This is a genomic window from Winogradskyella sp. UBA3174 (genome assembly GCF_002364335.1).
GTDB lineage: Bacteria > Bacteroidota > Bacteroidia > Flavobacteriales > Flavobacteriaceae > Winogradskyella.
The window spans coordinates 1-57,671 of the sequence record NZ_DEXW01000057.1; the positions used below are offsets into that span (position 1 = coordinate 1).

The window sequence follows — 57,671 nt, forward strand, 5'->3', positions numbered from 1 at the left end:
CCGTCTAACCCATTTAAACGCACTTGGGTAAATCCACAATTTTGACAATTGGTTTCCACACGCACACCTGGCGCATAATTCAACGTCTCTGAAACGGTCAAGGCTTGTGTCGCATTTATTAGTTTTTCACCAAGTGTATTCACAATTATTGGTGCTTCTTTTTTATTGACTCGGTTTCTGGTGGCACTGACAACAACTTCATCTAAACCGAGAAAATCTTCAACCAAAATGATTTTTAAATCAGTGCTATTGTTGCTATCGATTTCAATCGTTTGGGTTTTTACTTTTAAACCTAAAGACCTTACTTTTATTTTATAGGCACCGAAAGGCATGTCTACTTTAAAATTCCCGTTTTCATCAGAAAAAGTTGAATAATTTCCGTTTCCTGAAAAAGTAAGCTTTGCATAAGCGATAGATTCATTATCGAAAGTTACACTTCCTTTAATGCTTTCATTTTGCGCAAAAGTTAAGCTAAACCCGAATAATAGTATAAATGTTTTTATATACATAATGATTATTTTTTTATGCAAATATAAATATATTTTTAGATATATCTAAAAATATATTTAGTGTAATTTAAAAAAATTCAATTTAGTTCTGTTTAAAGGTCGATTTTAAATATAATTCTGGTTTTTTTAGTACATTCGTAATAAATTTTTAGACTAATGAAAAAATACTTTATTTTACTTTGTTTTTGTACTTTGTTTTTAAACAGTTGTAAAAATGAAACTAAGGATAACGGCAAATTAAATATCGTCACCACAACTTCGATGATTACAGATTTAGTGAAAAACATAGGAGGTGATGCTATTAATTTACAAGGCTTAATGGGGTCTGGTGTTGATCCACATTTGTATAAGGCAAGTGAAGGTGATGTTTCAAAACTAGTTAATGCAGATATTATCTTTTATAATGGTTTACATCTGGAAGGTAAACTAGTCGAAGTTTTTGAACAAATGAGTAGTGAAACAAAAAGCCCAATTGCTTTAGCAGACGAACTTGATAAAAAAGGTTTAATTGGGTCTGATTATTTCGCATCTAATTACGATCCTCACGTATGGTTTGATATCGCATACTTTAAGCAATTTGCTTTAAAAGTAACTGAAGTACTTTCTGAACAAGATCCAGAAAATAGTGAAACATACAAACGTAATGAGGCTACTTATTTAGAAGAGCTAGATAAGCTACAAGACGATGTAAAAGGTGTGGTTGAGTCGCTTCCTCCAGAAAAAAGAATATTAGTTACTGCACACGATGCCTTTAATTATTTTGGTGAAGCTTACAAATTTAAAGTTGTTGGCTTACAAGGGTTATCAACTGCTACCGAAGCTGGTGTAAAAGACGTTCAAAAACTATCAGCTTTTATAATTGAAAATAAAATTAAAGCCATTTTTGTTGAAAGCTCGGTACCAAGACGAACGATTGAAGCACTACAAGAAGCCGTGAAATCTAAAGGACACGACGTCGAAATTGGTGGTACATTATTTTCTGATGCATTAGGAAATGAGGGTACTCCAGAAGGCACTTACATTGGCATGTTTAGATACAATATAAAAACAATAGTTAGCGCTCTACAATAGTATGGAAAAGATTGCTGTAAAAGTTGATGATTTAACCGTAGCCTACAACTACAAACCTGTACTTTGGGATATTGATTTAGAAATTCCAGAAGGGGTTCTTATGGCTATTGTTGGTCCTAATGGTGCTGGAAAATCAACACTCATAAAAGCAATTCTTGGCATATTAAAACCCATTGCTGGTAGCGTTACAATCTACGACAAACCTTACGAAAAACAACGCCAACTCGTAGCTTATGTGCCACAAAAAGGCAGTGTAGATTGGGATTTCCCAACAACAGCATTAGATGTTGTAAAAATGGGTACTTACGGAAGTTTAGGATGGATAAAACGTCCAGGTCAAAAAGAAAAAAAGGCAGCCCTTGAAGCTTTAGAAAAAGTAGGCATGTTAGCATTTAAAAGCCGACAAATTAGTCAACTTTCTGGTGGACAACAACAGCGCATATTTCTAGCCAGAGCTTTGGTGCAAAATGCCTCCATTTATTTTATGGATGAGCCTTTCCAAGGTGTCGATGCCACAACAGAAATTGCAATAATCAATATTCTTAAAGAATTGCGTAAGGCTGGTAAAACAGTCATAGTCGTTCATCACGATTTACAAACCGTACCTGAATATTTTGATTGGGTAACCTTCTTAAATGTTAAGAAAATTGCCACAGGACCAGTTAAGGATATTTTTAATGATGATAATTTGACTAAAACCTATGGTATTAATTACAAGGTTAGTATTCAAGAATGATGAAAAAATAATTAAACGTCAGTTTGAGTGAATCCAATTTTTATTAGGAATTATATCGAAACTTTTTAAACAACTTATCGATACAATTTTTTTCGTTCCTTATAATTATTCAAAGCAATGGAAGTAATAAACAATCATTACTTTAAAAGATAAAATTATGAAATACGCGTACACAATTTTATACGTAGAAGATGTTGAAAAGACAATTAAATTTTATAAAAATGCTTTCGGGTTTGACAAAAAATTTATGATACCAGAAGCTAATTACGGAGAACTCATTTCGGGAGAAACCACAATTGCTTTTGCTTCAAATTTATTAGGTAATTCTAATTTTAAAAAAGGGTTTAAAGAACTTTCTCTAAATGAAAAACCTAACGGTATTGAGATGGCTTTTACAACAGAAACTATTGAAACTGACTTTGAAAAAGCAATAGAAGCAGGCGCTATTGAATACGAAAAAATAACCCAAAAACCTTGGGGACAAAAAGTAGGTTATTTGAGAGATATTAATGGTTTCTTAATAGAAATCTGTACCCCAATTAAAAATTAAAAAACTAGATTCTGAAAATAAGTTCATAATAATAAATGGATATAATAGAATACATACAGCTCGTCTTTACAGACTATACACTAAGAACCATTACTCTTGGTACTGCGGTTTTGGGTGCAGTTTGTGGTATGCTCGGTAGTTTCGCTGTACTTAGAAAACAAAGTCTACTCGGAGATGCGATTTCGCATGCTGCTTTGCCAGGTATCGCTATTGCTTTTTTAATTACAGGTTCAAAAGACAGTAATACACTTTTAATTGGCGCCTTAATTAGTGGCTTAATAGGCACATTTTGGATTAGAGGTATCGTTACCAAAACCCACTTAAAATCAGATACTGCACTTGGCTTAATTCTTTCATTATTTTTTGGATTTGGTATGTTGTTACTCACATTTATACAAAAACAACCTGACGCAAATCAAGCCGGATTAGACAAATATCTTTTCGGACAGGCTGCAACATTAATAGAAAGCGATGTTTGGATGATGGCTATTGTAACGGGAATTTGTTTGGTCGTTATGCTTATATTCTGGAAAGAATTCAAAATCCTTTTATTTGACGCAGATTACACAAAAACGCTTGGTTTTAATACTAAGTTTATTGATATTTTAATTACAAGTTTTATTGTACTAGCCATTGTACTTGGTCTTCAAACGGTTGGTGTTGTTTTAATGAGCGCTATGCTTTTAGCACCTGCTGCTGCTGCAAGACAATGGACAAATAGCTTAGCAGTAATGGTGTTTTTAGCAGCACTTTTTGGTGCATTTGCAGGAGTGGTTGGCACCGCAATAAGTGCTAGTCAAAACAATCTTTCAACAGGACCAGTGATTGTACTTGTGGCCAGTGTTTTTGTAGTATTTTCATTTATATTCTCACCAAGTCGAGGCTTATTATTCAAACAAATTAGATTTATTAGAAATAGACGCGATCTACAACTGCACAAAACACTAGCTTTTATGCACCATATTGCTGAAACACATGAAGATATTTCGCACCCTCACGCTATAAAACTTCTAAATAATTTTCAAGGTTATACACGCTCTACACTTCAAAAATTAGTAGAAAAAGGTTATGTTAAACTTAATGGAGGTATGTGGAATTTAACAAAAGTTGGTTTTGATACCGCAGCAAACTTATATACTAAACAACAAACAGAAGATGAGTAACGCACAGCTCGAAATACAACTTATTGCCAGCGTAGTTGCAGTTGCTTGTGCTATTCCTGGTACATTTCTCGTACTCCGAAAAATGGCAATGATTAGCGATGCTATTAGTCATTCTATCTTACCTGGAATTGTCATTGGTTTTTTTATTACTCAAGATTTAAACTCACCATTGCTTATTCTACTTGCCGCATTAACAGGAATAATTACAGTTGTGCTCGTAGAGTATATTCAAAAAACAGGATTGGTTAAAGAAGATACAGCTATAGGTCTTGTGTTTCCCGCTCTATTTAGTATTGGTGTTATTCTGATTGCTAAAAATGCAAATGATGTGCATTTAGATATCGATGCTGTATTACTAGGTGAATTAGCTTTTGCTCCGTTTGATAGACTAATTATTAGCGGTACTGACGTTGGTCCAAAGTCGCTTTGGGTAGTTGGCACTATTTTATTAATTACAATAACCTTACTCATTGCCTTTTTTAAAGAATTAAAAGTAAGCACTTTCGATAAAGGTTTAGCAGCGTCTTTAGGGTTTTCACCAGCCATTATTCATTACGGATTAATGTCAGTTTCATCAGTAACTACTGTTGGTGCATTTGATGCTGTGGGAGCTATTTTAGTTGTCGCTTTAATGATTGCACCAGCAGCCACAGCTTATTTACTCACTACAGATTTAAAGAAAATGTTAGCCTTAGCCATAGGTTTTGGAATTTTTAGCGCTATTTTAGGATATTGGGTTGCGCACTGGTTAGATGCCTCAATTGCTGGTTCTATAACAACAGTTTTAGGGTTAGTGTTTTTATTAGTCTATTTATTTGCTCCGTCTAAAGGCATTATTGCCGTAACCTATAGAGAAAAACAACAGCGTATTGAAGTTTCTCTTCTTACATTTCTATTACACCTAAAAAACCACGACGAAGAAGTCGAAAGACACGTAAAACACCTAAATGAACATATTAATTGGCAGAAAGTACGCTCTAAAAGTGTGCTAGATTTAGCCCAGAAAAATAACATGATTCATATCGAAGATAGTATTGTTTCATTAACGAAGAAAGGTGACGAATTCACCTCAAAAGCTATTGAGTATATTATCACTAACGAGGATTCTCAGATAGAAGATATGAAAGATGACTTCTTTTTGTTTAGAGGGTAGATATTATAATTTTACTTAAACCCACGCTCCTTTTGAATATGCTCATAAGCTTCTTGCACTTGTCTAAATTTAGCTTCTGCCCCTTCTTGATGTTCTTTACCTAAATGACCTAAGCGGTCTGGATGGTATTTTTTAGCCATTGTACGATAGGCTTTTTTAACTTCATTATCTGCAACTGATTTGTCTATCTCTAAGACTTTATAAGCATTGTCTGAGCTACTGTAAAACATAGCTTTAATACTTTCGTAATCTTTACTACTAATTCCTAAATAGCCCGACATCGTATAAATCTGTCCTATTTCGTCTTCAGTAACTAAACCATCTGCTTTAGCAATACCAAACAAAAAGTGAATGAGTTGCAAACGCGATGCATGATCCATCATTTGGCGGATTTGCACACACACTTGGCGCGTAGATATGTTTTGCTTTGTAACACGTTTAAACAATTCAAAAGCTTTATTAGCTCGCTCTTTACCATACATGTTTGTAAACTGCTGTCGCACAAAATCTAATTCGCGCTGATCTTGTTTACCATCGGCTTTAATAATTATAGATGCTAATATTAATAAGCTAACCTCAAAATCTCCAGATTGTGTTTGCGGTTGCTGTGTTCTGGTTTGTGTTGATCTTTGACCATATGGATTACGCTGACGACTTCCAGTTTGCCGCTCACCTATTAACGGACTGCCTTTACCACCCAAATTATCAACAAAACTTCCTATAGCTAATCCAATTATAGCTCCTATTGGCCCTCCAAAAGACCAACCTATAGCACCTCCTACCCACTTTGCAAAACTCATATTATATTTTTAACTTTTTTGAATGTATAAATCTGTCGATCCTGAACATTCTCATTTCAGATAGATTCTAAGCAGATTAACGGGGTCAAAAATATGACCACTATAATTTTCCGAGTAAATATACTATATGTTAGTAGATAATATTCAATTTTTGTTACCATTGATAACTAAAATAGTGTCATTTAAACTGCTAACTGAAGACTAACACCTAAAGACTATTTTTCATTATCTTTGCATTTCAAATTAGATTAATTAAAAATAGAAAAATATGTATCCAGCAGAATTAGTAAAACCAATGCGTGAGGATTTAACCAAAGTAGGTTTTGAAGAATTACATACAACAGAAGCTGTAGATAATGCCATTGCAAAAGAAGGAACTACTTTAGTAGTTATAAATTCTGTTTGTGGTTGTGCAGCAGCAAATGCAAGACCTGGTGCTCGTATGAGTTTAGAGAACGCTAAGCGTCCAGAACACATCGTCACTGTTTTTGCAGGTGTAGACAAGGAAGCGGTTGGTGCGGCAAGAGCACACATGATTCCTTTTCCTCCAAGCTCGCCATGTATGGCTTTATTTAAAAACGGAGAATTAGTACACATGTTGGAGCGTCACCATATTGAAGGTCGGCCAGCAGAATTAATTTCAGAGAATCTTATGGATGCTTATAATGAGCATTGTTAATATTCTATAAAATTTAAAAGTTTAAAACCACGATTTTCATCGTGGTTTTTTAATTTTATAACATGCAAAAAGTAATCACTTATCCCCTTACCGTTTTATATTTAATTTGCTTTGGCTTATGCTTAGTCATTTTTCATCCTATACAATGGTTTTGTCATAAGTATATTGGCTATCAGGCTCACAAAAAGAGTGTAGATGCTTTGCAGTTTTGTTTAATGCGATGCCTTAATATTTTAGGTACTAGATTTACGTTTCATAATCCGCATCAAATCTCTACTAACCAACCACTAATTGTCGTTTCTAATCACCAAAGCATGTACGATATATCACCAATTATGTGGTATATGCGTAAACATCATATTAAATTTGTGGCCAAGAAAGAATTAGGTAAAGGATTTCCTAGTGTGTCTCATAATTTACGCCATGGAGGCTCTGTCTTAATAGATAGAAAAAATCCGCGTCAGGCGTTACCTGCTATGATGAAATTTGGTGAATACATTGAAGAAACTAATAGAGCGGCAATGATTTTTCCCGAAGGAACGCGCAGTAAAGATGGCTCGCCAAAACCTTTTAAAACTAAAGGACTCGAAATTTTATTAAAAAAAATCCCTTCTGCATTAATAGTTCCCATAACGGTTAATAATTCTTGGAAGATGTTACGTTACGGAAAATTCCCAATGGGAATAGGAAATCATATTAAATTTACTGTGCATAAACCTCTAGAATTAGCTAACTTTACGGATAAAGAGGAGCTACTTAGACAAGTTGAACAAACTATTGTAGATTCTATTAAGATATAATCATCAAAACACCATCACGATGTCGTTAAAAAATGTAAGATTAGAAGTCATGCAGCATCTCGAAAAAGATGTAGATGCTCTTATTCAAAAATACTTAATCCCTGTTGAAGATATTTGGCAACCTACAGATTTCTTACCAGACTCTACCAAAGAATCCTTTTACGAAGAGGTTAAAGAAATCAGAGAATTGTCTAAAGAATTACCTTATGATTTTTGGGTGGTTTTAGTTGGCGATATGATTACAGAAGAGGCTTTACCAAGCTACGAGTCTTGGCTAATGGATGTTGAAGGTATAGACCAAATTGAGGGTAACGGTTGGTCTAGATGGATACGACAATGGACAGGTGAAGAAAACCGACACGGTGATGTGCTTAATAAATACTTGTACCTTTCTGGTCGTGTTAACATGAAAGAAATTGAAAGAACCACACAACATCTAATCAGTGATGGTTTTGATATTGGTACAGACAGAGATCCTTATAAAAACTTTGTTTATACCAGTTTCCAAGAACTAGCAACTTATATTTCTCATAACAGAGTAGCTAAAATTGCTAAAGAAAAAGGAAACAAACAATTGGCTAAAATGTGTAAAATTATCTCAGGAGATGAGATGAGACACCACCATGCCTATTCTGAATTTGTAGAGCGTATTTTTACCGTAGACCCAAGTCAGATGATGATGGCTTTTCATGACATGATGAAACGAAAAATTGCTATGCCAGCACATTTTTTAAGGGAATCTGGTGACGAAATTGGCAGTGCTTTCGAAGAATTTTCTAACACGGCACAACGCATTGGTGTTTATACAGCCAATGATTATGTAGATATTCTACAAAAATTAATTGATCGTTGGGAAATCGGAAAAATCACTGGCCTTAATGAAGAAGCTGAAAAAGCACGCGATTATTTAATGAAATTACCTCCACGAATGTATCGTTTATCTGAGCGTATTAAAATACCTGAAAATTCGTTTCAATTTAAATGGGTTGATCCTGCATAATAGATTCGCATGACCCTTTCCGACGCAAGGCTTATTGAAGCCACCATCAAATTCGTTAAAACGGAACTCAAACACGCAGAAGGTGGTCACGATTGGCTTCATGTTGAGCGTGTTTATAAAAATACTTTATTAATTGCAAAGCACGAAAAGGTTGATATCACAGTAGTTTCTTTAGCTGCATTACTGCATGATATTGCAGATCCCAAATTTAATAATGGTGACGAAACTATTGGTCCTAGAGTTGCAAGCGAATTCCTTTTAAAACATAATACAGATAGTGAGATTATAGAACATGTAACTCAGATAATTGAAAACATGTCTTTTAAAAACTCATTTGAATTAAATCCATCTTTTACCTCTAAAGAAATGGAAGTGGTACAAGATGCTGACCGTTTAGATGCTATCGGTGCCATTGGTATTGCACGCTGTTTTAATTATGGCGGTTTTAAAGACAGGCCTCTTTACAATCCTAAAATTAAGCCAAAACTAAACATGACTAAAGCTGAATATAAGGCTGCTGAAGCTCCAACACTAAATCATTTCTACGAAAAATTGTTGTTATTAAAAGACAAAATGAATACCAAAACAGGGCAGCGAATCGCCTTAGATAGACATAAATATATGGAAGGTTTTTTAAAACAATTTTATGCTGAGTGCGAAGGAAATCGATAATATTTTCTACTTAAATAGTATAAAAAAGTGTTAATTACCGTTGTAATTGGCACTATGAATTGTTATTTTTATATTCAAAATCCTAATTTTATATTCAAAGAGTGTCAGATTTATTGAAATATACAATTTACACCATACTTTTTATTGTTAATTGCTTTACGTGCCTTTCTCAAAGCGAAACCAATATTTGGTATTTTGGACAAGCCGCTGGATTAGATTTTAACAGTGGTACACCAGAACCTATACTAAACGGACAACTAAATACTGGTGAAGGCTGTGCAAGTATATCTAATGCTAACGGTGACTTATTATTTTATACAGATGGTGTTACTGTGTATAATAAAAACCATCAGATAATGCCCAATGGTAATGAGCTAAACGGAGATTTTTCGAGTACCCATTCTGCAATTATTATACCCAAACCTAATACATCTCAGATCTATTATATTTTCACTTCGGATGATGTCGGTGAAGAAAATGGACTACAATATTCTGAAGTAGATATGTCATTAGATTCAGGGCTCGGAGACATTACGGATAATAAAAACATACCTCTTTATACACCTATTACCGAAAAATTAACAGCAGTAAAGCATGCCACATTAAATGAATATTGGGTTGTTAGTCATAAGTATGGAAGTGATGAATTTTTAACATACAGAGTTTCACAAGATGGGGTAGACTTAAATCCTGTAATTAGTGCTGTTGGAAGTTTCGTTAATATTACTTCTGAAGGATTAAATACTACTGGGCAAATAAAAATTTCGCCAGACGGCACAAAACTAGCTGTAGGCAGAACTAATTCTCGTGACACACAACTATTTGACTTTAATGCCTCTACCGGCCAAATAACAAATGCAGTTACACTATCATCATCACTTTTTCCATACGGTATAGAATTTTCACCCAATAGTCAATTTTTATATGTTAATGCAGGGTTTCTATACCAATACGATCTTTCTAGCGGTATACCTTCTAACATTATTAACTCACAACTTGAAATTACAGCACCATCTACTGGTCTTGGGGCATTACAACTCGCATCAAACGGAAAAATTTATTTAGCTGAATGGAATAGTCTTTATTTGCACGTCATTAACGAACCCAACAATTTAGGGATAGACTGTGATTACCAGCAACAATCTTTATACTTAGGAGGTAGATTTTCTAAGTTAGGCTTACCACCATTTATTCAATCTTTTTTTCTAGTTGGTTTTCAAGCAGAAAATTTATGTGAAGATATTGCAACTCAATTTACCACAAATTTGGTCCAACCATTTGATAGTGTTATTTGGGACTTTGGTGACGGTAATACATCTACAGAAGAAAACCCTTCTTATACATTTGGTAATCCAGGTAATTATGAAGTCTCGTTAACTGTAACATCAGGCCCAGATAATTACGTAGAAATAAAAACTGTAACAATATATGAGCAACCAACAGTTGCTCCTATTGTTGAGTTAAGACAGTGTGACGATGACCTAGATGGCTTTAGTTTTTTTAATCTTAATGAAGTTATCTCAGAGATTACAAGTAATGCAATAACAGAAACTATTACGTTCTATGAATCGGAACTCGATGCTCAAAATGGTAACAATCCTATTTTTAATACTACAGATTATCTTAATGAAAGTGAAAGTTCAGATATGGTCTGGGCAAGAGTAGAGAATTCTAATGGCTGTTTTGAAACTTCTCAAATTAATTTAGAAGTTTCAACAACGCAACTGCCAAATACATTTGAAAGCGTATTTTATCAGTGTGATAACGGAACAGATGGCACAGATGGTATTGCTACGTTTAACTTTAGTTCTGTTGTTACAGAAATACAAGCGTTATTCCCTATTGGACAACAATTAATTATAAATTTCTATAGTAACGAAGTAGATGCACTCTCTGAAATTAATCCAATCCTTGATATTTCTAACTACGAGAACACAGATTCCCCAAATACCCAAAGTATATATGTTAGAGTTGATAGCCCAGGAAACAATGATTGCTTAGGCTTAGGTCCCTACATTACACTAAATGTTGAGCCTTTACCACAAATTAATTTAATGCCAGATGAAATAACTATTTGTAGAGGAGGTTCGGTTGAGCTTATTGCAGACGAAGGCTTTGATTCTTACAATTGGTCTACAGGTGAAACAACCAGAGTAATTACAGCAGAAGAGACTGGTCAGTATACAGTTACTATTTCAAATATTTATAGTAATGGTTTAACTTGTAGCACAGATAAGACTATAACTGTAATAGAATCTGATATTGCTATCATCACAGAAATTGAAACGGTAGATTGGACCCAAAGTAATAATGTTATTTCTGTTTTTGTTGAAGGTATTGGCGATTATGAATATTCTTTAGATGGCTTTAATTACCAAGATAGTAATGTGTTTTCTAATCTAAACATTGATGAATATACTGTTTATATTAGGGACAAAAATGGCTGCGGAGTTGTAAACGAGGATGTATATTTAATTTATTACCCTAGATATTTTACACCCAATGGTGATGGTAACAACGAAGTGTGGCAGATGGTTAACTCAGCTAGAGAACCACTAAACAAGCTTTATATTTATGATCGTTATGGTAAACTAATTACTCAATTAAGACCTAATGATTTTGGATGGGATGGCACTTATAATGGGAATAAAATGCCAACTAGTGGTTATTGGTTTGTCTTAAAGCGACAAAACGGTAAAACGTACACAGGTCATTTTACTTTGAAACGGTAAATTAATTCTCTTTAGCCACTTCTAAAGCAGTCAACTTGTATTCAATTATTGCCATTTCTTCTCCATAATGAATAATTTCATCTGCTGTTAAATCGGTTTTACTATTTACAATTTCTAAAATTTCTTTTCCTTGTTTCGTGTAATAATCTATTGCGACTTCAATTTTATCTGCCATAATTATCAAAATTTATTATTGAACGATTAGCTTTAATTCACCTCTATATTTTGAAGCACTTTTACCTGTAAATTCTTTAAACAATTTATTGAAATGCGAAAAATTATTAAACCCGCACTCAAAACTAATATTCGTAATACTCATTTGGCTTTCAGATAAAAGTTTGGTAGCATGTACCACACGATATTCATTAACCAATTTTGTGAATGTTTTACCTGTTACTTTTTTAAAATAACGACAAAACGCAGGAACAGTCATACTGACTTTATCAGCAATCTCATCTAAACTTATGTGACTTTGAAAATTTTCATTTATATGTTTAAAAATCACATCTACTTTGGTGCTGTCTTGTGGCTCGGTTTCAAATGCAAAACCATCAGCATTTAAAATAGTATAATCCTCTGCTTTAGCTAAGCCGTGTAAAATTTCTAATAGTACGAGTATCTGTTTAAAGCCTTCTTTTTCTGGTAGTTTCTCAACCTTCCTTCCTATTTTAGATTTTGTCTTTACACCAAATAATATACCGCTCTTTGCGCGTTCAAATAAGCTATTAATACCTTCCATTTCTGGAACACTAAAAAAATGATTCCCTAAAAACTCTGGTCTAAACTGTACAATAGTCTCAGAGCCATTAATTGTAAGTCGATCTATAAAGCCATTATGTGGTAAGTTAGCGCCTAGAAGTAATAATTGACTATTATTAAAGTAAGACAAGTGATTACCAATGTGCCGCTTCCCTTTTCCTTTATTTACATAAACCAATTCAATTTCGGGATGAAAGTGCCAAAATGGCTTTATCTCACCTTGATAAGCATCTATATTATGCTTCCTAACTAAGATGGAACTCCCAAATTCTGGATTTATCTTTTCTAAAGTAGGTTTTCTTGTTTTCATAATAACGTGACTATTACAAAGTTAATAGTAATCTAAGTTTAATTCTATATGTAATTACCAAAAATATATTCTATTTTAACCTGAATATATTTATTATACTTATATGTAAGTTAATTTAGTATATAAATATGTAAATATCGTTGTTTTATAAACTATAAAGCTATTATAGATTTGTAGTATTAAATTATTTAATAGTTGAAGTGAGATACTAATTAAATTTTAGCTAAAAATAAAAATAGTGTTAATCTAATCTGAAACCATGAAAGGTAAATTGGTTTATGAATAGATTATATATGCTCAAAAACGCTTCTAGATAATTGTAGAGCTATTAGTTAGATACAATATCAAAGTGTTTATCGAAAATTCAGGTTGTTGTTTATATATTAGTTTTATTTGCGAAAAAAGTGGGTTTAGAGAGCCCACTTTTTTTATCTAAAAATTAAATCATAATATGTTCTTAGCAATTAATAATAAACTAAGTTTATGTGGAAAATATATAAATTACAATTAATACTTATGAGTCCATTAGTGTTATTAGGCTTCATGTTTTTGATACCTTTTTATTATATCTATAAATTTGTAGATAAATTCTGTTTTGAATAAAATGTATTAATCTAGCTTAACGCGATTAACAGCGAAATTATTTTCCAGGAAAATCAGCCTTACGTTTCTCTAAAAATGCAGTTGTGCCTTCTGTAAAATCCTCAGTACCAAAGCATTTTCCAAATTGCTTAATTTCTACTTTGTAGCCATCTTTTCCATCTTTATAATTAGCATTAATTGCTTTTATAGCTTTACCTATGGCTACTGAAGAATTTCGCATAATCTTACCTGCTATTTTTTCACAAAGTGGTAATAATTCATCTTGTTCAACTACGTGATTTACTAAGCCATAATTTAAAGCTTGGTTCGCATCTATCATACCTGCAGTCATAACCATTTCCATAGCTCTACCTTTACCAACTAACTGCGGCAAACGTTGCGTGCCACCATAACCAGGAATCACTCCTAATGATGTTTCTGGCAATCCCATTTTAGCATTACTACTTGCTACTCTAAAGTGACAAGCCATTGCCAACTCTAAACCTCCACCAAGTGCAAAACCATTTACTGCTGCAATTACTGGTGTACTTAAATTCTCAATAAAATCGAATAATAAAGTTTGCCCTTGTGCCGCTAGTTTACCTCCTTCGTCTACACTAAAATCTGCAAATTCACTAATATCTGCACCAGCAACAAAAGCTTTTTCACCACTACCTGTGATAATAATAACCTTTGTTTTATCGTCTTCATTAGCATCCTTAAAAGCATTGTGTAATTCTTGAATAGTGTCTTTGTTAAGAGCGTTTAATTTATTGGGTCTATTAATTAAAATTTTAGTAATCCCGTTTGTAGTTTCTGATACTATGTTTTCGTAGTTCATTGAAAATGTGTTTTCATCCTGAAATGATTTCAGGAACTTATAATAATTCGATTTTAAAAAGATTCTGAAATAAGTTCAGAATAACAACGTCTATTTACTCCTTCGGAAAAGATACAGTAAATGTAGTTCCCACTCCTAGCTGAGATGTAAAGGTAATACTTCCGTTATAAGTTTCTACAATGTTTTTTACCATAGCCAAACCTAATCCCATTCCGCTTGTTTTGGTGGTAAACTTAGGTTCAAAAATTTTAGATTTTGTATCATCAGAAATCCCACTTCCGTTGTCTTCAACTGTTATTTTAACACTATCGTTATCTAAAAATACTTTTGTAATAATCTTTGGGTCTAATTTACCTTTAGGCATCGCCTGAATTCCGTTTTTAACTAAATTTGTAACCACTCTAATTAACTGCGTTCGATCAAATTTGGCAATAACCTCTTCTGGTTCTGCCTCAAACGTAATGTAATGTTCATTGAAGATGTCTAGCGCTAACTTTACGATATGCACCACGTTTAATACCTCTTTCTTTTGGGCTGGCATTTTAGCAAAATTAGAAAATGCAGAAGCTATAGAACTCATAGTATCTATTTGCTCTATCAATGTATTACTGTATTCATCAACTTTTTGATGAATATTCTCATCTTCAGGATTAAATTTACGCTGAAAACTCTGAACACTTAAACGCATCGGAGTTAACGGGTTTTTAATCTCGTGTGCTACTTGCTTTGCCATTTCTCTCCAAGCCTGTTCGCGTTCACTTGTAGCTAATTTTACAGCACTATCTTCTAATTCATCAATCATACTGTTGTAAGAATTCACAAGCGTTTCTATTTCGTCACTAGAAGATTCTATTTCAATTTTCTTATTACGTTTTTCAAGTCGAATTTCGTTCATCTTATCACTTATGTTTTTAAGTGATCTTGTTATATATTTTGAGATAAAATAAGCAAAACCAATCGCCACTAAAATCATGACTAAATACGCATAGCCTAACCGCAATAAAAACTCTTTTAACTCTCTATTTAAAAAATCATCATTCTCTAAATAGGGTAAATTTAAAATGGCTAAATTTTTAAACTTCTCATCTGTTATGTATGTGTAAGATGACTGAAATGTTTGTCCGTTTTCTTCATTTTTAACCACATAACGGTGTTCAACTGTATTAGATAATACATTTAATACTTCAGCGTCTAAACAAATTTCGGTTGAGTCCCTTTGAATAGATCTTTTAGAGCTTTTTAGAAGCTGTCCATCTAAATCATAGAGGTTAATCTGCAAATTATGAATCGCATCTATATCAAATATCTCTTTTTTAAAGATTAGTGGAATATTTTTTGTGGTTACTGGGTAAGTCGTCTCTCGAATAACAAAATTGATGCTTTTTCGAATGGCTTTTTCTTTTCGTTCTAAACGCTCTCTGTGGTAATCCTTTGCCTCTTCGTTGTACTGATAAATCGTAACCGCTGCAATTAAAACAGAAGCCAGTAATACTAAAAGTATCATGGCTACAAATATTCTTGCTCTTAAGGAGAGTCGTTTAATTTTCATTGAAATACCCGAGAAAACAGGTGTCTTTTAATTCTGTATAATACTTTTTTAAATATAACAATAATCAAGCCAATTAGGCTTCCGGGTTTTTAGAGCGAATATTTTTATACAATTTGAAACCTAACATAATTAGAACCCCTAAAACAATAATACCAATAACTCCAAAAATCCAATTAATAGCGCTCTTCACTATTACTAAAAACACCACTGCAAATAAAATAAAAGTAGCACCTTCATTCCAGAGACGCATAAAGTTAGAGGTCTTTCTAACATCGTCAATTTGCAATTGTTTATAATACTGATGTGTTTTTAAATGATATAAAATTAATAATACAACAAAGCCTAGCTTTACTTGCATCCAAGGTAGCTCCAATAAAAACGGATGCAAAACAAGTAACCAAATAGCAAATAAAGTCGCTAAAATTGCCGAGGGCCAGGTAATGATATTCCATAAGCGCATCGTCATCAACTTCAATTGTTTCCCTAAAATTTCTTTTTCTGGAGACGGTTTGTGAAAAGCTTCAATTTGATACACAAATAATCTCGGGATATAAAATAAGCCAGCAAACCACGTCACTATAAAAATGAGGTGTAAGGCTTTTATGTAGTTGTAGTATTCCATTAATCTTCAACAAATAAATAATTCAATTGTTTGGCATTAAACGCTACATTAAAGGCTTTTACTTCATCATTTAGAATCGTATTAAAAGCATCTAGTTGTTTTTTTATTTGTGCAGATAATTCATTTTTAACGGCAATATCTTGTTCTGTTGGCGCAAAGTCGCCCATGCTCACTAGTGCATTTAAATGCCCTAACTTATTTGTCAATTTAATTGGAAAATTTAAAGGATCTTGTCCACTTCTGTTTTTGGTTTGGTATAATTCTTTTTCAATATTAGATAATTGCTCCTTTAAGGTTTTAGCCTTTGCAACCAACTCCTTTAAGCTTTCATCGTCTTTATATTGCTTTTGGAATGCACTCAGTTGCCTATTTACCGCTCTTATTTTCTTTATAGATTTATGCGCATCATCCATAATTTTATTCACGTCTTTTATAAACGTAAACTGCTTTTGCATATCTGCTAAAGTACTTTCTGCTCTTGGGTCTGCGACAATAGTAAATGGTTTTGACAGCTCTACGATGCTGGATTTGAGAGAATCTTCTATACTAAGACTTACTTTATACTGCCCAGGAATTGCTCTCGGACCTTCTAAACTTGCCCACCATAAAATCATACCATCTAAACGTTCTGCGCCATCATACGTCATATTCCAAACAAATTGGTTGGCTCCTTTTTTAACAGTCAATTTGTTTTTCTTGTCTTTGTTTGAAAACGTTTTAATCGTATCGCCTTTAGTATCAAAATAGGTTAGAGATACTTTATCATCTTCTCCAAAATCTTTAAGGTTGAAATAGGTGATAACTCCATTAGGATGATTAGTGCCTGTTGTCTTGCTATCCGCTCTTGCTCCACCACGCATTCTGTAGGTATCTTTTGGCTTGAATAGTAAGTTCTTACTTAAATCCGCATCAAATAATTGATGAATTACCGACAGATCGTCAATCATCCAAAGGCTTCGTCCTTGCGTTGCTACAATTAAGTTATTGTCTTTAATGGTTAAATCTGTAATAGGTACAATTGGTAAATTCAATTGAAAAGGTTTCCAGTTTTTTCCATCATTAAACGAAATATACATACCTGTTTCTGTACCAGCATACAACACCCCTTTTCGTTTTGGATCTTCGCGAACGACTCTTGTAAAATGTTCCTCGTTGATGCCGTTTGTAATCTTTACCCAACTCTTTCCGTAATTGGTTGTTTTATACAAATACGGTGCAAAATCACCTGTTTTGTATTTTGTGCCAGCAACGTAGCATGTGCCTTCGTCGAAAGCACTTGGCTCAATGCTATTAATCATCATCCATTCTGGCATATCCTTAGGCGTCACATCTGTCCAAGTTTTACCTCCATCTTGAGTCACATTAATTAAACCATCATCACTACCAACCCAGAGTAAACCTTCTTTTAATGGTGATTCATTGGCTGCAAAAATGGTGCAGTAATACTCAACTGACGTATTATCTTGTGTGATTGGACCTCCAGAGGACTTTAATTTTTCAGGATCGTTACGTGTTAAATCCGGACTAATAATATCCCAAGATTGTCCCTCATTTTCTGTAACGTGAACGTGCTGAGAAAACGTGTAAAGTCTATTCGGGTTATGTTTCGAAAATATAATCGGGAAATTCCACTGAAAACGATATTTCATACCTTCAGCACCATGACCCATTGGATTGTCTGGCCAAACATTTATGGCTCTAACGGTTCCTGTTTTATGGTTTTGTCGGGTTAAAAACCCATCATAACTTCCCCCATAAATAATATCATTATCTTCAGGATCTACAGCGATATGCGCAGACTCACCTCCAGCTGTACTTTCCCAATCGTCTGCTGTAATGGCTCTGCCATCCGTACGATGTGGAATTCTAACAGTAGAATTATCTTGTTGTGCGGCATAAATACGATATGGGAACGCATTGTCTGTAGTCACACGATAAAATTGTGATGTGGGTTGATTGTGATACGTACTCCAAGTCTCGCCACCATCATAAGTGACTTGTGCTCCTCCATCATCACCAATAATCATTCGTTTTGGATTTTCAGGTGCAATCCATAAATCGTGGTGATCTCCATGTGGTGCATTATAGGTATCAAATGATTTTCCACCATCTGTGCTTTTATGGTAGCGTACATTTAATACGTAAACAGTATTGACATCTTCGGTATCTGCATAAAGTCTGGTGTAATACCAAGCTCGTTGACGCAGTTTACGCTCACTATTAACTTCATTCCAAGTGTCTCCTCCATCATCACTTCTATATAACCCTCCCTTATCTTTATTCTCTATAATTGCCCATACACGCTGACTATTTAATGGTGATACTGTCACGCCAATAATACCTAAAGTCCCTTTTGGAAAACCTTTTTTCGTTGAGATTTCAGTCCAAGTTTCACCACTATCTGTACTTTTCCAAAGTGCAGAGCCTTCTCCACCTGAGTTTAAACTGTAAGGTGTTCTATTAATTCTCCATGTCGAAGCATATAATAGTCTTGGATTGGTTGGATCCATTATTAAATCTACAACACCAGCATGTTCATTTGAAAACAAAGTTTTCTTCCAGGTCGACCCTCCATCAATACTTTTATAGACACCACGTTCTTCTGTAGGTTTGTATAGGTTACCCATTACGCCTGCATAAACAATGTTGTGATTTGTGGGATGCACTGCAATACGAGGCACATGTCTCGAGTTTTTTAATCCTGAGGATTTCCAAGTTTTACCAGCATCTTCACTTTTCCAAATACCATATCCTGAAGATACATTTCCTCTCACCGTTTTTTCTCCTCCTCCTACATAAATGACATTCGGATCGCTTTTGGAAACGGTTATTGCTCCAATACTTCCGCCGAAAAAGCCATCAGAGATATTTTCCCATTGACGACCTCCATTGGTTGTTTTCCATATACCGCCACCTGTAGATCCGAAATAATATAAATTTGGTTGATTTGGTACTCCTGTCACAGCAGCACTTCGACCACCTCTAAAAGGCCCGAGAAGTCGATATTCTAGAGCATCATAATTAGATTCGTCAAAGGATTGTGCCTGTGTGTTTAAACTAAAAAAAGAAAGCAGAGTAACTGCAATAAGACTTAAGTATCGCATGGCTAAAAAATAGTTGATTAATTCAACATAAAAATAAAGCTTTAAACTTATTCTAAGGCTTTAGATGGTAAATTTAACTTTACTTCTCTTTTAAGAAAGTAAAAAGTTACGATTGTTGAAAATACATCTGAAATTGGGAAAGCAATCCAAATACCTAATTCCCCAAAATATAGCGGTAAAATATACATCAGTGGAATAAAGAAAATAGCTTGTCTTGTTAGTGTTAACAGCAGTGCTGGCAAAGCTTTGCCAACAGCTTGGAAATAAGCAGCCCCAATAAGTTGTAGTGCTAAAATGGGCACAGCTGCAAACGTCCATCTCATGTTATTTGGTGTTATATTTATGACATCTGCGTCAGTTGTAAACCATTTTGTAATCACTTCAGGAAAAACCATCAGACTAACAAACACCACTGTTGCTAAAATACTTGCATACTTTATAGCCGTGTAAATAGATTCTTTGACGCGCTCGTATTGATTTGATCCATAATTATAACCTGCAATAGGAATAAAACCTTGTGTGATTCCGTAAATAGGAAATAACGCAAACATACTCAACCGACCCACAATGGCATAAGCTGTTACTGACGTTTCACCACCAAAATTAAAAAGCGCATTATTTACTAGTAAAAAGGTAACGCTTACAACGGCTTGCCTAGTTAGTGTAACAAAACCTAAAGATCCTATTTCGGATACGATAGCTTTATCTAAACCAAAATGCGAAAGATTGATTTTTAATTCAGAATTCTTCGATAGAAAATACCAAAAAATAAATAGAAACGAAACAATATATGACCCTGTTGTAGCCCAAGCTGCACCTGCCATTCCGTAATCTAAAACATTAATAAAAATATAATCGAGCACTAAATTTCCAACGGATGGAATCATCATGGCATACATGGCAAATTTAGGCTTGCCTTCTGCTCTAATTACCGTATTGCCCATCATAACGAATCCTAAAACCGGAACACCGTAAAGAATGATTTCATAATACACTTTTGCAGGTTCAAAAATATTGCCTTTACCTCCGAAAGCAGGGATAAGTGTATCTACAAAATATAAGCCGAATACGGCAAATGACAGAGTGAAAAATAATGTTAGTGTTAACTGATTTCCGAATGTTTTTAATGCTTTTGGTTTATTATCTGCACCTAAAGCTCTAGATATTATGGAAGACCCACCAATACCAATAGCCATACCTAAAGCGGCAATAAAAAAGGAAACTGGTAATACAACATTTATGGCCGCAATTGCCGTTGCTCCAATCCAATTACCAACAAAAATTGTATCTACCAAGATGTTAAGCGACATTACCAAAATACCAATAGATGCTGGTACGGCTTGCTTAATCAGTAATTTACCGATCGGTTGAGTCCCTAAATCTTGAGATGCTATTTTTGCCATTAAGCGGTTACTGATGCTTCATTAGTTGCCCATTCTTCTACTATATTGGTAAGCACTTGGGCAAAATCATCTCGTTCGTTCAAACAAGGAATAACAGTAAATTCCTTTCCTCCTACTTCATGAAAAATTTCTTCACCTTCCATTGCAATTTCTTCCAAAGTCTCTAAACAATCACTCACAAAAGCAGGTGTTACAATCGCCATTTTTTTTGTACCTGCCTTACCCATTCTTTCAATCGTTCTATCGGTATAAGGTTTTAGCCATGGGTCAAAACCTAATCTAGATTGGAAACTGGTTGAATACGTGCCGTTTTTTAATCCAAGTGCTTTAGCTACATTCACAGTAGTAATTTCGCATTGGTGACGGTAACAAAATTCGTGTTGTTCACTACCCTTTTTAAAACAACATTTGCCGTTCATTTTACAGTTCCCATTAGTAACATCACTTTTACGGATATGCCTTTCAGGAACACCGTGATAGCTAAAAAGGATATGTTCATAATCTAAGGTGTCCAAAGTTTCTCCAATACTTTTTGAAAGCACATTGATATAATCTTCGCGATTATAAAAAGCAGGAGTTCGTGTAATGGTTATATCTGAAAAATATTCGGAAACCAACTCATCTACTTTTACGTCAATGGTTTCTGTAGTTGCCATTGCAAATTGCGGATATAATGGAATAGTTTTTATTTCGGTACAGCCTTTATCAACAAGCTCCTGTAGGCCTTTCTTAATCGTCATACTACCGTAACGCATTGCTAATGCCACAGGATATTCTACTTTTTCTTTTACTTTTTCTTGAAGTCTTTCAGATAAGACAATTAACGGAGATCCTTCTTCCCACCAAATCTTTTTATAAGCTTTAGCAGAAATTTTTGGTCTTGTATTAAGGATAATTCCTTTTACTAAAAGCGTACGTGCCCAAAGAGGCACATCAATAACACGCTCATCCATTAAAAATTCCCCTAAATATTTTTTTACATCCCTCGGGTTTGGGCTCTCCGGTGAGCCTAAATTGACTAATAATATTCCTTTTGACATAGTTTTCTTTTTCAATAGCAAAAATACAACTCTATCTGCAATAGCTTACAATTCTCCTCATTGGTTTTATTTATAATTGTATCAAAAAAATTTAGCGCTTTTATGTTAATATTATCACAGAGAAAACAATTATTTGATGTTTTTTGTCGAGTTTTAGTACTGAAACATGGCTGTTTATTTTATTTACAAGCCTTGACCAATATTTACCAATGAAAAAATTTATTTCTGCATTTATAGTATTATTTACAATAACCACTTTTGCACAACAACAATATCAAAGCTTACTTTGGGAAATTACAGGAAATGGTTTAGAACAACCATCTTACCTTTATGGTACTATGCATGTTAGCAAAAAAGTAGCTTTTAGATTAGACGATGTGTTTTACAGAGCACTCAATAAAAGTGAAATCATTGCTTTAGAGTCGGACCCAACAACATGGCCAGAATTTAATTATGACATGATGTTAAATGAAATGGCGTATTACAACAACAATCAAAACGACTTTTATACCAATTTATTCAAGTTAACACATCCTGATGAAATGGCAATAAGGGGCTCTGTGAGAATGGATAATAATGCTATTAATGCGTATTTGTATAGAAAGAATAACGCTTCAGATAATTTTGAAGAAGAAACGTATTTAGATATGTTTATTTTTCAAGCAGGAAAGAAAAATAATAAGGATATTGTTGCATTAGAGGATTTAGACGAATCGCGTTATTTAACAACAAAAGCAGCTTATAATTCTGAGAAGAAGGACATAGATCCATGGTTACAAAAACTATTTGCCAAGGAAAACCCATACCTCATCCAAGAAAACTTATATCGCGATAGAAATCTTGATTTATTAGATTCTATAGGTGCTGGCGTTAATACCAAATTCTACCGTGAAAACATGTTGTTTATTCGAAATGAAAACATGGTTATTTCATTAGAAAAATTATTGCCTTCAAAAATTGTTTTTGCTGGTGTTGGTGCGGCTCATTTACCTGGGGAAGAAGGTATGATTAATATGTTACGCCAACGTGGTTATACGGTTAAGGCTTTAACCTCTGAACAAACAGATTATAGCAAAGCAGAAAAAATAAAACTAGATAGTTTGTTTGTTGAGCCTAAGCTGAAACTACACAAAACACCTGATGGGTTTTTAGCACTAAACACGTATGATGAATTACGTGAGTTTTCTTATGGAGGGCAGAAATACTATTTAGATCCAGATATGACCAATGGTGCTTATGTTACTATTAATAGAATCAGTCGTTTCTTATATTTACCTAACGAGAAAGAGACCATTACTTTAAACGATATTGATGATTTACTTTATGAAGATATTCCTGGTGATATTATTACAAAAGAGGCGCTAATAAATCCTTATCCTGGCATTAGTATTGTAAACAGGACTAAGAAAGGGGAGTTTCAGAAGTATCATATTTATGAAACTCCTTTAGAAATTATTATTATAAAATTTGCAGGGCGTAGTGATTTTGTTTTAAACCATGAAGACAAAATTTTTAATTCAATTACAATTAAAAAGCCAACAGATGAACTCAAACAATTTACAGCACCGAATAATAAGTTTGAAGTTAATTTCCCTGAGTATTTTATAACAGATAATATTGAAAACACAGGTAAAAAACTATTGCAAGGTTACAGAAATGAAGCTTATTATTTTGTGCAGGAAAATGCCTTAAATGACATATCTTATATAGAAGAAGATAGTTTTGAAGCCAAATACTTTCACCATGCGCTTTATAAACATTACGAACTAAAAGAAGCAAAAGGAGGTTTTAAACGCGGTGATTATAAGACATATGAATCTGAAGCAATCTTAGACGGTGTCTCAAACAAAAAATTACATCTTAGAACTATTGCCAAAGATGGTAGTTATTACCTTTTGGGCTATGTAGGAACAAATAGTGACGACAAGGATAACTTCTTCAATTCATTTAAAATTAAGACTATTACTTATACGTATTTTGAAAAAGTTAGAGATACATCGCTACATTTTTCGGTGAATACGAGTGCTAAGCAACCTATGCCTAATTTTTATGGCTATAATGATGCTAAAGAAGCAAAAGACTACGAACAAAATGAAAAGAAAACAACCTATGCCACTAAAGCTAACGAACAAATTTTTGTAACACGAAAAAAGTTTCATGATCTTCAGATGTTTCATAACGTTGATAGTTTATGGAAAAATTTAGAGCGCAATGTTAACTATCGCCATCGCTATTCTTTAAGCAATAATTTTAAAATCTCTAATCGTAGAAAATCTAAAGCGGAAGGCATTAATTATTTCAGTTTTAGTTACACAGATTCTGCAAGTTCTAAAAAAGTATTAGTTAGGAATATTCTAAAAAAAGGAGTTTTGTTTGAATTAAAAACTTTAGTCGATTCTATTAGTGGACCTTCAAAATTTGTGACTGAATTTTATGACTCATTTACTCCGATCGATACCCTTTTAGGCAAAGACGTTTTAGAAGATAAAACAGCTCAGTTTTTTGATGCTTTAAAAGCTAACGATAGCATCGTTTTAAAATCTTATAGGTTAATAAAATTTAAGAAAAAACACAGTAAAGCTATAGTCTCGATACTTAAAGATTTTGAATTTCCAAAAGAGCGTTTAGATATAAAATCTTACTTAACAGAAAAACTAATTAACATAGACTTAAAAGAAAACTTAGACTTTGTAAAACAACTTTATTTAGACAGTTATTCTGATCCGCAAACACAAACAGCTATTTTAAAAGGGCTATTAAATTCTAACCAAAAAGAATCTTATAATAGCTTCTTAGATTTAATGGAAAGAGATGTTCCGTTAGGTGTCGTAGGTTCTATGTTTTACAGTTATAGAGGAAGAGACTCATTAGCTTTAAAAGCTAATCTTTTCCCCAAAATATTAGAGTACAGCACTATTGAAGAATATAAAAGCCCTCTATATAATTTACTTTCTAAAGTAAAAGATAGTGGCCTTATTAGAGTTAAAGATTATTCTAAATACAAGAACCAAATTATTAATGACGGTAAAATTGAAGTGAAGCGAAGCCTAAGTAAATCGACGCGACGCTATAATTCGTATTCAAGAAATTTAACGACTTATGTTAATTTAATTTTTCCATACAGAAACGATCGTTCTGCAGAAGATTTTTTTGACAAACTTTTAAATGTTGATGATAATTCTGCACTGGTTAAGTATTATGTAAAACTTTCAAAAGCTAAAGAAACTATAACACCAACATTAAAAGAAAAGATACTCAAAAACGAAAAAAATCAATATTTATTAATTGAAGAATTACACGAAGCTAATCTTCTAAATAAAATAAAGTCGCTTGGTATTACACAACAACAATTTGCTAAATCTAAGTTGTTAGCAACGGCTCGTTTTGAGAAAGAAAAAGACTCCATCTCTTTTTTAATGAAACGCAATTTTACAACAGACAAAGGCAAAAATGCCGTAATGTATTTCTTTAAAATAGATAAAGACGATTATTATGGTAGCTCAGAAGTGTTGCATTATATTTCATTTTTAAATTCAAATAATACCAAGAAATTTATTGTAGATTATCATTACAAATCTGATGCTTCTGGGACAGCAATAGATAAAACAAAAGAACTAGAGGAGCAGTATAATGAAATTATAAATTTAGCTATTTATAAAGACAGAAAACGTGTAAGTGCTAGTGGTTTTGGTGGTGATTATTATGATAATTAACTCGAAGCCGTAATATACTTCTTAGGTGTAGTTCCAAACTTCTTTTTAAGATCTATTTAGCTTAAACTAACAACAATTCAAAACAAAATTTTGTTAAATGTTTTACTGTTTTAACTGTATAATTACGGGAAAACCGTAATCAAAAAAACTTATTAAGATTCTTACAATAATTTTGTTTTTTCTATTTTTTTTTTTAATAAATTTATGATATTCAAATAATTACAAAGATGCCTTGCAAAGACATTTAAGTAGTTTTTGAGTAGGTATTAATGACAAAACCAGCGTTGGTTTATTTTTTTATTCTTCTTTGCTTTAATTTTCTTTGCAGTTTCTTTGCAGTTTCTTTGCAGTTTCTTTGCAGTTTCTTTGCAGTTTCTTTGCATAATTAATTATTAATCTAACCTAAAAAAATAGGTTTTAACAATTTAAAATTATGTTTAAGTCTGGTTTTTATACTAGCCTGTGGTATTACTTTTATGAATGCTAATGCCATAGAAAAAGAAGCTGTTTTAGTAAATAACGAAACAGTTCAATCTTATGAAGATTTTAGCTGTCTTACGGATTGCAATTGGGGAGCAAGACAATGGGCTTTAGCGACAGCACTAGAACAAGAAGATAGGAGTCCTGGAGGTGAACTAATGCAACAATATAATTTCTTCTTTAACCTCTGTATGGAAGGTTGCTAATTAAGTACCGTATTAATTATATCTAGAGGTTAATAGCCTCTAGATTCTTTTTATAAAAATTTATGAAATATCTTAGAACAATAATAATTGTTACCATCTTTTTTGGAATAGGTACTATAAGTGCACAATCTGATCTTTCTGGTATTGTAACTTACGAGTCAGCTATTAACCAAAATAAAGTGGATAACTACTTAAAAAATGAAAGAGACTCCTTAGTCCGGAAATACAAAAATGATAAGAAAGGAGAATTTCTTATTCAAGGGCTTGATGCAATGTATTTAAATACAAAACCCATAATGTCAAAAATTGTATTTAATAATGGTGAAGGCCTATATAAAGTAGAGCAAGATTTAAATATAGACAATAGTGATATAGGGCGAGGGACAGCTAGGATAAGTGCAGGTGGCTCTAATGAATATTACTACAATATTAAAGAAGATAAATATTTAATAAAAGAGTTCGCCTTAGGTGAAAGTTTTATCTTTCCAAACCCAAATTTAGAGTGGGCACTTACACAAGAGTCAAAACAAATTAATGGCTATGAGGTGTTTAAAGCTACACGAAGTGAGGGTAAGGTTATTGCATGGTACACGCCTCAAATACCCCTAAATTTTGGGCCAAAAGGAGAATACGGTGTTCCATGGTTAATTTTAGAATTAGAACTAGGCAAAACCATCTTTAAGGCCACTAAAATAGAACTTAATCCAAAAAGAGAGATTAAAGTAAAAGTGCCAACAAAAGGAAAGGTTGTTACTTTAGAAGAATACAAAAAAATTATGGAAAAAGCAAACCGTAAGGTCTTTGGCAACAATTAGTTAATCAACTCTCCATGCTTTTTATTTTTATCATTACTATTTCTGTTTTTCATTCTAACCGACTGCCATCAGTTAGGTTTCCTCTTTAGTGAAAAAAACCGTAGCTAAGGCACTTTGAGATTCAGTCTAAATCAAAAGCTAAAATGATTTCAATGAAAATAAATTATATCATTTTATTGCTATTATTTTCAACAAATGTATTAGCCCAAAATATAACATTATCAGGTACGGTTAAAGATAGCCTTAACAACCCTGTATCGTATGCCAATATCATTGCCAAAACTAAAGACATCTCAAAAAATCTAAAATTTTCTATAACAGATGATGAAGGGTTTTACAAATTACAACTCACTAAAGGAGATACGGTAAATGTTAGAATTTCATATTTAGGGTACAAAACTGTTGATTTTCAATTTATAGCCTTAAAATCACTTAAAAAAGATTTTATTTTAGAACAGTCTTCAGAGCAGTTAGAAGAAGTTGTTATAGAAATGCCCGTGACAGTAAAGGGTGACACCACAACTTATAAGACTGATAAATTTATCAATGGCTCTGAGCGCAAATTAAGAAACGTACTCAAAAAACTACCTGGTATAGAAGTAACCAAAGATGGTAGTGTATATGTTTTAGGGAGAAAAATCACCAAAATGCTCGTAGATGGAAAAAAGTTTTTTGGAGGCAACTCTAAATTAGCAGTCAACAACATCCCAGCAAATGCCATTGGAGATATAGAAGTCATTGATAACTATAATGAAGTGGCCTTTTTAAAAGGGTTATCGGATTCTGACGAAATGGCAATGAACATTAAACTAAAAAAAGACAAAAATAGATTTACTTTTGGTGATGTAGAAATTGGCAAGGGTAACAAAGATTTTTACAAAACAAGTGCAAATCTCTTTTATTACGCACCTAAAATTAATATAAACTTTATTGGGAATATTAATAACATTGGTGAACAAACCATGTCCTTTAAAGACTATTTAAGTTTTTCTGGTGGTGTAAATGCTGTTTTTAAAGGTAATTTTGATTTTCGTGGTGGCGATTTTTCTCAGTTTATGGATAATAGAGATGTGTTAACTAGTACGCAAAAATTTGGTGCATTAAACATTACCAAAACTGCTTCGTCAAAATTAGACATTTCAGGATATATTATCCTTTCAGATAGCGATACGAGTAATTTTGTTGAAGATCTCAACGAATATAGGACCTTTATAGAAGAAAGAACTAATAGAACAAATGCGCAAAATTTGTTAGGAATAGCAAATCTTAATTTAGAGTACACACCAAATACTAAAGAAAAGTGGTATGCACGGACACAAATAAAAAGAAGTAATAATGCTAATAACAATACCTTAGCTAGTAGTGTTTCAAATATTACAAATGCCATAACTACAGATAGACGTTTAGTAGCAACTTACGCTAACCAAAATATAGAGTGGCACAAAAGAAAATCTGACAATCACACATTTTCTGCAGTAATTAATTATGTTTTTGATACTAATGATAGAAATACCTCTTGGGCAACTGAAAACCAAATTTTAGAAGGCTTAATACCAACTGATAATAGTCAGGATTTAACTCGCATATTTCAAGAAAGAAATACACAACGGCAAAATTTTGATGGTGTATTTAAACATTATTGGGAAATTAACAACAGTAATCATATTTATACCACAGTTGGTAATAAACTTTTAATAGAAGATTTTTTTACTGAAGACCTGCAACTTTTAGATAACGGCAGTGAAAATAATTTTGCTTCAGATGGATTTAACAACGACCTAGATTTTAGATTAAATGATGCTTTTGTAGGATTACATTATAAATTTAGAGCAGGTATTTTCACCTTAAAACAAGGTGCGTTTTTACACAATTACAATTGGAAAGTAGATCAACAAACGCAAGTACATAATAACAAGTGGGTTATTTTGCCGGACTTTTTAGCTAAAATTGAGTTTAATAAATCTAAAAAAATTGAGTTTAATTACAATTTAAAAACGACGTTCTCTGAAGCTAGTCGTTTTGCAAACCAATTTTATCTACAATCTTATAATTCTGTTTTTAGAGGCAATGAAAATTTAGAAAACAACTTATTTCATTCGCTAAATGCAAGATATAGCAGATTTAGCTTATTATAGAGGTTTATTATTATTCGCAAATTTTAGCTATAACAAGCAAATTAGAGGTGTAAGAAATACAGTTGCTTTTGATACTTCTAACCCAAATCCCTCTCAGCAAATTAATCAATTTTTAACGGCTAAACTGTTTAATAACGCCGCCGAAGATTTTACAGCTAATATTCATTTAGAAAAAGACATAAAAAAAATAAAATACAAGTTCGAAGTAGGGTATAATTCGTCCAATTTTATTCAAGAAATAGACAATACTATTCAAACAAATAAAAATAGAAGTTATAATTACGAGGTAGGATTAGAAACACTATTTGATAATTTGCCAACAATAGATCTAGGACTTAACCAAGATATTGGACGCTTTATTTCTGATAATACGACTTCAAAATTTTTAACTACAGTGCCATTTGTAACACTAGATTATAGCTTTTTAGATAGTTTTATTTTTAATTATCGAAAAAACATATACGAAAATAAAGATTTAGAACAAAAAAACATTTATGAAATAGCTAATACCACCTTATCCTATAAAAAAGAAAATAGTGTTTGGTCCTTTAAAATTACTTGTCAAAACTTATTTAATGCGCAATTCAAACAAAGTAATCGTTTTACGGATTATTTAATATCTGATACTAGAACTTTTATTTTACCTAGAATTATAATGTTTAGCATTGGTTATAATTTATAATGATTTATTCTTTTAACGCTATAAAATTCAAAAATGTTAAGGTTGTTAAGCCATACTTTTTAAAACACGCTTTTCTCATTAACTGCATTAACTAGCACCCATAATGTACTTTTTAGGCGTCGTCCCAAACTTCTTTTTAAAAGCTGCAATAAAATGACTAGAGGTGCTGTAACCAACCTTTAGCCCAACCTCATTAACATTGTGTTCACCAGATTCTAAAAGTTTGCGAGCCACTTCCATTTTATAATCAAACAAAAAACTATAAACCGTATCACCATAAATTTGCTTAAAGCCTTCTTTTAGTTTTTTAAGACTTAAGCCTATGGCATCCGCTAATTCTTGTAAACTTGGTGGTTCAGCCATATTAGCAATAATAATATCTTTAGCTTTTTTAAGTTTTGCCACATTAACCTCGTCTACTAAAAACGGACATTGTTCAATATCTGCATCTTCACTTCTATTAAAAAACAAGCTCAATAGTTCATAAGCTTTACCTTTAAAATAAAGTGACTTGATTGAATTATTTAAACTAAAATTTATAACCTGATTAAGAACTACTGCCATTGAAGGAGAAATCTTCCCATCTTTATAGTACTTTTTACCTCTATTATCATCTGTTAAAAAAGTTATATAATTGGCATCATCAGAAAATAACCCATGAAATTTTTTAATTGAAATCACCAAAGACACCAACCAAGACTGTGGTTGCATTTCTAAATGAATTGGTAAATCGCGTTGCGGATTATAAAGTAATAAAGAGGTGTCTTCAATAATATTTAAAGTATAAGTGCCTTCATTAAAAACAAAAGCTGCTGAACCTTTACTACAAAAATGAAACTGAATATAACTGCTATCAATATCTCGTTCAAGAATTTGAATTGTATCATTTTCATTTTTATGAGCTAAAACAAAAAAGCCATCTTCTATATAAGTTTCATCAAAAGTACCTTTAGCGACACTTTTTTGAGTCTTGTTTTCATTTTGCATATTGTTCTTATTTAGATTCGTTCTAAACAAAAGGTCAAAAAACCCTTGATTTCACTACAAAAGTATGATAATAATCATGTTTTTAGAAAAAATAATCTTAAAAAACCACAAACGATACTTTAAGTTCTTCTAGCGTTACTTTTTTGTGAATATCAGAATTATTTTTGCACTGCAACAATCTACGTCAGGTAAACGAGCACATGCAACAACAAAAAAGCACATACTTTTATGCGATTGGTCTCAGCTATAAAAAAGCAGACGCTGAAGTGCGTGGTCATTTTAGTTTAAGCGATTCAGCAAAACAAGTTATTTTAGCTGATGCTAAACAAAATGGCATTGAAAGTGTTTTGTTAGTTTCTACTTGTAACAGAACAGAAATTTACGGTTTTGCAGAACACCCTTACCAACTCATTCATTTATTATGTGAAAACACCAAAGGAACGGTTGAAGAATTTCAAGACGTTGCTTATATTCACAAAAACAAAGAAGCGATTAATCACATGTTCAGAGTTGGTTCGGGCTTGGATAGTCAAATCCTTGGTGATTTTGAAATTATTAGTCAAATTAAATTTGGCGCAAGAGCTTCAAAAAAAGAAGGACTACTCAATTCATTTACTGAGCGTTTAGTAAATGCTGTTATACAGGCAAGTAAGCGTATTAAAACCGAAACCGAATTATCTTCTGGTGCAACATCTGTATCTTTTGCCTCAGTTCAGTATATTATGAATACTATTCAGGATATTTCTAATAAAAATATTTTACTCTTCGGAACAGGGAAAATTGGACGTAACACTTGTGAAAATTTAGTAAAACACACTAAAAATCCGCACATTACTTTAATAAATAGAACAAAAACTAAGGCCGAGGAAGTTGCTGGTAAGTTTAACCTCGTTGTTAAAGATTTAGATAATCTAAAAGAAGAAATTAATGCGTCTGACATTGTAATCGTAGCTACTGGCGCTCAAAACCCAACAGTTTACAAATCTCTTATCTCGACACAAAAACCTCTTTTAGTACTAGATTTATCCATTCCTAAAAACGTTAATGAAGATATTAGAGCACACTCTAATATTACTTTAGTACATTTAGATGATTTGGCAAAAATCACAGATGATACTTTAGAAAAGCGCAAAGCATTTATTCCAGATGCTGAAGCGATTATATCCGATGTTATGTCGGAATTTAATGCGTGGTTAGACACACTTAAATTTGTACCTACCATACAAGCTATTAAACACAAATTGACAGATTTTAAAATCTCTGAGTTTAATACACAACGTAAAAAAATGTCAGATTTTAACGAAGATCAGGCTGAATTGATTACAAATAATTTAATTCAAAAAATCACCAATCAATTTGCACATCACCTTAGAGAAGATAGCAACACTTCTGATGAAAGCATTGAGCTTATCAAAAAAATATTTCAGTTAGAAACTACAGACAATGTCTAAAATAATTCGCATTGGCACACGCGACAGCCAGCTCGCTATGTGGCAAGCACAAACCGTAAAATCTCAACTTGAGCATTTAGGTCATAAAGCCGCTTTAATTCCCATAAAATCTACCGGAGATTTAGTTCTTGACAAGCCGTTATACGAATTAGGAATCACTGGTATTTTTACAAAAACATTAGATGTTGCAATGCTCAATGGAAACATTGATATTGCGGTACATTCTCTTAAAGATGTCCCTACAGTTTTACCAAAAGGTATTGTACAGGCTGCAGTTTTAAAACGTGGTAATATTAATGATACGCTCGTTTTTAAAACAAACGAAGAGTTTCTGTCTACAAGAGATGCTGTCGTTGCCACAGGTAGCTTAAGGCGTCGTGCACAATGGCTAAATCGTTACCCAACACATACTATAGTTGGTTTGCGAGGCAACGTCAATTCTAGACTAGAAAAACTAGAAAACAACGACGATTGGAATGCTGCTATTTTCGCTGGAGCTGGTTTAGGTCGCTTAGACCTTACACCAGAAAATTCAATTAATCTGCATTGGATGATTCCTGCGCCTGCACAAGGAGCAATTATGATTACGGCTTTAGAATCTGATGAAGAAACCAGAGCCATTTGTGAAGAACTCAATCATGAAGAAACACAAATTTGCACATCTATTGAGCGTGAATTTCTTAATCGTCTAGAAGGTGGTTGTACAGCTCCAATAGGTGCTATTTGTTATATTAATAAAGAAGAAGAAGTTAATTTTAAAGGCATTCTTTTAAGCACAGATGGTACTAAGAAGATTGAGGTATCTAAAGTTGTACCTCTAGGAAATCATTATAACATAGCAGAATTCTGTGCCGATTATATCATTGGTAAAGGCGGTAAAATATTAATCGATGAATTAGGTCGTGGAGATAAAGTGACTAATATTTATTCTACTAAAAAGTTGACTAACGACCAGTTGGTGTTGTTTCATGACGCTGTAGTTGCAGAAAGTAATGATGCCGTAAAGATTAATCCAAATCGCTTGACTAAAAGTATAGTTCGTAATGAAATTGAAAATGTAATTATTACAAGTCAAAATGCAGTTGAAGCCTTACTAACTAACTTCTCAGCAGTAGAATTACAATTTAAAAATATTTATTGTGTTGGTAGACGTACCAAACGTTTGGTTGAAAAGCGCATAGGAAAAGTAAAACATTACGAGTCTTCCGCTAAAAACTTAGCCGAACACATGGTAGAATTTATGGATGGTACAGAAACAACTTACTTTTGTAGTAATCTGCGATTAGATACCATTCCATTACTATTATCTGAAAATAACATTGAAGTAAACGAAGTTGAAGCCTACGAAACTAAGTTTGATACAGATAAAATTGAAGGTAATTTAGATGGTGTTATGTTTTACAGCCCATCAACTGTTCAAAGTTTCTTAAAGCAGAATAAAGCGAATGGTATTGCATTTTGTATTGGCGAAACCACTGCGACTGAGGCTAAGAAGTATTTTGAAGATGTAAGAGTTGCAAAAGTACCATTGGTTGAGAGTGTTGTTGACTTGGTTAATGAATTTTATAAATAGCCATTAACTATTAGCCTTTAACTCTTAGCATCACTGCTGCGCTAAAAGCTAAATACAAACTGCTAAAAGCTAAAACATGAGGAATTATAAGAATTTAAAAATTTGGGAACAAGGTATTGAACTCGTAAAGCAAATATATGTTTTAGTTGAGCAGTTACCTCAAACTGAAAAATTTGGATTAAAGTCTCAGGTTACAAGAGCCGCTGTTTCAATCCCTTCGAATATTGCAGAAGGTTGCAGTAGAAATAGTGAAGTAGAATTCAAACGCTTTTTAGAAATCGCAATGGGCTCTTTATTTGAAGTTCATACACCGCTAATTATTATACAAGAATTAAATTTTATCAAATCAGAAGATTTAAAATGAATTTTTGATCTTTTAGAAACTGAAGGTAAAATGATAAACGGATTAATAAACACAATTAAAAATAGCTAAAAGCAAAAAGCTAAAGGCTAACAGCTAATTATGATAAAGAACGATTTATTCCTTAAGGCATTAAAAGGTGAAACTGTAGAGCGTCCTCCAGTATGGATGATGCGTCAAGCAGGTAGATATTTACCTGAATTTATGGAAATCAAAGCCAAGTACGATTTCTTTACACGTTGCCAAACACCAGAATTAGCCAGTGAAATTACAGTACAGCCTATTCGACGTTACGGAATGGATGCGGCTATTTTGTTCTGTGATATTTTAGTGATACCACAGGCCATGAATATTGAGGTACAGATGAAACCCAATTTTGGTCCTTATTTGCCAAATCCTGTGCGTACATCAAAAGATGTGGATAATGTTATTGTACCAGATGTAAAAGAAGCGTTAAGCTATGTTTACGACGCTATAAAAATGACTAAAGAGAAACTAAACGATGAAATTCCGTTAATAGGTTTTGCTGGTTCTCCTTGGACGATTCTGTGCTATTGTGTACAAGGTCAGGGTTCTAAAAACTTTGATAAAGCTAAAGAATTTTGTTTTACAAACCCTATTGCAGCGCATCAATTATTACAAAAAATTACAGATACAACAATTGCTTATTTAAAAGAAAAAGTGAAAGCAGGAGTTAATGCTGTTCAGGTTTTCGATTCTTGGGGAGGTATGTTATCGCCTGTCGATTATCAAGAATTTTCTTGGCAGTATATTCAACAAATTATCGATGCTTTAAAAGATGAAACACCTGTTATCGCTTTCGGAAAAGGTTGTTGGTTCGCTTTGGGCGACATGGCAAAATCTGGTGCTTCTGCTTTAGGTATAGATTGGACTTGCTCTGCACGAAACGCACGTTATTTAACAGGCGGAAATATTACATTACAAGGTAATTTTGACCCTACGCGTTTATTTTCACCACCTTCTGAAATTAAAAGGATGGTACACCAAATGATTAATGATTTTGGTAAAGACAAATACATCGTCAACTTAGGCCATGGTATACTTCCAAATATTCCATTAGATAATGCTAAGGCTTTTATTGATGCAGTAAAAGAATACAAAGCATAACTGTTTTGTTGATCATAATTGTAACTTAAAACACGTTTAAGCGTCTTTTAGGTTATAACCAGCTAAAATCAATAGCATGATAAACAACATATTAAAAGGCATACAAGCATACTCTGGCGCATTAGGTTTAATATCTAAACTTAAGTTATGGAAATACTTTGCTGTTCCTATAATAATAAGTGTTGTAACAGCTTTAATTATAGGTTTATCTGCTTATGGTTTGTCTGATAATATTGGACGTTTCATAGCTAATATATGGCCTTGGGATTTCGGAAAGGATACCTTTACTTTTATTTCAACTTTTATTGGAGGTATTGTCGTTTTAGCCATTGGATTAATATTATATAAGCATATCATAATGGCATTATCAGCGCCATTTATGAGTCCTGTTTCAGAAAAGATTGAAACGTATTTAACAGGTGTAGAATCACACAGCCATAGAAATACATCTTTTAAAGAACAACTATGGAGAGGTATTAGAATAAACTTTAGAAATTTAGCTAAGGAATTATTGATTACCATTCCTATTCTATTATTAAAGTTCATTCCTGTTATTAATATTTTTTCTACAGTTTTACTGTTTTTAGTTCAGGCCTATTATGCAGGTTCTGGTAATATGGATTATACTTTAGAACGTCATTTTAAATATAGAGAAAGTATTAATTTTGTTGGTAGACATAAAGGAATAGCTATAGGTAATGGCACTGTTTTCATGCTCTTTTTATTAATCCCTGTCATAGGAGTTATTCTTGTTTTACCAATGAGTGTAACTGCGTCTTCTCTAAATACAATAAAGCTTTTAGAATTAGAAAAGCAGGGTAATCAAAATAAAGTAATGGTGTAATGGTAGCTCAATTTGATGCATATGAAATCAATCCTATTCATGAAGGAGATGCATGGAAACTGTGCAACTTCATGGTCGCTAATGCAGACCGCTTAAAACACTACTTCCCAGGTACGCTCGCTCAGAATCTAAATCCGACCTTATCGCAATTATTTGTTGAAGAAAAGCTAAAACAGTTTGAAAATAAAGCGGAGTTTTTATTCACTTTAAAACATTCCGAAACCAGAGCACTTGCAGGTGTTATTTATATAAAAGAGCTAGACTGGGCTATAAAGCAAGGTGAGTTTGCCTATTGTATTGGCTATACCTTTGAAGGGCAAAAGCTCACTACAAAAGCAATAGATAAATTGTCTAAATATGCTTTTAATACTCTTGGTTTAAAAGCACTTCAAATCATAGCACATAAAGACAATTTACCAAGCATTAAGGTGGCAATTAATAATAACTTTAAATGGCAACGCACCTTAGAAAATGAATTTACTCCAACCGGTGAAAAGCCATTAGATATGGAGTTATATGAATTATATAAAAACTAAACCTTGAAAAATAAATTCTTCAAATACATACACGAGTTACAAGATATTATTACGTCTAAACTAGAAGCGATTGATGGTGAGGCAAAATTTAAAGAAGATAATTGGAAACGCCCTGAAGGTGGTGGTGGACGTACACGAGTCATAGAAAACGGTGCTGTTTTTGAAAAAGGTGGAGTTAATATATCTGGTGTACATGGAAAATTACCAGACAGTATGCAAAAATACTTCGGTGTTGAAGATGCTGATTTCTTTGCATGTGGATTAAGTTTAGTGCTACATCCAAAAAATCCGATGGTGCCAACAGTGCATGCTAATTGGCGCTATTTTGAAATGTATGATAAGGATGGAAACATCATAGATCAATGGTTTGGTGGAGGACAAGATTTAACGCCATATTATTTATTTGACGAAGATGCCAAACATTTTCACCAAACTTGTAAAACGGCGTGTGATAAGCATAACCCGGAATTTTATGGGACATATAAGGCACGTTGCGACGAATACTTTCACAATACACACAGAAATGAAGGGCGTGGCTTAGGCGGTTTATTCTTTGATTATTGCAAGAAAACAGATGAGATGAGTATGCAAAAATGGTATGGCTTTGTTACTGAAGTTGGTGATAGTTTTTTGGAAGCTTATGTTCCAATAGTTGAAAAACGAAAAGATTTAACTTATACTCAAGAACAAAGTAATTGGCAGGAAATTCGACGTGGACGTTATGTGGAATTCAACCTCGTACATGATAAAGGTACATTATTCGGGCTGAAGACCAATGGACGCATAGAGAGTATTCTCATGAGTTTGCCACCACATGTGCAATGGGTTTACGACCATCATCCTGAAGTAGGAAGTGAGGAAGAACGCCTAATTAAAGTATTACAAAACCCAATAGATTGGGTATAATATAGAACAGAACTGAGACCTATCAGGTTTTAAACACCTAGCAGTCTAAAAAAAATATAACTATGTTTCCAATACGAAGAAATAGAAGACTTAGAACAAACGAAGCTATAAGAAGTTTAGTTAGAGAAACCATCATATCTCCAAACGACTTTTTAGTACCCCTTTTTATTGTTGAAGGTAAAGGCATTAAAGAAGAAATCGCATCCATGCCTAATTACTACAGGTTTAGTTTAGATTTATTAAAAGCTGAAGTAAAAACACTCTGGAGCTTAGGTTTAAAATCTGTTTTACTCTTTGTAAAAGTAGATGATATCTTAAAGGACAATAAAGGCACAGAAGCTTTAAATCCTAATGGTTTAATGCAACGTGCTATTAAAACGGTTAAAGACATTTGTCCAGACATGTTAGTAATGACAGATGTGGCTTTAGATCCATTTTCAGCTTATGGTCACGACGGTATTGTTGAAGGAGGAAAAATAATAAATGATGCGACAGTAGAAGTTTTAGCACAAATGAGTATTTCTCATGCAGAAGCTGGAGCCAACTTTGTAGCACCTAGTGATATGATGGATGGTCGCATTTTAGGGATTAGAGAAGCCTTAGACCAATCTAATTTTATTGATACTGGGATAATGAGTTATTCTGCTAAATATGCTTCTGCTTTTTATGGCCCTTTTAGAGACGCTTTAGATTCTGCTCCTGTTGATATGGTTGATGTGCCAAAAGACAAAAAGACCTATCAAATGGATTTTGCAAATAGAGCCGAAGCTATTAGAGAAACTGAAATGGATATTAACGAAGGTGCAGATATTGTAATGGTAAAGCCTGGTTTGTGCTATTTAGATATTGTAAGAGATATTAGGAACACGTTTGACGTTCCAATTGCAGTATATCAAGTTTCTGGAGAATATGCCATGCTAAAAGCTGCAGCTGAAAAAGGCTGGTTAGACCATGATGCCGTAATGATGGAACAAGTTACAGCTATTAAGCGCGCTGGTGCTGATATAATTGCGAGCTACTTTGCCAAAGATGTTGTGAAATTGATTTCTTAGACAATCTTTACTGCTCTGCTTTCTGTATTTTATAATTTTTTTCAATGTAGCCTATTTTTCCATCTTTAGAAATAGCTTCTACTATGACCGAGACCTCTCCAATATGGTCATCATTATAGAATTCTAAAACATAATCTCCTTTAGCATTCAACTCAATATTTGGTGACCAATGGATAACGCTTCTGTTATCTGGTAAAGTCCAATCTTGGTTAGTTAATGTATCATAGGAGGGTGCATAGAATGCAATAGATTCTGTAAAACCATTTATTTCATCTGTGCGGACTCCTTTGGCTTTAGTAATACCAAACAACCCATTACCAGATTTTGTATAAATGTTGAGATAACTTACTGTGGATATTCCAAAGTTTACATTACTAGTTCCAAATATTTGAAATGCATAACGATAAACATCCTTTGCCTTAATTATAATATCCATACTTTCTACCTCCTCAACAGGGATATCTTGAATGAATTTGTAATTTTCATAATAGACAGGTATATTATCAACCAAGACTAAAGTAATATCTGACTTTACTATTTTGGCATAATAATATGGAGGAATTCTAGGTACTTGGATAATTCTTACTAAATCAGGATATTTTACTTTCAAAACACTGTAGATGCCAAAATTCCAGTCTGGTGCTTTTTCTACGAGTTCTTTACCATCAATAACTATTTGTGGTTCTCCATGTAATTCAATAGATTTCTCTCTTGCAGGTGTTAATTCATAATTTCTAAGTTCTACTTCGTCTAATGCAATGGTGTTATATAATACTTCATAATCTTGTTGCCGCTTGTTGACTAGTGCTGTCTTTTCTATGAATGTGGATACTATTTGTTCTGGTAAGACCAGATTTTCTTCTTCATTTCGCTTTACCTCTGGCACCCACTTTTTATCCATGTTAATGCCAAAGTTTATTGGTGTTCCATTTTTGTCAACGACTTGCATAAATACGTCTGCTTTTGGCTTGTAAAGATCTCCTATCTCAAAACGGTATTTGCCACTAGAATCTATTTCTTGATTATAGATGTCCGCTGGCTCATCATAAATAATCATATTAAGATCTAAAGGTTTCTTTGGCCGCTTTAATGGATTAAAATACTCACCTATCGTACCAGATACTGTTAGATTTTTCTCAGGTTGATAGCGATATATGGTACTTGCTTTGGTCTTTTGGTATTTGTAAGCTCTCCAGCCTTGGGTGAGCATTAAGGCTTCGAGGTCTAATGCGCTATCTAAATTAGCTGCATCAAAATAAGAGCTTGGGTGTTCTATAAAGCCTTTCAATTCTGAATTAAGTAATAAATGTGCTAATATGTTTGGCTTAAATTGTTTGGACATTTCTTGCTTTTCTTTCTCTAAAACCAATACTGAAATGCTAGTAAAGTTTGAAAGTTGAAGGCTATCTAGCTTAATCGCTAAACTTGTCTTTTCGCGTTGTGTGTAAAATTCTTGGTTTGTTGTGAGCTTAACATCTAATCTTTTATCTAATCTGTTGTTAAATAATAGACGTTCACTAATAATCTGGTTTTGTTGATTAAACACGCTTAGTTTAACAATACCATCAGGAAGCGAAGCTTTTGGTATCGAAGCTACAGCTTGTTTCTCAGTTAACTTAAGGTTAAAATCGTGATACAGCACTCCTCTAGATGCTGTTGTTATACGAATATTACTTGTGTTATTTGCGCTACTCGTTATCTCTAATCTTATCTCGTCTTTTATAGTTACTAAACTGAGTACATTGCCACTAACCTTAGCCTTGGGCAAACTATAGGTGTAAGCGACATCTGATTTGTATATCTCTGCATAGTAATTCTTGCCTGCTTTTGGTACTATCTTAAAGGTACACATGCCTAGTTCATTACTGCTAAACGTGGTAATAATCGTGCCTTCATTGTTTTTTATGTTACCAGATATTTTGTACCCTAAGCCTTTGTAGTCCATAGACTTTAAACCAACGGTGCTTAATAGTCCATTAACCAAGTGACCTCCTTCTGGGAAAAACTGAACGTCTAAAAAATCTTCGTCTATAACAACGGTCTTGCTGTAAACATCTTCAAAATCTATATTAAATAGTTTTTTTGAGGGTTCGATCTTAAACTCTAGTTTTGCTTGTTTGGCATTATCCGGTAATTTATAGTTGAGCTTATAGATGTTGTTTTCGTTCTTTCTAAGCTCTATCGAATCTATTTCAAAACCTGTTTTTATATATAATTTAAGCTTGCCTCTGTATCTTGGGTCAACTACTCGTGGATCTATATCTGCGGTGAGAACTTTATCTTCTGAGCTGGTAACCGCAACATTTATTATTGGATTCTTTGGTAAAACTTCTGTTTTAAGATTAAAAACATCTATGGTATGATTGAATATAAAATCTTCTGCAAAATTTCTATTCCAATGTGTGTAAGCTCTGATAACATATTTGCCTGTTTTAAAACTTTCTTGAAGATCAAAAGAACCGTTTGTTATCCCTTGATTGAGTTTTAAGATTTTCTTTTCTATAACAGTCGCGTTAAAATCTATAAGCTCTACATGAATAATACCGCTCATATCTGATAAACTGTTGTCAAAAGATTTTGAAACTACGGCTTTAAACCAAACGGTTTCGCCTGTCTGATATATGGTATTATCTATCTGTAAATAGATTTTCTCGGCTAAACTGCTGTTGGTTAATGAAGGTTTGGTGATATTATTTACAATCTGAGCATTTATAGCTAGTGTGAAAAAAATAAGTAAAAACAAAACCGTTAAGGAATTAGTGTTTAGTTGCATAGCTTAAGATTTTTAACAAATATAATTTACAGAAATTTATTTATAAAAATGTTAATATTCCTACAAAAGAACATCGGAGGACAAACAAAATAAATTTGCTTTAGTGGAGGTTACTATAAATTTTAGAGCGTTATAAAAGACGGTTAATTATCAGAAAAAATATTACCACTAAAATTCACAAACTCTTTTTGAGTCATTAAATCTCCTTCAAGAGGTTCTACAATAACATCTGCTTCTTTATTATTAAAATCAATTTTAACAATTTTCCATGTATATATTACATCTTCGATTTCCATAATTAAACCTGGCAAGCCATTAAAACCTTTTGGACCATGTTTTACAGTAATTTTTGGTGTGAACCATGCTCTTAGTTTCTTGTTTTTAAGTTTATCTTTTGTCGCCAAATAACATGTATAACCATCTATTTCTTTTGTTTCATCAGTAATTGTCCATTCTACGGGTTTACTTATTATTCTTACCGTCGGACCCATTATAGCGTTTTGGGTAATCGCAAAATCTCTACTCAAATCTGTATAATAGATTGAATTTCCGCCAGCCATAAACCAAGTTAAATTTATACCACTAGATTCTATGGTAAGATTATCGTTAGAGTTATTCCATTCGGGAATGTCATTTTTAGGTTCGACATTATAAATAGATATACTGTCATTAAATACCAAATAGCCTTCCACAGGCAGAGACTCATGCATCATCTCTAAAACTTCATTTTTAGCATCAGTGTTTTCTGGGTTAGCATAAGGCTGATCTAAACTGTCTTTTTTGGTAGATATCTTATAGGTTACTTTACCTTTAATTTGAGCAGATAAAACAGAAGTTCCGATTAAAACGAGAATTAAAAGTAAATTTTTCATTATCAAATTTAAAAAAATTAATTCAAAGATTATTTAAAGTTTTCTAGACAAAGTACTTAAGTTATTTAAGTATTCATTTTGTAACTTTGTGTTAACTAAACTTCAATAAATTAATGGGCTTACTCATTTTTTACGCTGTCATATCTATTTTCTTTTCATTTTTATGTTCTATTTTAGAAGCTGTACTTCTTAGTTTAACTCCTACGTTTATTAATCTCAAAAAGAAAGAAGGTAAAACTTACGCTATTGAATTAGAAGAATTAAAGAAGGATGTAGATCGTCCTTTAATTGCTATTCTTACGCTAAATACTATTGCACACACGGTTGGTGCTATTTTAGTAGGTGTACAAGCTAAAGTGGCATACACAGAACTTTATGGTACTACTAAACGTAGTATTTTGGGTTTAGAATTCACAGAAGATATTATGGTAGGTGTGGTTTCTACACTTATGACTATTCTAATTTTAGTTGCTTCTGAAATTATCCCAAAAACTATTGGCGCAACCTATTGGAGACAACTTGCCAACTTTACCTCTAAAGCATTAAAAGTTTTAATTTTTCCCTTAAAGTGGACAGGCATTTTGTGGCTACTACAACTCACAACAAAATTAATTGGTGGTAAAGGTCATGGCAGTATTTTAAGTAGAGAAGGTTTTGTAGCGATGACGGAAATGGCACACGAAGAGGGTGTTTTTGAAGCTAATGAAAGTAAGATTATAAAAAATCTATTAACCTTCAAAGAAGTGTTTTCTAAGGATATTATGACACCAAGAACCGTAATGAAAGCCGTAGATGAAAATACAACAGTCGAAGATTTTTTTAAAAAGAATTTGAACCTTCGTTTTTCTAGAATCCCTATTTATTCTAACGATGCAGACGATATTAAAGGCTTGGTATTAAAAGACGAGGTCTTTAAAGAAATGGCCTTAGATAATGGTTCTAAAAAACTATCAGAACTAAAACGTAATATTATCGTTGTAGAGCGAAATTTACCTATTCCTAAATTATTTGAACAGCTGGTCGAAAGTCGAAATCACATGGCTTTGGTCGTTGACGAATATGGTTCCGTAAGTGGTTTGGTAACCATGGAAGATGTTATTGAAACTTTATTAGGTCTTGAAATTATGGACGAAAGTGATAATGTCTCTGACTTACAACATCTGGCAAGAAAAAGCTGGGAAGTAAGAGCGAAAAAGCTTGGGATTTTTAGTGATAAACCCTCAGAAGAAAACGAATAGTCGTATTGGAAACATGTATCATTAATTCCCCTTTAGGTTGCACTAAAATTAGTGGAGATAAAGATGGTATTGCTTCAGTTTTAATAGTAAATACAGAAGAAGAGTTATCTGAAATAATTCCTGAAGAACTTCTAGAATGTGTAACACAACTGAAAGGTTATTTTAAAAACGAGCGTAAAACTTTTGACTTAAAACTTAATCCTGAAGGTACTATTTTTCAGAAAAAAGTTTGGCATCAACTCAAAACTATTCCTTTTGGTAAAACTATTTCTTATCTAGAATTATCTAAACAGCTTGGAGATGTTAAAGCAATTAGAGCTGCAGCAAGTGCTAATGGTAAAAATCCTCTTTGGATTATTATACCTTGTCATCGCGTAATTGGCAGTGACGGGAGTTTGACTGGTTATGCTGGTAGTTTACATAGAAAACAGTGGTTACTTAACCATGAAAGTGAATACAAACAACAAACGTTATTTTAATGTATAAAATCACAACTAAATTTTTAAAACAATTTTTAAAAACCTCAACAATTTATAAATATGGTTTTAATTGGTCGCCAATGTATAAACGCACTACTGCAAAACTTATTGAAGTCAGTGATGATTTATATTATGTAAAAATTAGATTAAAACTAAATTGGAAAAACCGTAACTACTCAGGTTCAATTTTTGGAGGTAGTATGTTGGCCGCAACAGATCCTATTTACATGATTCAACTCATTCAAATACTCGGAGATAACTATGTGGTTTGGGATAAAGCTGTTGAAGCGCGTTATAAAAGACCCGCAAAGTCAACTATTTACGGTGAATTTATATTTTCTTCTGAAGAAATCACGAATATAAAAAAATCTGTCTCAGAAAACAATGAAACAGATATTGTGAAAACACTAAATTTGGTCGATGAAAAACAAAACATAATTGCTACTTTTAATAAAACCGTTTATATCGCTGATAAGTACTTTTATAAAGAGAAGCTAAAGGCACGAAAAACAAATAATTAATATCTATTTAAATGAAATTTTTAAAAAAGGCACTCAAATTTATCGTTGTTATATTGGCACTCACAGTCGCTATTTTATATGTTACAGATACAGACTATCTTATTAAAGCTGTAAGAACTATATATTTAAAAGGCCACACCACAGCCTATTTAGAAGATTATAAAGAGTTTGATAATCAAACTATTAATGCGAGCGACAATCCTCAGTCTTGGCCAAATCACGCCAATTATAATAGTGTTGAGGAAACTAAAACACTTAGTGAATTACATAAGTCATCTGGAACTGTTGCCTACGTTATTATAAAAAACGACAGCATTTGGTTTGAGAATTATTATGACGGTTTTAATGAAGATTCAAAATCTAATAGTTTTTCGATGGCAAAAAGTTATATCTCTGGTTTGATGCAAAAAGCGATTCAAGATGGTTTTATAAAAAGTTTAGAGCAACCCGTTTGTGACTTTCTTCCTGAGTTTTGTGATGGTAAAGCGGCTAAAATGAAGGTTGGTGATTTATCGAGTATGAGTTCTGGTACCAATTGGGACGAAGCTTATTATTCTCCTTTATCTATAACAACTCGTGCTTATTTTGATGACGATTTAGCTAAAGTAATGAATGGCTTAAAAATGGAAACAGACCCAGGTCAAAGCTTTAAATACGCAAGTGGAGATACACAAATGTTAGCTATGGTGATTGAAAAAGCTAGTGGTAAAAAAATCTATGATTACTTTGAAGAAAGCTTCTGGAAACCACTTGGTGCTGAAAACGAAACCCTTTGGCAGGTAGATAGTGAGGGTCACGATTTAGTAAAAGCATACTGCTGTATTGCCAGTAACGCCAAAGATTTTGCACGTTATGGTAGGTTATTTAAAGACCATGGAAAATGGAATGGCAAACAAATTTTAGATTCTACTTTTATAGCAAAATCAGTGAAACCTCGTTTTAGCGATGGAGAAATGTATGGTTATGGTTGGTGGTTAGCCAAATTTAATGAAAAAGAGATTTTTTATATGCGAGGCCATTTAGGACAATTGGTTATTGTAATTCCTGAAGATAATTTAATTGTGATAAGACTTGGGCATGGTATTACAAAAGGAATTGACGATGCACATTCACCTGATTTTTATACCTTTATTGACGAAGCGTATGAAATGTTAGAAAAATGATCAATAAACTCAACCTAGAAAACATACTATTTTTAGATATTGAAACTGTTCCTGAAACAGAAAACTTCTCTGATTTAGATACAACCAAACAAGACCTTTGGGATGCAAAATCGCGTTACCAAAGAAAAGAGGAATTCTCGGCTGAAGAGTTTTACGACAGAGCAGGTATTTGGGCCGAATTTGGAAAAATTATATGCATTTCTGTAGGCTATTTTAAAATGGAAGGTGACCTTAGAACCTTTAGAGTCACCTCTTTTTATGGTGAAGAAGATAAAATTCTTAAAGACTTTAAAAGTCTACTTATTTCACATTTTAGCTCAAACAAGCATTTACTTTGTGCACATAATGGTAAAGAATTCGACTTTCCATATATAGCAAGACGTATGATTATTCATAATATAGAATTACCATACAAACTGAATCTCTTTGGTAAAAAACCTTGGGAAGTCCCACATTTAGATACTTTAGAACTCTGGAAATTTGGAGATTATAAAACGTATACATCTCTAAAGCTTCTAACCAATGTACTAGGCATTCCATCGCCAAAAGATGATATAGATGGGAGTGAAGTTTATCGTGTTTATTATAAAGAAAAGGAAATAGATCGCATCATTGTCTATTGCGAAAAAGATACCATTGCAGTTGCCCAAATATTTCTTCGTCTTAGAGGAGATGAATTACTTCACGACAACGAAATAAAACATATATAAGAAAAACCCAGAAGCTTTGCTTCTGGGTTTAATAATTACTCCTTAATTATTAGTTATCTAATTCTTAATAAATTTCTTTGTAAGTATCTCATCTCCATCATTTACTTTAATAAAGTAAATACCTCCGTCTAGTTTACCTACACTTATTTTTCCTTCAGATTTACCTTTAAGAACAGTTTTTCCAAGAATATCAATGATGGTATAATTGAAACTTTCTAAACTTGTTACTTTAACATTCAATATATCACCTTTTACAGGATTTGGATAAATGTTTAAATCAATTTCTGAAATCTCAGGAGAATCACCATAGCCAACTATTTCTAGTTTGTCTTTCGTTCCTCTTGAAGTAGCACTAATACCTGTTATTATAACCTGATCTATAAATATTTGATCTTGATTACCTGAGGCATCATTTTGAAATCTAAATCCTGAATTCACTGCAAAATTATATTGCGCTGGCGTAATTGAAACTGTCGCATTGTAAAATGTATTGTTTTCTATATCTACACCTCTTGTCCATGTTTGCAGAGTATTCCAAGTAGAGCCATCAAAGAATCGTAACCAAAAGTCTTCCCCGTTTTCCATACTAAATACATAGAAATGAAAATCAACTTCAATTTCTGTAAATGGTATCACATCAATATTAGATAACGTCATAGATGAAGCCACCCCAGAATTATCTCTAATTCTCACAGAGAAGTTACCTTCAAAAGAATTTGCAGATTGTACTCTTGCACAATCGTTTCCACCGTCAGCCCATCCGTCTAATCCAGTTTCAAAATAACCTTCATTTAAAACAACATTAGAAGCACTACAAGGTTGACACGATGAACCACCACAATCAACTCCTGTTTCATTACCATTTTGAATACCATCATTACATGTTGCAGCATCAGGTTCTAATAACTGAACATCATCTATTGCAATATCTGCTTGCCAAGTGCTACCAACAAAACGATTAAATCTTAATTGAATATTACTACCTGCATAAGCTGATATATCTAAATCTACGGTTAACCATTGATTGCCTTGGTTACCTGTTTGACTCCATAAACTTGTCCATGAAGAACCATCATCGTCAGAAACTTCTAACGCTATAGATCCTATGTCTGCTGCACCAAACATGTGGTACTTAAAGCTAAATATTGGATTTGTTAATGACCCCAAATTAAAACAAGGAGATGTAATAATTGCTCTCTTATCTGGATAACCAGTACCTTGTACAGAAGCCTCAACAAAAATATAATCTGATCCCTGTACAGCACTTGTAGGTCCTGTTCCTGCAGACGGCGTTCCTGCATCGTCAACTAACCAATTTAAATCATCCATTGTAGATTGTGACCAAGCACCAATAGAGCCTTCAAAACCTTCTGTATAAGGATATGAAGAGACAGCACTGACACATCCTGAAGATGGATCAGAAACATTAACTGTTCTTATAACTGCTGCTGCTGCATTGCCTGCAGAATCACTTACATTGTAAGTTACAGCATAAGCACCTGCATTATTTGTATTTACTGATCCCGCAATAACTATACTAGATGTTAAATTACCATCTAAATTATCTGTTGCTGTTGCGCCTTGTTCATTATAAGTGTCACCAACTAATAAATTAACAGTAGACGAGCCAACCAAAACAATTACTGGTGGTGAAGTGTCTGCATTTACGCTTACTGTTCTTGTGACTTGATTTGCAGCATTACCTGTTGCATCACTGACATTATAATTAACAAAATAAGTACCAGCAATAGCTGTATCAATAAAACCTGTAATTAAGATGTTAGAACTAATATCACCATCTAAATTATCTGTTGCTGTTGCTCCTAATTCATTATAGGCATCGCCTACATTTAAATTAATTACTGATGCTCCTATCAATGTTATAACTGGTGCCGTTGAATCTGCATTAACTACTATTGTCCTTATAACTTCGCTAGCGTTATTGCCAGCAGCATCACTTACATTGTATGTTACAACATAAGACCCAACTGAATTTGTATTAACTGTATCACCTCCTGTTACAATGCTAGGTGTTAAATCACCATCTATATTATCTGTAGCCGTTGCACCTTGTTCTACGTAATTACTACCAAGTTCTAAACTTAAGTTTGAAGCTCCGTTTAATGAAATAACTGGTGCTTCAGTATCTGGTCCATTACCTTCAATAATAATAGTATAGTCCTCGACTTCACCGTACTGAAATGTCTCACATGCCGTTGGTAAAGCATTATATTTCATTGATACTCTCATTCGAGTTGAATTTTCTACAGCACTTGATGGCACGGTAAAACTTCCACTCACTGGAGTAACTTGTGTTGGCGCTTGTGTAAATACTTGCTCGCCTGCATCCGTAAAGTCTCCGTCTTTGTTATAATCTATCCAAACAGAATAAGCCTCATTATAAACGGTGCCATTCCAAGTTGGAGTAACAGAGATTGTATACTGAGTATCTTTAGTAAGCGTTGTAGAAACACCTGTGAAATCTGAGTAAAATTGTGCTCCAGAACTATTATCTATTGTGTTTAACTGAACTCTACTTATAAATTCATCATTTATATTTGTACTTGTAGAAGTACAATAATTTAATTGTAATTCTGTAGTCGTAAAGTTTACAGAACTACTATATGCTGAATTTGAACCTCCAGAACATTTGCTTCTTACCTGAGCTTCATATTGTGTTAAAGCAGTTAAGCCATTTAAACTAGAAGAAATACCTGTTACAGCATTAGTCGTCCAAGTTGTTGTACCAACTTCACGATATCTTAAATCGTAAGATGATCCAGATACAGCATCCCAACTTAAAGTCGCAGAATTTGTAGATACGTTTGAAACGAGTATACTTGTTGGGACATCAGTATTACAGACAACTGGTGCTCCGATAGTAAAGTTAGAATTAGAAATATCGAAGAAAATATTATTAGCTCCTCTAACCATAATTCTGTTCTGGTTACCTTCGCTATTTGGAACAACAATATCATGTGAACCATCATTTGGTACACCAGATGCTAATGAGATAGAATAGGTATCGCCTCCATCTGTAGATAAGAAAATGTCTACGTTTAAAGTATTAACTCCATTTCCAGTGGTTCCGGCAACATTCCAAGTTACAGTTTGCGACGTACCTGCATTCCAAGTTACATTTGTATTTGGTGCGTTAACCACAAAAGGGCCAGCTGTACCATTAACTGTAACTATCATATCATCACTATTATTTGTTCCACCACCTGCTTGATTATCTCTTACTGTAAGTCTGAAATTTAAATTTCTAGCTACATTAGGTACTGCTTCCCATTGCCAAGATGTTGACCCAGATTTAATAGTAGACAATCTTGGAAAATAACGATTGGTTTCTGTTGATGGATTAAATGATCTAAAAGCAACACCCGAAGTCGCATTAATACTTGGGTTAGTTGACGCAGCGTTATTCTCATCATATTGTTCCCAACAATATGATAATGCATCACCACTATCTGCATCAGTTGCAGAACCATCTAATACAAATGCTGTGCCTCTTGGAATCGTGTAATTTAATCCTGCATTAACTACAGGAACGTTATTCCCTGTATTTGTATTTGTTTGACAAGATGTTGTTTTAATATAATTTGTTATCTGTTCAATTGATCTTGCATGAAAATATGGGTCGCTATTATTCTGCACATCAGTCGCACCTGTAATACCAGCATAACCCATAATTGTAGAACCACTTCCTGGTTCCATTTGCGCGTTAGCCCCTTCATTTCCACCAAAAGTCCAAGTATGGTTTCCACCAAATTGGTGTCCCATTTCGTGTGCTACGTAATCTACATCAAATGGATCCCCTTCAGGAACAACGTGAGATGTCCAACCACTTCCTTTTTGATTGTTAACACAAACACAACCAATACAACCTGCGTTACCGTTATTTTGAAGATTAGCGAATAAATGACCAATATCGTAATTAGCCTCTCCTATAACACTAGTTAATGTGTTTTGTAATTGTGAATTATAACCACTCGTCGTATTACCATAAGGATCTGAAGTTGTACTTGTATAAATAACATCATCAGTAGTTGCTATTAATTGTAATGTTAGATTAAAATCTGTTTCATAAATTCCATTAACACGAGTCATTGTAGTATTCATAGCGGCTAAAGCTTGTGCTTTACTTCCTCCATGATACTGTGTGTATTCGCCAGTTGCAGAAATCGCCAATCTATATGTTCTTAATAAAGAGTCATCTGCGTTCTTCATTGAAATGCCACTATTAACTTTTCGATTAAGTTGCTCTGTTACTTGACATTCGAAATCGTCATTAAAATTTGTTCTATTCTTTCTATTAAAGACAATATGAACATTAGAACCATTACTAACAGGGTCTATAAATGTACTCGATCCGTCATTAGATAGAATCATAGCACTTAATCCGTTTGGAGATAAACTAAACCTTAAAACTAAAGAGGGGTCATCTATACCTTGGCCAGCATAGGATCTAATTTCAGGGTATCTTGCCTGTAATTCAGGATGCATCGTAGAGGCTTCTTTTATGGAAAAACGTTCTAATTTCCCATTATAATTAGGAATAGTAATAATAACATTAGAAGGTCTTCTGAAATTATTTCGTTTTGGAGCTGACTGTAATTGCTGTTTTAATGCATTTACATTTAAGCTAAAAAGATGAAATTCTTTTAGGTTTTTGTGGTTAGGCTTAGATAAGGAGCTTAGGGATGTTGTCTCTTTTTTCCAAAATTGTTTGCCTTGAGAAAACAGCAAACCTGAACTCATACAAACGATGAGCAACAATAATTTTATTTTCATAATGTTTAGGTTAATTAATTAATAGCTTGCCTGAAATTAGATATTTTTAGAGTACCATTTCTTTTAACTCCTCTTTAACTTTCTTAAATATGAAAATATGCGGAAATACCGTAATTGAAAGTAGGAATTGATTTACCTGCTTTCAATTATGTCCATAAAAAAGCTCAGAACACATCTGAGCTTTTATAAGTTTATATTAATTTAATTATTTGATAATCAATTTTTTAGTAATCCCATAGGAGCTATTAGATAATTGCACCAAGTAAACCCCTGCACTGTAACCATTTGTACTTACGCTATTTGTAATAGTGTTAGTATTTAAATTATTTCTTAGGATTTCTCTACCTTGAATATCATATAACGTTAATAATGTTGCATCATTTAATTGACCTCTAACTATTATTTCCTTACGATCAGAATTGTTATAAACTTGAATATTATCTAAATCAGAGTCACCAACCGATAAAACGTTAGCATCAAATCTTAAGTAAAAACGTCCAGTATCAGATAAATCTGTAGCAGCAGTAAACGTGTATTCTGATGTATTTAAAAGCGTAAATGTATTTGTTAACGCATCCTCTAAATATATATTGTGGTTTAAACTACTGTTTACAAGACTAATTGTTACTTGCACTCCTTGACCCAAGTTAACACCTAATGGAATAATAGGATTATTACTTATGTCTGAAGAACTAATGGCTTGTATAGCCAAGTCTGTTCCTGTATTGTTCTCTACTAATTCTGAATAGATTGAAAAATCTGTTGGTGCACCGTCAAAATGACTTGCATCATAACCTAAATCTAATCCTAAAGTTGCACTATCAGTAAAATAAACATCTGTGCTAAAATTTGAATTACTAGAGGTCATTAAAAGTGTACCATGCTCAACAGGGTTTGTTGTCCTTCCTGCAATAAAATCATCTGATGAACCAGCTGCTCGCATTGAAGGTGTAAATGATACTGAACCACCACCATCTTTAGATGAAACGAAGAACCCTTGTCCTGGTGTAATTAATGTATTTGGGTTGGCATCTGCATAAGCTAAATTCCAAATTGTCCAATAACTTCCATTTGAAGCATCAGAGTCATAACCATATACTGCTACACTTTCAGAATCAAACTCTGATATATTAGCAAGAATGAAATCTTCTAATTTAATATAAGAAGGATATGGATTCCCTATAAGGTTCCATACTTCATACACAGTTCCTGTTTTAAAAATTGGTACATTTAAATTACCTGTAGTTGCAGAACCTGTAAATGTAAATATTTGATTTGCATCTATTGAAGCTACTCTGTAGCCTTTACCAGCTTCGAGGGGTGTAGTTTCAGTGTTAGAAAATGTAAGATAGTCACTTACTGACTTGTCAAAAGGACCAAATAAATATAAGGTCTCTGTAGGGTTAGCTAAAACATTTGTATTGTTAGAAAGAAAATCAACAAAACTCTCTCCACTAAATGGTGGAGAAACTAAATCATTTCTATTGGTATTAGAATTAACATAACGATTATACTTTAAGTCTCCTGAAGCAGAACCTTCTAATAATAAGCTTGAAAATTCATTTGAATCTGAATTCATAATAAACTCACCATTATTAATAATATTTCCATTTACTGTAATAGCATTTGCTTTGTTAACATTGATTTCTGCACCAGTATTAACTGTAATATTATTTATACTAATGTTGGTGTTTGCATTATAGATTCCATCTAAAATCATTGTATTTAATAAACCTGTTGAACCATTTGGTGCATTAGGGTACCAAGTACTACTCGTATATAAAAGACCGTCATATAAATAAACATCATAATCCTCAACCTCACCATACTGAAAATCTTCACAAGCATCATCTTGGATTGAACCAGGTGTGCCACTGTATTTCATTAATACACGCATTCTTGTATTACCTGTAGCGGCAGAAAGGGGAACTGTAAACGTATCAGATACTGGTGTTGTTTGGTTAGCACCATCTTCTAGTATTTTTTCAGAACCTTCAAAAGATCCATTTTTATTAAAATCTATCCAAACTGACACAGACTCGTCAAATAAGGATCCGTTCCAAAATTTAGATACAGCAATACTATTGCCAGTACTACCTATTTGAATAGGATCAAAAATAGTTGATCCTGTCAAATCTGAATATCCAGAAGTTGTACTCGAAGAAGTATCATTTAAAGTACCATTTAAAGTAACTCCTCCAATGTATTCGTCTGCAATACTATCACCAATAGCAGTACAATATGTTAAGTCAGTCGTTGTAAAGTTTACTGAAGCACTATAATCAGAAGTTGTAGATGTACATCTACTTCTAACTTGTACTTCATAATCTGTTATTTGCTCTAAACCAGTGATTGAATAACTCGCTGCTAGTAAATCTGTAACTTCTACCCATGTAGGAGACGTTGTTTCACGATATCTTATATCATAAGTTGCAGATGGAATATTATCCCAAGTGATGTCTGCAGTAAATGCTGTTATTGTGTTTGCTGCTAAACTAATTGGTATTGATGTAGTACAGGGAATTGCAAGACTTATTACTTTAAAATCGTCAACGTAAAAACCTTCGGCATTTGCACTATAATTTTCAAAAACATTGTTTGTATCTGATCGCATTCTAAATCTAAAAAGTACATTTGAAGCACCAAAGAATGGTGAATTATTAGAACCATCAATAACAATTTCTTCCATTACCCAATTATCCATCTGATCTCCATCATAGATATGACCAGAACTATTATTGCCTTGAAACGCTTCGTTAGTTGCTGACTTTACGACATGATCATTTGTGTCTGCAGAACTCTTTGGCTTCGTATATTTGCCATTAAGCGTTGTCCAAGTGGTTCCATTAGTAGAGGCTTGAAATTCTATTAAATCAAAATTTCTTTCAATATCCCATTTGCTATAAAATTGAACTAAGACCTCGTCCGAATTTGATAAATCAAACCCACTAACTGTGGTCATTGTTTTTGTTGTATTGTTAGCATAAGGTACAGCATCACCTGTTCTAAATGCTCTATTCCCAGTATAACCACCAGTACTTGTTCTGTTCCATCCAGTATTATTCCAATCTGAGAAACCTACTTGCGGATCACTAAATAATAAAACAGTAGGTTGATAGTATTTTTCTATATCAATTTCATAAAATACACCAGCATCATTAGAAAGTTCTACCTTATATTCTATTTTATCATTTGGCTGAATACTAGGGTCTAAAGTTAAAGCAGCGCTAACGTTACGTTGCTCTAGTACTGTCATCCCAGATTGAGCTGACGGTGAAACTATATTTGTAATATTAGCTGATATTGGTGTAACCATAATTGTAAAATCACTAGCTGTTTGCCCTATACGCTCTATCCCAAAATCTAAATTAGCACTTGTGCTTGAAATATCGCTTTGAGTTAAATCATGAAATTTAGCATATTGACCACCGTGATAAGCTCCCATTAAAGAAATACGCATAGACCTTTGAGCTATTGGGATTATTGTACTTGGTGTTGGCCAAAACCATTCACTACCATGTTCTGGTGTTGTAGCTAAGACATTCTTGCCAGAACCTATTGATCCATTACTATCTGCACTACCTCCGAGCATCCAGTCATCAGCGATACCATTTGATGGAGAAAAAATTGTTGCACCAGAAACATATCTATTATATTTAGTCATATCTGCATGCATCTCGTGCATTTCATCTTCTCTACCAGATACAAAAGAAGGGTTGCCACCATAAGGATGTGGAATAGAATTCGCAAAAGAATGGTTCCAAATTGCTGTCTTAAAGTTTCTACTTTGCACAAATTCTTTTATAATTTGTGTTTCTGGTTCAGATTCTGGAGATGGACCTCTATAAGAATCACTAGATGGTGTTCCAGATGACCCAGTACCTGCTGAACCCCAGAAATAATCAAAATTTCTATTAATATCTACACCTCGCGTTACAGAAGTATTTCCTGTACCACCTGTATTTGGTCTTAAATTTTTTCGTTGCATTTGTCCTCCACCAGAATCAATATGCTCATTCCAACGTAATCCGTCTGGATTTACAACAGGTATAAAATATAATTCGTTATTATCCACTAAATTTTTAATAGCAGGATCCGTATTATAGTTTTCTATAACATACCACATAAAGTACATATTATTCATTAAGGCACTTACCTCCCGAGCATGTATCATTGACGTGAATAACATTTGAGGTTTAGAACCTTCTACTGTAGAAGACTCGTCACCTGTAATCCTAACATAATACATTGTTTTAGGGTTCCACCTTGTACCTCCCTGACCTGTATATGTTAATCCATTATTTGAAATTGTACCTGAAGGGTTTCCCCAAGTCGTTATACCTGTAGTAGATGCATCTTGTTTAACTGAAACAATATTTAGACCATTAGATTGTGAGTAAGATCTCATTTGATCTAACTCAGCTTCCATAGCGTCAACTGTTAGACATCCACCCATTGTTCCTAATTCAAAATTTAAAGGTTTTACCCAATCTTTTTCATTTAGCTCGTTGTATTGGAGATAATTATCTAAAACAGATGATGAAATAGAAGATTTTTGCTGTGCATCATTTTTTCTACTAGCGATAGTCTTAGCATTTTCTAGCTGAGATGCCGACATTGCTGCTGGTAAGTCATTAACAGCTCTTTGATTATAAAACGCTGATACATTGTTAATAACGACAGCGTATGATATGCCATTTGCATCTAATATAGATCTATCAACATTTGAAATATCTATACTAAAGCTATTGTTTTTTCCATGTGAAATACCACATTTTAAATCAATACCTTGTTGCGCAAGAACATTTAAAGCATCTTGACTCGGATTAATAATAGTAATCCTTGAATGAATTTCTTGTGAAAAAGAAGTTTGCACCATTACAAACAATAATGCTATTAAGCAGGTGATTTTTCTCATTAGATTAGGGTTTAATGCATTTTATTAGCGCACTAATATATTATTTAATTCTAATTTTATCCATAAAACGCATAAAAAATCGATGAAATGCATAATTAAAAAAACAGTAAAATATTAAATAGCTGATTTTTAGTTATTTATAAAAAAATAGGTTTTGTGATTTTAATGAAATAATAAAATAATAGGATACATTTTAACCCTAAGCAATATTCAAAATTGTCTATTTTTACGTATGACAAATATGAATTTGCTTAATGTAAACAGTCTTTCAGTATCATTTTTTACTAAAGAAAGTGAGACTAAAATTCTACAGAATATTTCCTTTCAGCTATCTAAAAATAGCATTACAGCAGTAGTAGGAGAATCTGGCTCTGGCAAATCTATATCCGCATTAGCACTGATGGGACTATTGCCTCGTAAAATTTCTAAAATAACAGAAGGTTCAATCCTATTTAATGATCAAAACTTAATAGACCTAGATGAAAAAAGCTTTAGACAAATTAGAGGTAAAGACATTGCAATGATTTTTCAGGAGCCTATGAGTTCTTTAAATCCTTCAATGCGATGTGGTAGACAAGTTGAAGAAATTTTAAAACAACACACCCAATTATCTAAATCTAAGATTAAATCTGACGTTTTAGAGCTATTCGAAAAAGTTAAGTTACCAAATCCTAAGCGCATTTTTAAAGCTTATCCTCACGAAATTTCTGGTGGTCAGAAACAACGCGTTATGATCGCTATGGCTATTGCTTGTAAACCAAAACTTCTAATTGCAGACGAGCCCACTACTGCTCTCGATGTCACAGTGCAAAAAGAAATATTAGAATTATTAAAGGAGATACAAAGAGAAACACAAATGAGTATTTTATTTATTTCTCATGATTTGTCTTTAGTTTCAGAATTAGCCGAAAATATTATTGTTATGTATAAAGGTGAAATTGTTGAGCAAGGTTCTACCGAATCTATATTTAAAAACCCAAAACACAACTATACCAAAGCTTTAATTAGTGCTAGACCTTCAATAGAATACCGACTGAAAAAGCTACCAACCATAGCAGACTTTATGTCTAAAACTTTAGATAATAGCAGAATATCTGATGCAAATCGACTGAAAAATCATGAAAAGTTATATAGCCAAAAGCCATTACTAGAAGTTATAGATATTGAAAAAACATACCTTTCAAAAAATGGTTGGTTCTCTAAAGATATTCCTTTTAAAGCGGTTAACGCTGTAAGCTTTAAAGTCTACCCTGGTGAAA

Annotated in this window: 44 protein-coding genes (1 of these 44 running past the window's edge); 29 read left to right on the plus strand and 15 right to left on the minus strand. The window is 33.2% G+C overall.

The genetic code is table 11. The features are described from left to right. Nucleotides 1–509: carboxypeptidase-like regulatory domain-containing protein (locus tag B2U95_RS10200; protein ID WP_296315890.1), on the minus strand; the 509-nt coding region annotated here is incomplete at its 3' end. Between the two features lie 156 nt (nucleotides 510–665). Here B2U95_RS10200 and B2U95_RS10205 point away from each other — a divergent pair. The 5 genes from B2U95_RS10205 to B2U95_RS10225 all read left to right on the plus strand — a co-directional run bounded on the left by B2U95_RS10205 (nucleotide 666) and on the right by B2U95_RS10225 (nucleotide 5,182). Continuing rightward, a complete protein-coding gene (locus B2U95_RS10205) occupies nucleotides 666–1,580 on the plus strand; it encodes a metal ABC transporter solute-binding protein, Zn/Mn family (protein ID WP_296315893.1) in 915 nt (304 codons plus the stop codon). A 1-nt stretch (nucleotide 1,581) separates the two neighbouring features. Beyond that, a complete protein-coding gene (locus B2U95_RS10210) occupies nucleotides 1,582–2,316 on the plus strand; it encodes a metal ABC transporter ATP-binding protein (RefSeq protein WP_296315896.1) in 735 nt (244 codons plus the stop codon). 157 nt (nucleotides 2,317–2,473) lie between these two features. After that, nucleotides 2,474–2,866: a VOC family protein gene (locus tag B2U95_RS10215; RefSeq protein WP_296315900.1), complete on the plus strand. Its 393-nt coding sequence runs from the start codon at nucleotides 2,474–2,476 to the stop codon at nucleotides 2,864–2,866. A gap of 35 nt (nucleotides 2,867–2,901) precedes the next feature. Beyond that, entirely contained in the window at nucleotides 2,902–4,029 is a 1,128-nt protein-coding gene (locus B2U95_RS10220; protein WP_296315902.1) for a metal ABC transporter permease, read from the plus strand. Beyond that, nucleotides 4,022–5,182, plus strand: coding sequence for a metal ABC transporter permease (locus tag B2U95_RS10225; RefSeq protein ID WP_296315904.1), 1,161 nt, complete (start codon nucleotides 4,022–4,024; stop codon nucleotides 5,180–5,182). Before B2U95_RS10220 ends, B2U95_RS10225 begins: the two co-directional genes overlap by 8 nt. A gap of 11 nt (nucleotides 5,183–5,193) precedes the next feature. Here B2U95_RS10225 and B2U95_RS10230 read toward each other — a convergent pair whose 3' ends face one another. Next, entirely contained in the window at nucleotides 5,194–5,982 is a 789-nt protein-coding gene (locus B2U95_RS10230) for a TerB family tellurite resistance protein (protein ID WP_296315907.1), read from the minus strand. Between the two features lie 268 nt (nucleotides 5,983–6,250). Here B2U95_RS10230 and B2U95_RS10235 point away from each other — a divergent pair, with 268 nt between their 5' ends. From B2U95_RS10235 to B2U95_RS10255, 5 genes are all read left to right on the plus strand, one after another. After that, nucleotides 6,251–6,661: a BrxA/BrxB family bacilliredoxin gene (locus B2U95_RS10235; protein ID WP_296315910.1), complete on the plus strand. Its 411-nt coding sequence runs from the start codon at nucleotides 6,251–6,253 to the stop codon at nucleotides 6,659–6,661. Nucleotides 6,662–6,723: 62 nt separating this feature from the next. Beyond that, the gene (locus tag B2U95_RS10240; protein ID WP_296315912.1) at nucleotides 6,724–7,461 is read left to right on the plus strand and encodes a lysophospholipid acyltransferase family protein; all 738 of its coding nucleotides are present in this window, start codon (nucleotides 6,724–6,726) and stop codon (nucleotides 7,459–7,461) included. Between the two features lie 19 nt (nucleotides 7,462–7,480). After that, nucleotides 7,481–8,461 carry an acyl-ACP desaturase gene (locus B2U95_RS10245; protein WP_296315915.1) on the plus strand — a complete coding sequence of 327 codons (981 nt, stop codon included), beginning with the start codon at nucleotides 7,481–7,483 and terminating at the stop codon, nucleotides 8,459–8,461. A gap of 9 nt (nucleotides 8,462–8,470) precedes the next feature. Continuing rightward, nucleotides 8,471–9,133: an HD domain-containing protein gene (locus tag B2U95_RS10250; RefSeq protein WP_296315918.1), complete on the plus strand. Its 663-nt coding sequence runs from the start codon at nucleotides 8,471–8,473 to the stop codon at nucleotides 9,131–9,133. 113 nt (nucleotides 9,134–9,246) lie between these two features. After that, a complete protein-coding gene (locus B2U95_RS10255) occupies nucleotides 9,247–11,865 on the plus strand; it encodes a T9SS type B sorting domain-containing protein (protein ID WP_296315921.1) in 2,619 nt (872 codons plus the stop codon). A 1-nt stretch (nucleotide 11,866) separates the two neighbouring features. On the opposite strand, the gene B2U95_RS10260 is transcribed toward B2U95_RS10255, so the two are convergent. From B2U95_RS10260 to hemH, 8 genes are all read right to left on the minus strand, one after another. Further along, nucleotides 11,867–12,040 carry a hypothetical protein gene (locus B2U95_RS10260; RefSeq protein WP_296315926.1) on the minus strand — a complete coding sequence of 58 codons (174 nt, stop codon included), beginning with the start codon at nucleotides 12,038–12,040 and terminating at the stop codon, nucleotides 11,867–11,869. 15 nt (nucleotides 12,041–12,055) lie between these two features. Then, nucleotides 12,056–12,934: an AraC family transcriptional regulator gene (locus tag B2U95_RS10265; protein WP_296315929.1), complete on the minus strand. Its 879-nt coding sequence runs from the start codon at nucleotides 12,932–12,934 to the stop codon at nucleotides 12,056–12,058. Nucleotides 12,935–13,574: 640 nt separating this feature from the next. Continuing rightward, nucleotides 13,575–14,357 carry an enoyl-CoA hydratase/isomerase family protein gene (locus B2U95_RS10270; RefSeq protein WP_296315932.1) on the minus strand — a complete coding sequence of 261 codons (783 nt, stop codon included), beginning with the start codon at nucleotides 14,355–14,357 and terminating at the stop codon, nucleotides 13,575–13,577. 94 nt (nucleotides 14,358–14,451) lie between these two features. After that, on the minus strand, nucleotides 14,452–15,861 hold the full coding sequence (locus B2U95_RS10275) for a sensor histidine kinase (RefSeq protein WP_296315935.1): 1,410 nt from the start codon (nucleotides 15,859–15,861) through the stop codon (nucleotides 14,452–14,454). Between the two features lie 118 nt (nucleotides 15,862–15,979). Further along, nucleotides 15,980–16,528, minus strand: coding sequence for a CopD family protein (locus B2U95_RS10280; RefSeq protein WP_296315938.1), 549 nt, complete (start codon nucleotides 16,526–16,528; stop codon nucleotides 15,980–15,982). Further along, a complete protein-coding gene (locus B2U95_RS10285) occupies nucleotides 16,528–19,632 on the minus strand; it encodes a WD40/YVTN/BNR-like repeat-containing protein (protein WP_296315941.1) in 3,105 nt (1,034 codons plus the stop codon). The genes B2U95_RS10280 and B2U95_RS10285 overlap by 1 nt, the downstream gene beginning before the upstream one ends. A gap of 47 nt (nucleotides 19,633–19,679) precedes the next feature. Continuing rightward, on the minus strand, nucleotides 19,680–21,035 hold the full coding sequence (locus B2U95_RS10290) for an MATE family efflux transporter (RefSeq protein WP_296315944.1): 1,356 nt from the start codon (nucleotides 21,033–21,035) through the stop codon (nucleotides 19,680–19,682). After that, nucleotides 21,035–22,075: a ferrochelatase gene (gene hemH, locus B2U95_RS10295; RefSeq protein ID WP_296315947.1), complete on the minus strand. Its 1,041-nt coding sequence runs from the start codon at nucleotides 22,073–22,075 to the stop codon at nucleotides 21,035–21,037. The genes B2U95_RS10290 and hemH overlap by 1 nt, the downstream gene beginning before the upstream one ends. 209 nt (nucleotides 22,076–22,284) lie before the next feature. On the opposite strand from hemH, the gene B2U95_RS10300 reads away from it, so the two are divergent. The 5 genes from B2U95_RS10300 to B2U95_RS10320 all read left to right on the plus strand — a co-directional run bounded on the left by B2U95_RS10300 (nucleotide 22,285) and on the right by B2U95_RS10320 (nucleotide 30,106). Continuing rightward, complete coding sequence (locus B2U95_RS10300) at nucleotides 22,285–25,788, plus strand: TraB/GumN family protein (protein WP_296315949.1); 3,504 nt, start codon at nucleotides 22,285–22,287, stop codon at nucleotides 25,786–25,788. Nucleotides 25,789–26,264: 476 nt separating this feature from the next. After that, nucleotides 26,265–26,474: a hypothetical protein gene (locus B2U95_RS10305; protein WP_296315950.1), complete on the plus strand. Its 210-nt coding sequence runs from the start codon at nucleotides 26,265–26,267 to the stop codon at nucleotides 26,472–26,474. A 62-nt stretch (nucleotides 26,475–26,536) separates the two neighbouring features. Continuing rightward, entirely contained in the window at nucleotides 26,537–27,289 is a 753-nt protein-coding gene (locus B2U95_RS10310; protein WP_296315952.1) for a GLPGLI family protein, read from the plus strand. A gap of 152 nt (nucleotides 27,290–27,441) precedes the next feature. Then, nucleotides 27,442–29,424, plus strand: a complete 1,983-nt coding sequence (locus B2U95_RS10315) for a carboxypeptidase-like regulatory domain-containing protein (RefSeq protein WP_296315954.1) — start codon at nucleotides 27,442–27,444, stop codon at nucleotides 29,422–29,424. After that, nucleotides 29,393–30,106 (plus strand): hypothetical protein, encoded by a 714-nt coding sequence (locus B2U95_RS10320; RefSeq protein ID WP_296315956.1) that lies wholly within the window; start codon nucleotides 29,393–29,395, stop codon nucleotides 30,104–30,106. Before B2U95_RS10315 ends, B2U95_RS10320 begins: the two co-directional genes overlap by 32 nt. Nucleotides 30,107–30,193: 87 nt before the next feature. On the opposite strand, the gene B2U95_RS10325 is transcribed toward B2U95_RS10320, so the two are convergent. Next, nucleotides 30,194–31,093, minus strand: coding sequence for an AraC family transcriptional regulator (locus B2U95_RS10325; RefSeq protein ID WP_296315958.1), 900 nt, complete (start codon nucleotides 31,091–31,093; stop codon nucleotides 30,194–30,196). Nucleotides 31,094–31,293: 200 nt separating this feature from the next. Between B2U95_RS10325 and hemA the strand changes: the two genes are divergently transcribed. The 8 genes from hemA to hemB all read left to right on the plus strand — a co-directional run bounded on the left by hemA (nucleotide 31,294) and on the right by hemB (nucleotide 38,944). Continuing rightward, nucleotides 31,294–32,544 (plus strand): glutamyl-tRNA reductase, encoded by a 1,251-nt coding sequence (gene hemA / locus B2U95_RS10330; RefSeq protein ID WP_296315960.1) that lies wholly within the window; start codon nucleotides 31,294–31,296, stop codon nucleotides 32,542–32,544. Further along, on the plus strand, nucleotides 32,537–34,117 hold the full coding sequence (hemC, locus tag B2U95_RS10335) for a hydroxymethylbilane synthase (RefSeq protein WP_296315962.1): 1,581 nt from the start codon (nucleotides 32,537–32,539) through the stop codon (nucleotides 34,115–34,117). The genes hemA and hemC overlap by 8 nt, the downstream gene beginning before the upstream one ends. A 76-nt stretch (nucleotides 34,118–34,193) precedes the next feature. Beyond that, on the plus strand, nucleotides 34,194–34,481 hold the full coding sequence (locus tag B2U95_RS10340; protein WP_339613986.1) for a four helix bundle protein: 288 nt from the start codon (nucleotides 34,194–34,196) through the stop codon (nucleotides 34,479–34,481). Nucleotides 34,482–34,580: 99 nt separating this feature from the next. After that, nucleotides 34,581–35,606, plus strand: coding sequence for a uroporphyrinogen decarboxylase (gene hemE / locus B2U95_RS10345; RefSeq protein ID WP_296315965.1), 1,026 nt, complete (start codon nucleotides 34,581–34,583; stop codon nucleotides 35,604–35,606). 76 nt (nucleotides 35,607–35,682) lie between these two features. Next, nucleotides 35,683–36,450: an EI24 domain-containing protein gene (locus B2U95_RS10350; protein ID WP_296315966.1), complete on the plus strand. Its 768-nt coding sequence runs from the start codon at nucleotides 35,683–35,685 to the stop codon at nucleotides 36,448–36,450. Further along, a complete protein-coding gene (locus B2U95_RS10355; protein WP_296315969.1) occupies nucleotides 36,450–36,986 on the plus strand; it encodes a GNAT family N-acetyltransferase in 537 nt (178 codons plus the stop codon). The genes B2U95_RS10350 and B2U95_RS10355 overlap by 1 nt, the downstream gene beginning before the upstream one ends. 3 nt (nucleotides 36,987–36,989) lie before the next feature. Further along, a complete protein-coding gene (gene hemF / locus B2U95_RS10360) occupies nucleotides 36,990–37,892 on the plus strand; it encodes an oxygen-dependent coproporphyrinogen oxidase (protein ID WP_296315971.1) in 903 nt (300 codons plus the stop codon). A gap of 62 nt (nucleotides 37,893–37,954) precedes the next feature. Beyond that, nucleotides 37,955–38,944, plus strand: a complete 990-nt coding sequence (gene hemB / locus B2U95_RS10365; RefSeq protein WP_296315973.1) for a porphobilinogen synthase — start codon at nucleotides 37,955–37,957, stop codon at nucleotides 38,942–38,944. A 7-nt stretch (nucleotides 38,945–38,951) separates the two neighbouring features. On the opposite strand, the gene B2U95_RS10370 is transcribed toward hemB, so the two are convergent. Beyond that, nucleotides 38,952–41,717: an MG2 domain-containing protein gene (locus tag B2U95_RS10370; protein WP_296315975.1), complete on the minus strand. Its 2,766-nt coding sequence runs from the start codon at nucleotides 41,715–41,717 to the stop codon at nucleotides 38,952–38,954. 143 nt (nucleotides 41,718–41,860) lie between these two features. Continuing rightward, complete coding sequence (locus B2U95_RS10375; RefSeq protein WP_296315976.1) at nucleotides 41,861–42,589, minus strand: GLPGLI family protein; 729 nt, start codon at nucleotides 42,587–42,589, stop codon at nucleotides 41,861–41,863. Nucleotides 42,590–42,702: 113 nt separating this feature from the next. On the opposite strand from B2U95_RS10375, the gene B2U95_RS10380 reads away from it, so the two are divergent. The 5 genes from B2U95_RS10380 to B2U95_RS10400 are packed head-to-tail and all read left to right on the plus strand — an operon-like array spanning nucleotide 42,703 to nucleotide 46,700. Beyond that, nucleotides 42,703–43,827 (plus strand): CNNM domain-containing protein, encoded by a 1,125-nt coding sequence (locus tag B2U95_RS10380; RefSeq protein ID WP_296315978.1) that lies wholly within the window; start codon nucleotides 42,703–42,705, stop codon nucleotides 43,825–43,827. 5 nt (nucleotides 43,828–43,832) lie between these two features. Further along, a complete protein-coding gene (locus B2U95_RS10385; protein WP_296315982.1) occupies nucleotides 43,833–44,306 on the plus strand; it encodes a methylated-DNA--[protein]-cysteine S-methyltransferase in 474 nt (157 codons plus the stop codon). After that, nucleotides 44,306–44,827: a DUF4442 domain-containing protein gene (locus tag B2U95_RS10390; protein ID WP_296315984.1), complete on the plus strand. Its 522-nt coding sequence runs from the start codon at nucleotides 44,306–44,308 to the stop codon at nucleotides 44,825–44,827. The genes B2U95_RS10385 and B2U95_RS10390 overlap by 1 nt, the downstream gene beginning before the upstream one ends. 11 nt (nucleotides 44,828–44,838) lie before the next feature. Further along, nucleotides 44,839–45,990: a serine hydrolase domain-containing protein gene (locus tag B2U95_RS10395; protein ID WP_296315986.1), complete on the plus strand. Its 1,152-nt coding sequence runs from the start codon at nucleotides 44,839–44,841 to the stop codon at nucleotides 45,988–45,990. After that, entirely contained in the window at nucleotides 45,987–46,700 is a 714-nt protein-coding gene (locus B2U95_RS10400; RefSeq protein ID WP_296315990.1) for a 3'-5' exonuclease, read from the plus strand. The genes B2U95_RS10395 and B2U95_RS10400 overlap by 4 nt, the downstream gene beginning before the upstream one ends. A 57-nt stretch (nucleotides 46,701–46,757) precedes the next feature. Here B2U95_RS10400 and B2U95_RS10405 read toward each other — a convergent pair whose 3' ends face one another. Together B2U95_RS10405 and B2U95_RS10410 are read right to left on the minus strand one after the other, a co-directional pair. Then, complete coding sequence (locus tag B2U95_RS10405) at nucleotides 46,758–51,494, minus strand: immunoglobulin-like domain-containing protein (RefSeq protein WP_296315994.1); 4,737 nt, start codon at nucleotides 51,492–51,494, stop codon at nucleotides 46,758–46,760. Nucleotides 51,495–51,699: 205 nt separating this feature from the next. Then, complete coding sequence (locus tag B2U95_RS10410) at nucleotides 51,700–56,412, minus strand: M14 family zinc carboxypeptidase (protein WP_296315998.1); 4,713 nt, start codon at nucleotides 56,410–56,412, stop codon at nucleotides 51,700–51,702. A 232-nt stretch (nucleotides 56,413–56,644) separates the two neighbouring features. On the opposite strand from B2U95_RS10410, the gene B2U95_RS10415 reads away from it, so the two are divergent. Next, nucleotides 56,645–57,671 carry the 5' portion of an ABC transporter ATP-binding protein gene (locus B2U95_RS10415; protein ID WP_414727675.1) on the plus strand. 665 nt of this gene lie beyond the right edge of the window, so the window shows 1,027 of its 1,692 coding nt (coding positions 1–1,027); its start codon is at nucleotides 56,645–56,647; its stop codon lies beyond the right edge, outside the window.

Bases quoted from the DNA above. Each gene is read 5' to 3' on its own strand.
- hemB (WP_296315973.1), top strand. From the start codon at position 37,955: ATGTTTCCAATACGAAGAAATAGAAGACTTAGAACAAACGAAGCTATA.
- B2U95_RS10220 (WP_296315902.1), top strand. From the start codon at position 2,902: ATGGATATAATAGAATACATACAGCTCGTCTTTACAGACTATACACTA.
- B2U95_RS10205 (WP_296315893.1), top strand. From the start codon at position 666: ATGAAAAAATACTTTATTTTACTTTGTTTTTGTACTTTGTTTTTAAAC.
- B2U95_RS10285 (WP_296315941.1), bottom strand. From the start codon at position 19,632: ATGCGATACTTAAGTCTTATTGCAGTTACTCTGCTTTCTTTTTTTAGT.
- B2U95_RS10240 (WP_296315912.1), top strand. From the start codon at position 6,724: ATGCAAAAAGTAATCACTTATCCCCTTACCGTTTTATATTTAATTTGC.
- B2U95_RS10270 (WP_296315932.1), bottom strand. From the start codon at position 14,357: ATGAACTACGAAAACATAGTATCAGAAACTACAAACGGGATTACTAAA.
- B2U95_RS10410 (WP_296315998.1), bottom strand. From the start codon at position 56,412: ATGAGAAAAATCACCTGCTTAATAGCATTATTGTTTGTAATGGTGCAA.
- B2U95_RS10215 (WP_296315900.1), top strand. From the start codon at position 2,474: ATGAAATACGCGTACACAATTTTATACGTAGAAGATGTTGAAAAGACA.
- hemC (WP_296315962.1), top strand. From the start codon at position 32,537: ATGTCTAAAATAATTCGCATTGGCACACGCGACAGCCAGCTCGCTATG.
- B2U95_RS10370 (WP_296315975.1), bottom strand. From the start codon at position 41,717: ATGCAACTAAACACTAATTCCTTAACGGTTTTGTTTTTACTTATTTTT.
- B2U95_RS10325 (WP_296315958.1), bottom strand. From the start codon at position 31,093: ATGCAAAATGAAAACAAGACTCAAAAAAGTGTCGCTAAAGGTACTTTT.
- B2U95_RS10260 (WP_296315926.1), bottom strand. From the start codon at position 12,040: ATGGCAGATAAAATTGAAGTCGCAATAGATTATTACACGAAACAAGGA.
- B2U95_RS10300 (WP_296315949.1), top strand. From the start codon at position 22,285: ATGAAAAAATTTATTTCTGCATTTATAGTATTATTTACAATAACCACT.
- B2U95_RS10315 (WP_296315954.1), top strand. From the start codon at position 27,442: ATGAAAATAAATTATATCATTTTATTGCTATTATTTTCAACAAATGTA.
- B2U95_RS10225 (WP_296315904.1), top strand. From the start codon at position 4,022: ATGAGTAACGCACAGCTCGAAATACAACTTATTGCCAGCGTAGTTGCA.
- B2U95_RS10395 (WP_296315986.1), top strand. From the start codon at position 44,839: ATGAAATTTTTAAAAAAGGCACTCAAATTTATCGTTGTTATATTGGCA.
- B2U95_RS10245 (WP_296315915.1), top strand. From the start codon at position 7,481: ATGTCGTTAAAAAATGTAAGATTAGAAGTCATGCAGCATCTCGAAAAA.
- B2U95_RS10280 (WP_296315938.1), bottom strand. From the start codon at position 16,528: ATGGAATACTACAACTACATAAAAGCCTTACACCTCATTTTTATAGTG.
- B2U95_RS10405 (WP_296315994.1), bottom strand. From the start codon at position 51,494: ATGAAAATAAAATTATTGTTGCTCATCGTTTGTATGAGTTCAGGTTTG.
- B2U95_RS10235 (WP_296315910.1), top strand. From the start codon at position 6,251: ATGTATCCAGCAGAATTAGTAAAACCAATGCGTGAGGATTTAACCAAA.
- B2U95_RS10320 (WP_296315956.1), top strand. From the start codon at position 29,393: ATGCAAGATATAGCAGATTTAGCTTATTATAGAGGTTTATTATTATTC.
- B2U95_RS10305 (WP_296315950.1), top strand. From the start codon at position 26,265: ATGAATGCTAATGCCATAGAAAAAGAAGCTGTTTTAGTAAATAACGAA.
- B2U95_RS10380 (WP_296315978.1), top strand. From the start codon at position 42,703: ATGGGCTTACTCATTTTTTACGCTGTCATATCTATTTTCTTTTCATTT.
- B2U95_RS10275 (WP_296315935.1), bottom strand. From the start codon at position 15,861: ATGATACTTTTAGTATTACTGGCTTCTGTTTTAATTGCAGCGGTTACG.
- B2U95_RS10310 (WP_296315952.1), top strand. From the start codon at position 26,537: ATGAAATATCTTAGAACAATAATAATTGTTACCATCTTTTTTGGAATA.
- B2U95_RS10265 (WP_296315929.1), bottom strand. From the start codon at position 12,934: ATGAAAACAAGAAAACCTACTTTAGAAAAGATAAATCCAGAATTTGGG.
- hemH (WP_296315947.1), bottom strand. From the start codon at position 22,075: ATGTCAAAAGGAATATTATTAGTCAATTTAGGCTCACCGGAGAGCCCA.
- B2U95_RS10340 (WP_339613986.1), top strand. From the start codon at position 34,194: ATGAGGAATTATAAGAATTTAAAAATTTGGGAACAAGGTATTGAACTC.
- B2U95_RS10375 (WP_296315976.1), bottom strand. From the start codon at position 42,589: ATGAAAAATTTACTTTTAATTCTCGTTTTAATCGGAACTTCTGTTTTA.
- hemE (WP_296315965.1), top strand. From the start codon at position 34,581: ATGATAAAGAACGATTTATTCCTTAAGGCATTAAAAGGTGAAACTGTA.
- B2U95_RS10350 (WP_296315966.1), top strand. From the start codon at position 35,683: ATGATAAACAACATATTAAAAGGCATACAAGCATACTCTGGCGCATTA.
- B2U95_RS10400 (WP_296315990.1), top strand. From the start codon at position 45,987: ATGATCAATAAACTCAACCTAGAAAACATACTATTTTTAGATATTGAA.
- hemA (WP_296315960.1), top strand. From the start codon at position 31,294: ATGCAACAACAAAAAAGCACATACTTTTATGCGATTGGTCTCAGCTAT.
- B2U95_RS10290 (WP_296315944.1), bottom strand. From the start codon at position 21,035: ATGGCAAAAATAGCATCTCAAGATTTAGGGACTCAACCGATCGGTAAA.
- B2U95_RS10230 (WP_296315907.1), bottom strand. From the start codon at position 5,982: ATGAGTTTTGCAAAGTGGGTAGGAGGTGCTATAGGTTGGTCTTTTGGA.
- B2U95_RS10210 (WP_296315896.1), top strand. From the start codon at position 1,582: ATGGAAAAGATTGCTGTAAAAGTTGATGATTTAACCGTAGCCTACAAC.
- B2U95_RS10390 (WP_296315984.1), top strand. From the start codon at position 44,306: ATGTATAAAATCACAACTAAATTTTTAAAACAATTTTTAAAAACCTCA.
- B2U95_RS10250 (WP_296315918.1), top strand. From the start codon at position 8,471: ATGACCCTTTCCGACGCAAGGCTTATTGAAGCCACCATCAAATTCGTT.
- B2U95_RS10355 (WP_296315969.1), top strand. From the start codon at position 36,450: ATGGTAGCTCAATTTGATGCATATGAAATCAATCCTATTCATGAAGGA.